Genomic DNA, 47,308 nt, shown 5'->3' with positions numbered 1-47,308 from the left:
CGCCCCCACCACGCCCACCCCTCGACCGCTTCTGCTTACCCTTTCACCACGATGTTGACCAGCTTGCCCGGCACCGGGACCACCTTCACGATCTGCTTCCCGGCCACCAGTGCCTGCACCTTCTCGGAGGCCAGGGCCACCCGCTCCATCTCGGCGGCGCTGATGCCGGCCGGCACCTCCATCCGGTCGCGCACCCGGCCGTTGATCTGCACCACGATCTCCACCGTCTCGGCCCTGGCGACCTCCTCGTTGTAGGTGGGCCAGGACTCCCGGTGGATGGAGCGGGTATGGCCCATCTGCGACCAGAGTTCCTCGGCCAGGTGCGGGCAGAACGGGGCGATGATCAGCACGGCCTTGTGAATGGCCTCTGCCAGCACCAGTGCGCTGGCGTCGCCCTCCTCCGCGTTCACCTTGTCCCGGTACGCATAGATGGCATTGGTCATCTCCATCAGGCCCGAGATGGCGGTGTTGAAGGCGAACCGCTCGTGCAGGTCGGCGGTGATGCGCTTCACCGTGGCGTGGATCACCCGCCGCAGCTCCCGGTCCTCCGCCGTCAGGCTCGGGGCCACCCGGGCCAGGCCGGCGGCGATTTCGGCCTCGGAGAGCGCACCGTCCGCCGAAGAGCCATCGGCCGCCACCAGGCTCCGGGCACGCCGATACGCGGGCAGCGCCGACATCACCATACGGTAGAAGCGGTTGACGAACCGGTAGGCCCCTTCAATGCCGGCGTCGGACCAGTCCAGGTCACGTTCGGGCGGCGCCGCGAACATGATGAACAGCCGGGAGGCGTCCGCGCCGTACCTGGCCATCATCTCCTCCGGGGAGACGATGTTGCCCTTGGACTTGGACATCTTGCTGCCATCCTTGAGCACCATCCCCTGGGTGAGCAGCCGGGCGAAGGGCTCGTCGACCTTCACCAGCCCCATGTCGCGCAGCACCTTCGTGAAGAAGCGGGAGTAGAGCAGGTGCAGCACGGCGTGCTCGATGCCGCCGACGTACTGGTCCACCGGCATCCAGTAGTCCACGTCCTCCGGGTTCCAGGGCTTCTCGGCGTTGTGGGCGTCGCAGTAGCGCAGGTAGTACCAGGAGGAGCAGACAAAGGTGTCCATCGTGTCGGTCTCCCGCCGGGCGGGGCCGCCGCACTGCGGGCAGGTGGTGTTGACGAAACCCTGGTGACGGGCCAGCGGCGAAGCGCCCTCGCCGGTGAAGTCCAGGTCATCCGGCAGCCGTACGGGCAGGTCCTTCTCCGGCACGGGGACCGTGCCGCACTTGTCGCAGTAGACGATGGGGATCGGCGCGCCCCAGGCCCGCTGGCGGCTAATCAGCCAGTCCCGCAGCCGGTAAGTGACCGTCTTCTGGCCGAAGCCCTTCTCCTCGGCGTAGGCGATCACCTTCGGAATGCCCTCGAGGTTGGGGGTACCGTCGAAGGGGCCGGAGTTGACCATGATGCCGGGATCCACGTAGGCCTCGGTCATCTCCTCGGCCTTCAGGCTGCGCTCGGGGTTCTGGATGACCACCTTGATGGGCAGCCCGTACTTCTGCGCGAACTCGAAGTCCCGCTGGTCGTGGGCCGGCACGCCCATCACGGCGCCGGTGCCGTAGTCCATCAGCACGTAGTTGGCGATCCAGAGCTGGGCCTTCTCACCGTTGAACGGGTTGATCACGTCCAGCCCGGTGTACAGGCCTTCCTTCTCCGCCTCCGTCGACGTGCGGGCGATCTCGCTCAGGGTCCTCATCCGCTCCTGGAAGGCCCGGATGGCGGCCACCCGCTCCTCCGGGACCAGGCCGGAGGTGCAGATCTTCTCCACGATCGGATGCTCCGGTGCGACCACCATGAAGGTAACGCCGTAGATCGTGTCCGGCCGGGTGGTGAAGATCGGGATCTTGTCGCCCGTGGCCACCAGCGTGAACTCGACCCTTGCGCCCTCGGAGCGGCCGATCCAGTTCTGCTGCATGATGCGCACCTGGTCCGGCCAGCCGCCCTCCAGCAGCTTCAGGTCTTCCAGCAGTTCGTCCGCGTACTGCGTGATGCGGAAGAACCACTGGGACAGGTCTTTCTTCGTGACCTCGGAGTCGCAGCGCCAGCACCGGCCGTCCTCCACCTGCTCGTTGGCCAGCACCGTCTGGCAGGAGGGGCACCAGTTCACCGGGGCGGTCTTCTTGTAGGCCAGGCCCTTCTTGTAGAACTGCAGGAAGAGCCACTGGGTCCACCGGTAGTAGTCCTCGCGGTAGGTGTAGACCGCCCGCGACCAGTCGTAGGAGAAGCCCAGCTGCTTCAGCTGCTCCGTCATCTCGGCGATGTTCTGCTTCGTCCACACGGCCGGGTTGGCGCCGTGCTGGATGGCGGCGTTCTCCGCCGGCATGCCGAAGGAGTCGAACCCGATGGGGTGCAGCACGTTGTACCCCCGCATGCGCCGGTAACGGGCGATCACGTCGACGATGGTGTAGTTGCGCACGTGGCCCATGTGCAGCTTGCCCGACGGATACGGGAACATGGCCAGCGCGTAATACTTGGGTTTCGACGGGTCGCGCTCGACCTTGTACAGGCCCTCTTCCTCCCACCGGCGCTGCCAGCGCGGCTCGGCTTCTCGGAAATCGAACCGGTCTTCTGCCATAGGTTGGTTGGACCTCCTCTGGATGAAAAGCTGCGAAAGATGACAAGGCTCTCGTCCCACGAAGGGACGAGAGCCGTTGCTCCCGCGGTACCACCCTGCTTGGCCTGACGGAGCAGGCCCTGCTCTCCCGGCTGTAACGGGCCGCTCCCGGCACGGGCTACGGGCCGGGTTCATGCCCGGGGTTCGCCCGTGCGGCTCCGGGGCGAGGTTCGCCGCCCACACGCTGCCGCCTCGCACCTGCCGGCGGCTCTCTGAAAGCGGTGGAGGGGCTACTGCTCCCCGTCATCGCCTTCCAGCAATCAGATTGCGAATTACACTTGATTATGGCGCGCATGCGCGCCAAAGTCAAGGGCGCACCGCAACTTGAAACACGTCGCCGGAACCCCAAGCGGGTTCCGGCGACATCCAGCCACTGCGGCTAGCCGTGCTGATGTTCCTTCTTCTTCTCGGCCCGCAACGCGGTGGTGATGAAGAAGGTGAGTCCGCCCCAGAGCAACGCGATGCCGAAGACGAGCATCACAAGCGAGCCCGGCAGAAGCCCCTGCTGCGGCATGGCTACCCAACCCCCTTCTGGCTCAGATCAAGCTGCTGCGAACGCATCTGCATGATCATGGAGAACCCGAACATGGCGATGGCCACGGTCCAGCCGAAGAGCACCAGGGCGCCGGTCGGGTAGCCGGCGTACGGCTCCCGGAACTCGTTGATGAAGTTGGAGATCACGTTGTAACCCAGCAGGACCGGGGTGACATACTTCACCAGCACGTCCCACCAGAGCCCAACGCGGATGTCGGAGGTAAGGTTCACGTGCTCCCGGATCTTGGCGGTGCCCATGAAGTAGCCGAGCACGATGGCCTCCACCAGGCCCAGCACCGCGATGGCGTAGCTGCCCACGAAGTGGTCCACGATGTCCAGGATGTGCACGCCGGCGCCGGTGGCGAACAGGGAGCTGAAAGCGAAGCCGATGAGGGAGAACCAGCCCAGCAGCTTCTTCCGGTCCACACCGAAGCGGTCGATCACCGCCGAGGCGAAGGACTCCATCTGGGAGATCGACGAGGAGATGCCGGCCAGCAGCAGGGCGGCGAAGAACAGGATGCCGAAGAGCGACTGGAGCCAGAACGGTCCGGGCAGCATCGAGACGGCCTTGGGGAAAGCGACAAACGCCACGCCGGCACCGGCCACCGCCATCTCCTCGAAGGGCACCCCGGCCTTGACGGCGGCGTAACCCAGGGTCGAGAAAACGGCCAGACCTGCCATGAAATCGAAGGACGAGTTCGCGAAGACGGTGATGAAGGCGTTGTTGGACAGGTCAGAGCCCTTGGGCAGGTAGCTGGCATAGGCGATCATCACGCCCACGGCCAGGGTGGTGGAGAAGAAGACCTGGCTGTACGCGGCGACCCACACGCCGGGATCGGCGATCTTGCTGAAGTCGGGGTTCAGGAAGTAGTTCAGGCCATAGCTGGCACCCGGCAGCGTGACACCGCGGATCACGAAGATGATCATCGCGACGACCAGGAAGGGCGTCATGAACTTGCATGCCTTCTCGATGCCGCCGGAGATGCCCTGGGACGAGATGTAGTAGTTGGCCAACCAGATCAGCGCGACAGCCGCGAGGATGGCCCAGCGGATGCCGCCGAACTCCAGCGGGCCCGAGGTCACCCCGAGGACGTCGACGTTGAAGAAGGTGCCGGGATCCTCCCCCCAGGCCTGGGTGAAGCTGAGGATCAGGTAGCGAAGAGCCCACGAGATGATCACGCTGTAGTAAGTCACGACCACGACGGGAACGGTGATCTGCCACCAGCCGACCCACTCGAAGCGCCGGTTCAGGTTCTTGAAGGCCGTGATGGTGGCTGTGCGCATCTTGTGCCCGAACCCGAATTCCAGGATCATGAGCGGTACGCCAGCCGTGAGCAGCGCCACGAAGTAGGGCAGCAGGAACGCACCGCCGCCGTTCTGGTACGCCATGAACGGGAAGCGCCAGAAGTTCCCGAGCCCCACGGCAGCGCCGATGGTGGCGAAGATGAAGCCGGACCTGGATTTCCACTGATCGCGCTGTTCTGCCATGCGTGCGGCCTCCTCTGATTCGTCGAGGTAGGAGAGACGGCCCCGACTCGTGGGGGTGCAGCCGGGGCCGTTTCAGCATCCGAACTACACCAGGTCGAAGTGGGCGGTGAAGTGGCGCAGCACCTTGGGCTCCTTGGTGAACTTGACGCCCCGGATCTGGTCGCGCTTCTGGAATGCGTTGATCACGGCCTCGGCCACGTCTTCCATGTGCTGGTTCGTGTAGACCCGCCGCGGAATCGCCAGCCGGGTGAACTCGAACGGGCTCCGCACGTTCTCGCCCGTCTCCGGGTCGCGGCCCATCATCAGCGAGCCGACCTCCACCGCACGCACGCCGCCTTCCAGATACAGCGCCACCGTCAGCGCATGCCCCGGGAACTGGTCCCACGGGATGTGCGGCAGGAACTTCGCCGCATCGACGAACACCGCATGGCCGCCCACCGGCCACTGGATCGGCACCCCGGCGTCCCGTAGCAGCTTGCCCAGGTACTCCACCTGGCCCACCCGGTACGCCAGGTACTCCGGGTCCAGCGCCTCCCGGAGGCCCACCGCCATGGCCTCCAGGTCGCGGCCCGCCAGGCCGCCGTAGGTGAGGAAGCCCTCGAAGGGCACCACCGCACCGCCGACCTTCGTGTACAGCTCCTCGTCCCGGAAGGCCAGCAGGCCGCCGATGTTCACCAGTGCGTCCTTCTTCGCACTCATCATCAGGCCGTCGCCATACGAGAACATCTCCCGGGCGATCTCGATGGGCAGCTTGTTCTGATAGCCTTCCTCCCGCATCCGGATGAAGTGGCAGTTCTCCGCGTACCGGGCCACGTCAAACAGCACCAGCAGGCCGTACTTCTTGGCGATCTGGTACGTCTCCCGGATGTTGGCCATCGAGACGGGCTGGCCGCCGGCCGAGTTGTTGGTCACAGTCATCACGATGCAGGCGATGTTCTCGGCGCCGTGCTCCGCGATGAACTGCTCCAGCTTCGCCGTGTCCATGTTGCCCTTGAACGGGTGGTACTCCTCGGTGGGATAATCCGTCAGCAGGTCCACCGGACGGCCGCCCGCCAGCTGCACGTGGCCGCGGGTGGTGTCGAAGAACATGTTGGAGAGCACGTACATGCCAGGACGGACGATCTGCGAGAAGACGCTCTTCTCGGCGCCGCGGCCCTGGTGGGTCGGGATGACGTACTCGTACCCGGTGATGTCGGTGACGGCTTCCTTCAGTTTGAAGTAGCTGCTGGCGCCGGCATACGCCTCGTCGCCCAGCATCATCGCCGACCACTGGAACTGGCTCATGGCGCCGGTGCCGGAGTCGGTGAGCAGGTCGATGTACACGTCGGCCGACCGCAGGAAGAACGGGTTATAGTGTGCCGCCTTGATCGCCTTCTCCCGCTCCTCCCGCGGGATCAGGCGGATCGGTTCCACCATCTTGATCTTGAAAGGCTCGCCCTTAGGCATGGCTGACTCCTCCTTCTATGGCAGGAAAAATGGTTTGAAGGAATACGCCTTAAGTAGGATGCAAGCACCATGCCAACGACGGAATCAGGGCCGGAGACTGCTCTCCGGCCCTGATGCGTTTCAAATTGATACACAAGGCGTCTCATCCTGTATCCAAACGAGACAGTTGCTAGTCCAGCCCATACCTGGCCAGCTTCCGGTACAGCGTCGCCCGGCCGATGCCCAGGTGGCGGGCGAGGGCCACCTTGGAGTCGAACGCCCTGAGTCCCGCCTCGAGGAGCCGTCGCTCCGCCTCCTCCAGGGTCGGCAGGTGTTCGGGCCGCACGCCCGCGGCGTCGGCCGAAGCCGGCGACCAGGTATCCCCGGCGTCCGCGCCCACCACCTCCGGCGGCAGGTCGGCCACGTCGATCAGATCGCCCTCCGCCATCACCACCGATTGCTCCACCACGTTCTCCAGTTCCCGGATGTTGCCGGGGAACGGGTAGGCCATCAGGGCCCGCACGGCAGCCGGCGTGAAGCTCATCTGGGGCCGACCCAGCCGCTCGCAGGTGCGCCGGAGCGCTTGTTCCAGGAAGAGCGGAATGTCCTCCCGGCGCTCCCGGAGGGGCGGCAGCACCAGGTGAATCACCCGCAGCCGGTAGTAGAGGTCCTCGCGGAACTGCTTGTCCCGCACCAGCCGGGCAAGATTGCGGTTGGTCGCCGAGATGATGCGCACGTTCACCCGGCGGACCTGAGAGCCCCCGACCCGGCGGATCTCGCCGCTCTGCAGGGCCCGGAGCAGCTTGGCCTGCAGCCCCAGCTCCAGGTCGCCGATCTCGTCCAGGAAGAGGGTACCCCCGTCGGCCAGTTCGAACAGCCCCGGGCGCCCCCCTTCCGGGAACCCGTGAAGGCGCCCTCCTCGTAGCCGAAGAGCTCGCTCTCCAGCAGCGAGGCGGGAATCGCCGCGCAGTTCACCGCGATCAGCGGCTGTTCCCGCCGGGCGCTGTGGTTGTGAATGAGGCGGGCGACGACCTCCTTGCCTGTGCCGCTCTCGCCCTCGATGAGCACCGGCGAGTCCACCGTGGCGGCCTTCCGGGCCGTCAGGTACGTCCGCTGCGCCACCGGGCTGTTGCCGATGATGACCCCATCCTCGGTGAGCGACGGGGCCGTGAGGTTGCTGCGGAGCAGGTCAATGGTGTTGCGCGCTTCGGCCAGCGCCCGGGACAGGGACAGGATTTCGGTGATGTCCCGGAACACGGAGACCACGCCCACCATCCGCCCCTGGTCGTAGACGGGCACGATGTTGGAGACCACCACGTGGTCGAAGACCCTGGTCTGCACCCCGATGAGCGGCCGGCCCGTCTCCAGCACGTCGAGGATGTGCGAACCGGGCACCACGTGGCGGACATGGCGGCCGATCACCTGCTCCCGGGTGAGCCCGGTGATGCGCGTGTTTGCCTGGTTGACGTAGACGACGATCCCGGCGTCATCCACCGCCACCACCCCGTCGTGGAGGCTGTCCAGCACCTGCGGGGCCAACTGGATGATGAAGTTCTCCACAGTCCCGCCCTCCCGCGTCGCCTTCTGGACGATCTGGTCGCCTGGTGGCGACTTCCCTGCGGAAGGGCGGAATTCCTTCACGTCACTGCACGCTGAGAACTGTGATTTTCGCCCGACCTTAGGGTCACCCGAGCCCTTCCTGCAAGGGCGCAAGCTCGTCCTGCTCCTGGGCCGGCCGGGGTACTTCGTCCTCCGCTTCCGGCGTCTGGGGCGCCTCCTCCTCTTCCGCAGGCTCCTCCGGCTCGGCCGGCTCCTCCGGCTCCTCCGGTTCCTCCTCTTCCGGGAGGTCCGGCTCGTCCGCCCCCGGCAGCCAGTCCCACGGCGAACCGGGCTGGCAGGCGGCGGTCGGCAACTGGTCGGCGATGTCGGCCGGCAGGTACCTCGGGTTCCACGGTTCGGTGGGGTGCCTCACCAGCGGTTCCGGACGGCGGATGAACACCCGCTCGACGGGCGTTCCGGCGCAGCCCGGCCGCCACAGTTGCCACTCCTTGTAAACAGGGCGGCCGTCCGGGCCCGGCACGGTCACCTGCACGGCCTTCGCCCGCACGAGCAGGTCGCCGGCGGACTTCGGCTCGCTCCCCTGCAGGAACAGGTCCCGCACCACCTGGTCTTGCGGGCAGTTGGCGTCAGGCAGCATCCCGGTCAGCCGGCAGACGGTCACCCACACCACCTCGGGCGGCTGGGGCCAGTCTTCCGGCGGCTCGGTCACCACCTGTGTCATGATGCGGTTCCAGATCTGCACCGGCACGTACGCGCCGGTCCAGGGCAAGTGGTTGTTGGGGTCATCGTAACCGTTCCAGACGGCGGTCACCAGGTCGGGCGTAAAGCCGATGAACCAGGCGTCGCGGTTCTCCTCCGTGGTTCCCGTCTTGCCCGCGGCCGGCCAGCCCCGGAAGCCGCCGGTGAAGGCGTAGGCAGTGCCGCGGCGGACCACGTCTTTCATCATGTCGATCATCAGATAGGCGGCACCCCGGCTGACCACCTGCTCCTGGCGGGGCCGGGCCTCGAACAGGACCTCGCCGGTGCGGTCGACCACCCGGGTGATCACCACCGGGTCGACCTTCACCCCCATGTTGGCCACGGCGCCGAACGCCGTGGTCATGTCCAGCAGCGTCACGCCCTTCGAGATGCCGCCGAGGGCCAGGGCCAGGTTCTCGTCCTCCTGCAGGATCGTCGTGAGCCCGAGCCGGCGGGCCAGGTCGGCCCCCACCCACGGGCCCCCGCCGTACTGCATGGCCCGCACGGCCATCGGGTTGAGCGACTGCTCCACGCCGTAGCGGGCGGGCTTCAGCCCGCGGTAGCGGTAGTCGTAGTTCTGCGGCCAGACCGTGGTGCCGTCGTTAGAGAGACGCACCGGCGCGTCGTCGAGGATGGTGGCGGGCGACATGCCCGCCTCCAGGGCCGGCAGGTAGGCGACGATGGGCTTGATGGCCGACCCGGGCTGTCGCAGGGCGTCTGTGGCCCGGTTGAACTCCAGCATGCCCTGCCGCTGGCGGCCGCCCACCATCGCCAGCACCTCACCGGTGCGGACGTTCATCACCACCACCGCGACCTCCGGGCGGGGCCCGTCGGCGGGGATGCCGTAGGCCACGTCGGCCGCGTCCATCTGCTCCGCCACCGCCTGCTCGGCGATCGCCTGGATGCGGGAGTCCAGGGTGGTGTAGACCTTCAGGCCGGCACGCGCCACCGACTCCGGATCCTTCAGCTTCAGCCCGTACCGCTCGGCCAGCCCCGGCTGGCTGGCGGTGAGGATGTTGATGACGTAGTCGATGAAGGCGTTCCCTTTCTGTTGCGGCTCGGCGCTGTGCACGGTCCGGCGCAAGGTGGGCCGGAAGGCGAGGGCCTCCTCGTACTGGGCCTGGTCGATCACGCCCTCCCGGAGCATGGCCGCCAGCACCACGTTCCGGCGGCGGAGGGAGGCCTCCATGTCGACATAGGGGTCATAGAGGGACGGCCCATTGACCATGCCGGCCAGCTGGGCCGCCTCGGCCAGGTTCAGTTCACCCACGTCCTTGCCGAAGAAGGTCTCGGCCGCCGCCTGGATGCCGTAGGCGCCCTGGCCGAAGTAGATCTGGTTCAGGTACATCTCCAGGATCTGGTCCTTGGAATAGCGCCGCTCCAGCTGAATCGCAATCCAGGCCTCCTGGATCTTGCGCGTGAGCGTGACCTCCTGGGTGAGCCAGCCGCTGCGGGCCAGCTGCTGCGTGATGGTGGAGCCGCCCTCCACGCGGCCCCCGGGCAGGCGCAGCAGGTGGAGCCCGGTGCGCCAGGCGGCCCGGGCGAGGCCCCGCAGGTCGATCCCGTGGTGCCGGCGGAACCGCGGATCCTCGACGGCGATGAAGGCGTCGCGGACGATGGGCGGAACCTGGCTGATCTTCACCGGCGTGCGGTTCTCGCCCGCGTGCAGTTCGTAGATCTCGTTGCCCTCCCGGTCGTAGATGACCGTGTTGGTCGCCCAGTTGATCTCGTCCAGCTTCGGGGCGCTGGCGACTGCCCGCGCGACGAAGGCGCCCAGACCTGCCCCGGCCCCCAGAAAGAGCAGCAGGACCGCAATCAGGAAGTACCGCCAGCCCCGACGCATCGCCCATCGCCCCCTCGCTGAGGTGTGGACTTAGTGTGTACGAAAAACGGGACGGCGTATCGCCGTCCCGTAACCTGACCAAACCCTATCCCGCAGCCGGCGTTCTGACTGCGACCTCCACCGCATCGCCCCAGAGCCGCTCCAGGTTGTAGAAGGCCCGCTCCTCATCCTGCATCACGTGGACGACCAGGTCGCCGAAGTCCAGCAGGACCCACCGGCCGGCCCGGTAGCCCTCCGCGTGATCGAGCGACAGCCCCTTCTCGGTGAGCTGCTTCTCCACGTGGTCTGCGATGGCCCGCACGTGTATACCGCTGTTGCCGGAGCAGATCACGAAGTAGTCGGCGACCGGGCTGATGCCGCGGATGTCGAGGATGCGGACGTCCCGGGCCTTCTTCTCGTCAGCAGCGAAAGCAGCCCACTGGGCCATCTCGGCGGAATCAGTCAATCCGGCATTCCCCTTTCGCAAAAATAATCTTATCGTTTGGTTCACCCTATTCGCCCTTACCCGTCTGGTTCCTCCTGAGCCGGCAGAATCACCTGCACCGGCCCGTCTCCCGCCGTTTCGCCGGTCACCATCTCCACCGGGTACCCCTGGGCGAGCAGCGATCGAGCGACCATCAGACTGCCGGCTTCGTCGCCGCCCGGTATGATGCGCACCACGGCCGGGCTGTCCGCGGGCGGACCGGTTCGCTCCACCCGAAAACCCTGCTCCGCCAGGCGGCTGGCGACGGCCTCCGCCCGGGCGTCGCCCGCTGCGGCGGCCACCGCCACCGCAACGGATGCGGCCCGCTCCGGGTCGATGCCGTTCACTATCCGGTCGACGAGCCGCCGGGTCGCTGCGGGGTCGTGAACGTAGTAACTTACGTACTGCCCGAGCTTTTCATCGTACAGGCTTGCGGTGGTGCCCGGGAGGGTGACCATCTCCACGCGTTCCGGGCTGAGGCCGGAGGCCAGGGTCACCAACTCGGGCAGGCGGGCGGGCTCGATGCTCGACTGCACGTAGCCGGCGAGCTGCGGCAGGAGCACGGGCAGCCGCACGAGGTTGCCCGGGCTGGTCATCTGGGCAACCACCGTGCGGATGAACGCCTGCTGAGCCCGGATGCGGCCCAGGTCCTCGTCGGGATACCCCGTACCATCATTGTTGTGCCGCCAGCGCACATAATCAAGCGCCCGACGCCCGTCAAGTATTTGCGGTCCAGGTTCAAAATGGATATGCAGATCCTGATCCGGGTCGTCATACTCCATTCTGAAAGGAATGTCGACCTCCACCCCGCCGATCGCGTCGATGGCCCGGATAAAGGCCTCCATGTCGACCACGACCGTGTGGTGGATGCGAACGCCCAGGAGCCCCTCGACCGTCTTCAGCGCGCGCAGCTCCGGCGGGAACGCGGGGTCCTGGTCGCGCACCCCGTAGGCATAGGCGTGGTTCACCTTCTCGATGGTGCCCTCGCCGGCCAGGAACGCCCGGGTGTCCCGGGGAATCTGCACCGCCCCGACCCGCTTCTCCTCCAGGTCCAGAGAGACGAGGATCAGCACGTCGGTGCGCACTGCCTCCCGGTCGAGGGCCATGACCAGCACGTTGATGCGCTCGCCGGCCTGCACGGGGGTCGCGCGCACCGCCGGGGGCACCTCGGCGGGAACGGGATTGTAGCTGCGCTGCACGGCCACGCCCAGGGAGGCGGCCACGTAAACCAGGCCGCCAACGAGCAGGAGCACCGCCGCCAGGGCCAGCCTCCTTCCCCACCGCACGCCCGCCTGTCCCCCTCTCTACACGCTACTGCCCGATCTGCTGCAGGAGCCAGTTGCGCGTCTCCACGGAGGCGGGGTGGATCAGCCACCCCCGCTCCACCAGGTAGACCAGCGAGTTGTCCAGGGCGTGAAGCAGCGCCCGGTCCAGGTCTCGCTCGGCCTCGGCGCGGATCGCCTCCACGCGCGGAAACTTCCGCCCCGGCTCCACATAGTCGGCCAGGAACACGATCTTCTCCAGCAGGCTCATGCCCGCCCGGCCGGTGGTGTGGCTGGCGATGGCCTGCAGGACCTCCGGGTCGGTGACCAGCCCCTGCTCCTGGAGCTGGCGGGCCGCCACCGGCCCGTGCAGGAGGTGCGGCGCGGCCCGCTCCACCGGGTCGGGATTCAGGCCCAGGCGGAACGCCTCGCGCAGCAACTCCGCCGGCGGCAGGGGCTTGGCGTAATCGTGAAGCAGGGCGGCCACTGCCACACGGGTCTCGTCCGCGCCGTGGATCCGGCCCAGGCGGCGGGCGGTCTCCAGCACCCGGTACGTGTGGGCCAGGCGCTCGCCCGTCACCCGGCTCTGCAGCGCCGCCTCGAGCACGTTCCACTCCGCCATGTCGCTTCCTCCCGGTCGGGCCGCCGCGTCAGGCAGGGTCCTTCCCGCGGTACAGCCCGTGCTCTTCGATGTAGGCCACCACCGCATCAGGAACCAGGTACCGGAGCGGGTACCCGGTCGCCGCCAGCTGCCGGAGCCGGGTGGAGGACACCGCCACCCCGGGGATCTCCAGCACCCGAATGCGGGCCGCGAGGCGCGGCCCCAGATCGGCCAGCATCTGCCGCCCGCGGTCCAGGTCGTACCCCGGGCGGGTGACCACCAACCAGTCCGTCATCTGCAACAGGGTCTGGTATTCCCGCCACGTGGTGATCTCCAGCAGGCTGTCCATCCCGATGATGAACGCGGCCTCCCAGTCCGGGTGCTGCGCCTGCAGCGCCCGGACCGTCTCCACGGTATACGAGGGACCCTCCCGACGGAGTTCCAGGTCCGAGAACTCGAAGGACGGGTTCCCCGCGATCGCCAGCCTGACCATCGCTGCGCGGTGAATGGCCGGCGTCACCGGCTGTCCTGCCTTATGGGGCGGCTCCCGGTTGGGCAGGAAGATCACCCGCTCGACGCCGGCCAGATGCACCACGCCCTGGGCCGCGGCCAGGTGGCCCAGGTGAATCGGATCGAAGGTGCCGCCGAGGATGGCGACGCGCGCCACCTCACCACCCCCTGTCAGTCGGGCAGCTCGATGCGAGGCTCCTCGGGGTTCCGCCGGAAGAGCAGGAAGTTCCGCCCCACCACCTGCACCAGAGCCGCCCCGGTGCGTTCGGCGACCTCGGCCGCCACCGCCTCGGGGTCGTCGGGGGCCGTCTTGAGGACGCGACCCTTGATCAGCTCCCGCGCCCGCAGCGCCCCGTCGGCCTGTGCGATCACGCCCTCGGTCACGCCCTCCTTGCCGACGATCAGGATCGGGTTCATCGTCACGCCCATCGCCCGCAGGAAGCGCTTCTGCTTGCCGGTGAGCTCCACGCTGCCATTCATCCTCTCCGCCGCGGGCGGCCCCGCAGGGTCACTCGGGGTCGTCCGTCAGCACGAATTCGATGTCGCAGATCCGCACGGTGTCGCCGTCCTGGGCGCCGGCGTCGCGCAGGGCCTGCTCGACGCCCTTCGCCTTCAGGATGCGCATGAATCGCTGCACGGCCTCGTCGTTCTCCCACATGGTCATGGCGACGAGCCGCTCGATGTCGCGCCCCGCCACGTGCCAGATGCCGCCATAGCGGTAGACCCGCCACTCGTCCTCCTTCGGCCGGTAGACCTTCTCCGCCTCGGGCGCCGCGGGCTCCGGCGGCACCCACTGCCGGATCAGGTCGTACGCCGCCTCCAGGAGCGGGCGGAAGCCCTCCCGGGTGGCGCCGGAGATCGGGAAGACGCGATAGCCCCGGGCCTCAAGGGCGGCGCGGACCCGCGGCAGGTTCTCCCGGGCGTCCGGCAGGTCCATCTTGTTGAACGCCACCAGGGTCGGCCGCTCGGCCAGTTCCGGGTTGTAGGCGCGCAGCTCCTGCTGGATGACGTCGAAGTCACTCAGCGGGTCGCGCCCCTCAGTGCCGGCGCCGTCCAGCACGTGGATCAGCACCTTGGTGCGCTCGACGTGGCGCAGGAACTCGTGCCCGAGGCCCACGCCCTGGTGCGCCCCCTCGATGAGGCCGGGGATGTCGGCGATGACGAACGAGCGCCCCTCGCCAAGGTCGACAACGCCGAGGACGGGGCTCAGGGTGGTGAAGGGATAGTTGGCGATCTTGGGCCGGGCGGCGCTCACGGCGGAGAGGAAGGTGGACTTGCCGGCGTTGGGGAAGCCGACCAGGCCCGCGTCGGCCACCACCTTCAGTTCCAGCAGCAGCCAGCGCTCCTCTCCCGGCTCGCCCTTCTCGTAGAAGGTGGGGCACTTGTTGGTAGGCGTGGCGAAGCGCATGTTGCCGCGACCCCCGCGGCCCCCCCGGGCCACGACTGCGCGCTGGCCGGGCTCCACCAGGTCGAAGAGGATTTCGCCGGTGTCGTCGTCCTTCACGACGGTGCCCGGGGGCACCTTCACCACCAGGTCCTCGCCCTTCCGGCCGTGCATCCTCTTCGGGCCGCCGTGCTCGCCCCGTTCGGCCTTGAAGTGCTTCTGGTACTTGAAATCGACGAGGGTGTTCAGCCCGGGGTCCACCACGAAGACGACGTCGCCGCCCCGGCCGCCGTCTCCGCCCCACGGTCCGCCCATGGGGATGAACTTCTCCCTCCGGACCGCGTTGGAGCCCCGCCCCCCGTCGCCGCCCTTCACGTAGATGCGGGCGACATCCACAAACATGGCATCACGCCCCAGACCTCGTTCTCATGGCTAGCCTTCGCCCGCCCGGTGCGCCGTATGTGGCCAGGCGCCGCCGTGGAAGAGGCCCCAGCACCGCCAGGGTGCTGGGGCCTCGGGTCTCCGTCTTACGCCTCGACGGCCACCTCGATGGGCAGAACCGAAACCTGCTTCCGGTCGGCGCCCTTGCGGCTGAACTTCACGATGCCGTCAACCAGCGCGAACAGGGTGTCGTCCTTGCCGCGGCCCACGTTCGCACCGGGGTGGATCTTGGTGCCCCGCTGGCGGACGATGATCTCGCCCACCGTCACAACCTGGCCGTCGCTGCGCTTCACGCCCAGGTACTTAGGATTCGAGTCACGACCGTTCTTGGTCGAACCAACGCCTTTCTTACTCGCGAAAAGCTGCAGGAACATGGGGTCAGCCTCCCTCCGTCACGCGGACATAATCCTTATAATCCTTCTCAATATCCTTCAGGCCGAGAACCGTGGTCTCCAGAATCGCCTGGGCCTTGAGCAGGGATTCCGGCGTACCGCCGGGCAGCAGCCTGCACCAGGCCTTGCCCGACCCGGCCCGGCCCTCGTGGGGATGGGCAGCCACCCGCTTCAGCCCGATGAGCGCTGTCACCACCAGTGCGGTCACCGCGGCGCAGACGATGTCCTCACCCGGGTCTGCGAAGCCGGCGTGCCCCTCGGTGTGGAGCGAGATGACCGAGCCGTCCTCCGCCCGGCCCACCCGCACCGTAATCACCGCGCTACCCCTCGATGGACTCGATGGTCACCGCCGTGAACGGCTGCCGGTGGCCGGACTTCCGGCGGTAGTTGGACTTGGCCTTGTACTTGAAGACGATGATCTTCCGAGCCTTGCCATGGGAGGCGACCTTGGCCGTCACCTTCGCCCCCTCGACGTAGGGCGAACCCACAGTGATCTGGCCGTCCTTGCTGATCGCCAGGACCTTGTCGAAGACGACGCTGTCGCCCTCGGCAGCCGCCAGCTTCTCCACCCGCACGGTGTCGCCCACCTGGACCCGGTACTGCTTGCCGCCCGTCTCCACGATCGCGTACGTCAAAACGGAACACCTCCGAATGATGTAGACTCGCCGGAGCCAGGTACGCCTTGCGGCGGTTTGCGGGACCCGCCCCGTGCGGTTGCCACCACAGGCCCGTCTCGCGGGCGCGCGGAGGCGACATGTAATGTTAGCATGGGATGGCCGTGCATGTCAATGCAGGGGAATTCCTCGGCGCGCTTCGCCGGCCGATTCGCGGGTTTTCACTACCGGGTAAAAAACCGTTATTGTATTGCCATTTGCCCGAATATAACGTCTACTTTGCCCACAATTTGCGCATCACCTGTTTCCCAGGCGATCCGTCCCGGTCCGTGCAGTTCCACTGGCACGGCGTCAGGCACGAGGAGGAATCCTGCGCATGATCGTGGAGATTCTGGTAATCTTTGCGCTCATCGCCCTCGGCGGCCTCATCGAGCTGGCCGTAATCTACCGTCTCGGTCGCTGGCTGGCGAGAAGATTGGGAGACCGGATGGGCTACTACACGGGCAACGTCCTCATCTTTCTCGGCTTCATGCCGTTCTTCGTCAAGTACTTTCAGGTTCTCCGTTCCTGGGGAACCAACGCCATCGGCGTGCCTCCCTGGGGCTACGCGCTCGGCGTGGTCCTGGTCGTTTCGGGCCTGCTGATCACCTGGATCGGCGTCCACACGCTGTCGTCCGACCGCTGGTGGTCCAAGCCGAAGTTCCAGAAAGAGCGGCGCGAGCAGCTGGTCGATACGGGCATTTACAGCATTCTGCGCCACCCCACCTATCTGGGGCAAATCCTGATGCTCTACGGCCTCGCACTGCTGGTCGACCTGCAGATCGCGCTGGTTTCGGCGGCTTGCCTGCACATCTACCTTGCCTTTATCCACGCACGCATTGAAGAGCAGCGCTGTATCGAGATCTTCGGGGATCAGTATCGGGAGTACGTGAATCGCACGGACGCGATCATTCCGTGGCGGGCGCTGGTGCGGATCAGCCTGCGGACGCACGGGTCATGAGGCTGCGGATCTTCTCCGTGCCCGAACGCACCGCAACCTGGCGTGTGCTGGCCGCCCTGCTCCTCGTCTTTCTGCCCTTCTCCCTCTTTGCCAGCGGCCTGCTGGTTCTGACGGTCTGGCTCGTCAATCCCCATCGCGCCTCCGTCGCCGACTTCCTGCACGCCCTCGGCGGATTGCTCACGGCAGGGTTCCTCCACGAAGTCGGACACTGGGTCGCCGCAGGCCCGGGCGTGCGCATCGCGGCCATCACGACAACGGCGGGCATGACCGCCGTGCGGATCCGGCTCGCGCCCGCGCTGAAGGTGGGGTCCGGGCAGTGGGTGACCATGATGCTGGGCGGAGCGGCGGCCAACCTCCTGGTCGCAGGCAGCTTGATCGCCCTGCGCCCGGAGTTGGGCACGTGGGCTTTCCCTTACATCATTCTGCACCTGCTCACCGCAGGTCTGAATCTCGTTCCTTTCCGTACGGCCGTGACGGGGCCCAGTGATGGCTGGCTTCTCTGGCACGGCCTGCGACACAGACTGGCTTTCGGAAACGGGGGGCTCTCGCCCTCATGCTCCCCCTCGACATCCTTCCCGGCGCCCTCCAGCAGGTGTTGCCCTGGATGCCCATCTTGAACGCCCGTTTCCTGCTCGGCGCAATCCACACGCCCGCGTTCACGGCAGGTCCGGACCACTGGCTGCCCATCGGCGTCAATCTGGCCGTCGGCCTCGCACTGCTTTACGCCGCCATTCACTGGTTCAAGGCCAAGTTTCTCCACTGAGGATGAGGATCTGGAGGGAGAAGTTCACTCGTGTGGCCACGCATTCTCAGGTGGTTACATCACGATCGACTGGCGGTCCGAGTCGCCTCGGCCCTGGTCATCGGCCACCTGCTGATCTTTGCGGGGTGAATCGCGGGCTACTATCTGCTCCCCGAACGAGCCTTGCACGGATGGCTTAGTAGCGGCGCGCCCATCGAACCGACCAGCCTCGTGCCCCTGGCCGCGCAGCTGTTCGCCTATAACGTCTGTCTGCCGGGCCTGGCCACCGTGTGGCTGAGTCGCGTGCAGGCAGGCGGCTATTCCCTCGGGTACAACGTCCCGTTCCTGAACTCGGTGCTGTACGGCCTCTGGCTGGGCACCAATTCCTTCGCGGTCCCCCTCCCTCAGCGCCTGGCGCCCACCCTGGCGGTATACTACACCCGCAGCGGCCCCTACGAGATGACTGCCCTCCTCCTTGTGGCGGCGGCCCTGGCCCGAAGCGCTTCGATCGTTCAGGAGACGTTCTGGGGAGGCCGCACCGTCTACATTCCGGCAGCAGAGCGGCGCCTTCATCTGCGCGAGTATCTGGTGATCGCGTTCGCCGTCCTGCTCCTGGCCGTAGCGAACACGGTGGAAGCGTGGATGTGGCTGGAAGCCATCCGAACTTGACGGGTAACGAAACAATCGCTTGCAGTAAGCTTGCCAGATCCAGTGATGACGCAAAGGAGAGCCATGGGCAACCGGGAAGAACCGTCCTGGTGGCGTCTTCCCGGTCTGCTGGTGGTCTCTCCTTTTAAGCTGAGCCACGGCAGCCCCAATACCGGAACAACTTGAACTCGGTCACGCTTGCCCTGATTTTCTCTATCAGATTATAACTATTCCTCTGTGCTTTCTGCCAACTATGTGGTAGGATTAGCTCTGTCCACCAGCAAATGCGGGCAGGAGATGATGGCGTGAGGCTCAGCAGTTACATCATCTTCGTCCCTCTGGAAGACCGCGATGAGACCATCCTGGTCCACGGCATCTCGGGCGCCGTCGACCGGGTAAGCAACGAGTGGGCCCGCAACCTGCGCATGACGAGGTGGGACCGGTTTTCGGAGCAGGACCTGGAAGACATGCTGCGCCGCGGCTACATCACCCGCAAGACGGTTGAGGAAGAGCGCGAGTTGGCCATCCGCATCGGCCGCGCGCTCCGCGCGAAAGCCGTGCGCAGCTCCAGCTTCATCTTCATGCCCACCCTCAAATGCAACCTCGGGTGCGACTACTGCTTCCAGAACTTCCTCCGCACCGAGGCAAACGCGGCGCCATCGGTGGACACCCGCATGGTGGACGCCGCACTCCGCGCGATGGCTGCACTTCAGGAGCTCCGGGGGGGCAGAGTCAACCGTATTCTGCTCTTCGGTGGTGAGCCGCTGCTTGCGGCGAATCGGCCGGTGCTCGCGCACCTTTTCGGGAAAGGGACGGACCTCGGCTACCGGTTTGACGCGGTGACCAACGGCACGGAACTGCACCATTACCGGGACTACCTGGGGCCCGGCATTCTGGAATCGGTGCAGATCACGCTGGATGGCCCGCAGGAGGTCCACGACCGGCAGCGCTGGGCGCGCGACGGCCAGGGCACGTACTGGCAGATCAAGCAGAACATCGACATGGCGCTGGCACTGGGGGTACATATCTCGCTGCGCATGAACGTGGGCTGGGAAACCCGCGACGCCATCCGGGAGCTGGTGGCGGAATTTGATCGCTACGGCTGGCTGGGGCACCGGGGGTTTTCGGCCTACTGCGCCCCCATTCGGGGAAAAGGCGGGCAGGCCGAGTCCACGCGGCTGCAGCGGGCCGTGATCCAACTGGTCAACGAGATCAACGCCGCGTACCGCCCTCGCTACGGGCGCGCGGTGGTGGCCATGGCAGGCGGCACCCTGCGCATGAAAATCGCCAGCCTGCTCAGGGAAAACCTCCTCTCGGCGCTGACGCCCGCGTATTGCGGCGCCCACCTGAACATGTTCGTCTTCGCCGCCGACGGCGCCATATACACTTGCTGGGAAGGCGTCGGTATTCCTTCCGCCAGGGTGGGACGGTTCTGGCCCGACCTGGAACTGGATGAGGAAAGCCTCAACCGCTGGTTCGAACGCCACAGCCTCAATATTCCCGCCTGCCAAAGGTGCCGCTACATGTTCTTCTGCAGCGGGGGCTGCGGGATCCATGCCCTGGAGCACAACGAGGATTTCTACAGCCCGTACTGCGACGGTTTCGCCGAACTCTTTCGCCACCATGTACAGCAGGCGATCGCTCAGCTGACCGACCTGGACGACACACCCATCCACCACGAACTCGGCTACGTCACCGAGTGAACCCCGGCCGGTCTGCCTCTTGCGACAAGTCTTGTGACGGGCCATGCAAATGGTCCGCCACAAGTTACGCTCAACGCGCCGCCGCAAGGAGATGACAACATGGAAGAGTGGGTTCGCACGGTCGGCAAGGAGCCGGTGAACGACCTCAGTCTCGAGACCCTGGAACACCTGCTGACCGAGGAGCTGGAGGCCCAGGACCTTTTCAACTGTGGGTTCAACTGGCTCTGCGATCAGAACAACAGCAAGTAGGTTCAGGTGCAATGCACTGGCTGGAGGCAAGGTTGCCAGGAAAGGTGAGGAATGAGCACATGAGCGTTACCGACAAGAATGCCGCAACCACGCGGACAGCCCCGGCTAAAACGCAGCCCCTGAACCACGTCGCCCTGGACAGGCTCGAGACCTTGCTGGCGGAAGAAATGGAGCAACAAACACTCTTCGACTGCACCATTAACTGGTACTGCAACATCAACACATGAGGAGGGTGTGAGATGAACAAGCCGGAGAAGGAGCCCATGAATAGGATCACCCTGGAGAAACTGGAAGCCATGCTGGCCGAAGACATGGAAGAGATGTCGCTCTACGGCTGCTTCTGGAACTTCGCCTGCAAGACCAACAACGGCTAACCAACTCCAGACCCACCGGCCTGCGACGGACCTGCGCGTCCTGCATACGGTGCAGGTCCGTCGCACCCACCTGAGGGGGAGGTTCATGGAACGCCCGGCCCTGGCAAAGGGCGTCACCCTGCACCAACTCGACCACCATGGGTCGCCCACCTTTCGGCTGGTCGGTCCGGCCGGCCAGCAGTGGCAGGTGCGGCCTCTTCTGTACCACGTGGCCGTCCATGCCGACGGCACCCGCACCGTGGCTGACCTCGCACGGCTCGCCACCGAGTCGATGGGCTCCCCGGTCAGGACGGAAGACGCAGCGTTGGTCGTCCGGTGGCTGGCCGACCGAGGGCTGATTGAAGGGATCGCGGCCGCCGGGAAGCCTGAACCCGCGCCCGGCCACCCATTCGGTCAAGTGCGTCGCCGGTTGTTCAGCGGCCCCGCGCTCACGGCAGCCGCGACGGGGATGGCTTTCCTTTTTCGGCCGCGATGGGTGGTCCTGCTTCTGCTTCTCTCGCTGGCAGTGCGGCTGCCCCCCTACGCCACCATCCATGGCCTGGGGATCCTCCAACTGATCACCACCAACCCATGGTCGGCGACCACTCCCACCCACGTGGCCGTGCTGGGGTCCATCATGCTCGCCGTCGCACTGCTGCACGAACTGGGTCACGCGGCAGCAGCAAGGGCGGTGCGCATGAATGTGCGCGAGATTGGTATCGGCCTCAACGTGATCTACCCCATCTGCTACACGCGGATCGATGACATCTGGGCTGGCACCAGGCAGCAGCGCTTCGCTGTCTCTGCGGGCGGAATCTACTTCCAGTTCCTGGCCGGCAGCCTCATGTGGAGTTACTACCTGATCAGGCCCGACATTCCGTGGGCCTTGCTGGCGCTGGTCAACGACCTCACGATCCTCTCCAACTTCCAGCCCTTTCTGCGCTTTGACGCTTACTGGATGCTTTCCCACCTTTTCGGCATCGTAAACCTGGCCCGGCGCGGCTGGGGGCAGGTGCTCGAGTGGATCACGCTCGGACGGGTGCGCGACGACTTCCTGCGCACATACGGCCCCGTGCAACGCCTGGTCGTCGCTGTTTACGGGGTGGCCAACGCGGCGTTTGTGGCGGCCTTCTCCTGGGGCCTCATCCGCTGGTCGGGCCTCCTCCTGCGCATGCTCCCCGGCGAGCTGTTGCGCACGCTGACCGAAGGGCCTACCGCTGAACGTGCCTGGATCCTGGCCCAGGGCGTGATCTGGTCCGTTCTGGTGCTGAACGTGGGGCGCCGGCTCTACGGGTGGTTGGCGCCACTTCTGCGACGGCAGGTGGCCCGCCATGTGGCGTGAATGGTTGCGACGTGCGGGGCTCGCCCACGAGCCCGAAATTGTGGAACGCCGGTACCGGGAAGAGGTACTCGGCGAGCTACTGGCGTTGGGCGTGGAACCCGAGGTGATACCTAACGCCGGCGCCACAAGCAACGGGTACATGATCTACCCCTATTTGTTTCACGGTTGCTTTCCCGAGATCCCCCTGGCGATCTACCGCGAACTGGCCGTAATCTCCCGAATCTACCTTTCGCAAGTCGTTCTCCTGGATCAACTGTTCGATGGCGACCTGGCGACGCGCCGCCAACCCTGGCTCGCCGCCCAGTGGCTGCTGCAGGAGGCCACCCGCCGGTTCCAGCGCCTCCTCCCGCCCGAGTCGCCGTTCTGGTCGGATCATGCGGCCATCTGGCGCAGCTACCACGCGGCGATGGCACTGGAATACCGACATACCGGCCGCCTGATCCCTTATCCGCGGGAGGAGTTCCTCCAAACCACTGCCGGCATTTTCTCGCCGGCCAAACTGATCACCTCCGCGCTGTCAACCCTGGCTGACCGGCGCGAACTCCTGCCCGTCCTCCATGAGGCGCAGGACCTGGCCGCCGCAGTCGACCAGATTGTCGATGACCTCGACGACTGGCGTGCCGACCTGCGCAATCGGCGCTACAGCTTCTTTCTGACCGGAGCGTTGGAGCGGTTGGCCATGCCGAACCCGGAGGAGGTCACGGAGGAGGACCTGGCAGAGGTGATCTATCTACAGGGATATTACGAAGAGTTCGCAGAGTACGGCATACAACTGGTCGAGGCGCTGGCCGACCGCGCTGCTCGCCTGAACTCATCGGGGTGGGTCTGGGCGGTCTCAGCGCTGCGTGACAAACTGACCGGCCGCCTCCGGGCCATGCGCAGGGTGCGTCAGCGGCTGGGGGATCCGGGTACCCTCAGGGGGGCGCTGATTAACCAGTAGGGGAGGGTTTCTCATGCAGATCGCCGACGCGCCCGTCCGCTGGCAGAACCGGGTGTACACCCACAACACCCTGGAGTGCATTGCGGCGATTACGACAGCCCTCAAGGTCAGGCGGGTGCCGGATGCCCCGGTCAGCCCGCACCTCAGACCAGTGCTTGGGCGGCTCCTGTCTCACAAGGACCACCCGGCGATGACGCTCTCTCTCGCACTCCTGGCCCTGGGCTTCCCCGAGAAAGAACTGGCCCGTTTCGCCTGCCTCCACGGCCCGCTGCCTGCGATGGAGCGGCTCGGGGATTACCCGGCAGACATGCTTCGGAGGGTGCCGGTTCGGCGCCTGAGGGAGATCTTCCGCTGTGAGGACACGCCAGAGGCCGTCCTCGACCTGTACGCTGACGCCCTTCGGTCGTTCTGGGCTGCCTCCAGGCTTGCGGACGCCCTGCATGAGCTGCAGGGCGTGGTGCGACAGGCGGTTCAGGAAGTGCAAGCTCTGACTGACGGGGCGGACTACGCCCGGCAGGTCGCCGAGTTGCTTGGACTCGCTGAGGACATCGAGCTGCATTTCATTCCCGTGGTCTTCTTCGCCCGGAAGATGGAGCGGTGCGGATTCGACCTCCCTCTGCCAGGGCGAAGGGCCATCGTTCTCTGTTTCGGTTACGAGGGCTTTCCCGACGCCGCCGTGGACGGGTTGAACCGGCAGTGGCTGCGCCTCGGCTCGTACTACCACGTCGCCCAGGCGCTGTTGCAGCCGTTTTTCCCTGCTCTGCGCGAGGAGGTCCAAAGAAGCGCAGCACTTGTCGAACCGCTGCGAGGGCTTCCCTCCTTCGCTCAGTACAAGGATTGGCAGACCACTTTCTACAAGCACGTGGTGACTGCGGTCTGCTCGATCCTCGAGCGGCGCCACATCGGAGAGTACGCCTACCGCTATTTGGCACGCTATCACGCCGGATCAGGCATGCTGTACACCGGGTTCTTCGCGGACGAGTTCGAGCGGCTCATAGGGATGGGAACACCCCTGGCCACGGCACTCCGGGAGTTGGCCCGGCGAGTCTGCGCTGCGCAGAAGGTACTGCTGGCCAAGGCCGCCAGCCTGGAGTTTCAGGGCTCGCTCAAGGAGTGCCTCACGCCCTACTGGGCAGCCAGGGGCCCCGCACGCCTTTACGTGGGCAGTGTCGACGCCGCAGAACGGGAGCGGCTGATCTCGCTGGTGCAGAGGGCCTGGGGTGCGGTGGACACGGGGCAGGTGACCAGCCCACCGGAGTTCACCGGCCGCCCTGTGATCTGCTGCGGGCCCGCGACGGACCCTGTCATCCGCCGGCTCCTGTCGCAAGTCGACATCACCATCGCTCCCACCTTCATCCGCGTGAGGCAGAGCACCTACCACGGTGAGCACCTGCACCTCCTGGCCGTCGGTCGTCAGCCCGACTCACCCTCGGCCTGGTGGGCGCTCCATGCCACCTGGGAGTCCCGCGACGTTCAGGATTCGCCCCCGCTGTCCCACCTGGCGTCTGATTATGTCATCATGCGCGGAGGCCAGGTGGTGGGCGAGGGGAACTACGTACTGGAGCTCGTCCCGGCTGGCGCGTGAGACGGGTGCCGTGGTGGGGATCAAGATGGTTGGACCCTACATGGAACGTTACCGGAGCGAGATCATGCCCGTGGCGGAGGAGTATCAGCGGCTGATCGTCGCACACTGCACACGGCTGCAGGTGGATCCGGTCGATATCCCGCACCAGGAGACGGACCTGAACAACCTCTTTCACACGTTCGCCTGGCTTTTCCGCCCGACCTTTGCGGACGTTCCCGTGGAGACCTTCCAGAGAATTGCCCTGGTGGGACGCTACTACCTTACCGAGGCCCTCATGATGGACCGCCTCTGCGACGGGCAGTGCCACTGGCCCACCGCCTATTGCCTGTTTCCCTCCATCATCCAGGAGTGCACCCATACCATACTGGCACAACTCTTTCCGCCCGATTCTCCCTTCTGGACCTTGTTCAGCGAGCAGCAGTGGAACTACCGCCGCTGCATCGTCTTGGAGAAGCAACACCACGGCCGGCTCGTGCCCTACAGTCAGGACGAGTTCGAAGCCATCGCCACAGGCGTGATGGCAAAGGCCAAACTGGTCACCGGAGCGCTGGCCTACCTCTCAGGACAGGTCGACCTCCTCGGGCCTGCTTTCCGCAGCCAGGACCAGTTCGCCCTGGCCGACCGAATTCTCGATGACATCGCCGACTGGCGCGAAGACCTCCGCGCCGGCAATTTCACCAGCCTGCTAACCGACGCCGCCTTGGGCCTGGGGGTAACCGACCCAGAGGAACTGGACGAGGAAAGGGTTGGCCTGGCCCTCTATCTGGACGGCCATGTGGAGCGATATCTGCAGATGGCCCTGGCCGCGACGGAGTCCGCACTGGACGACGCCATCCTCCTGCGCAGCAAGGCATGGTGCGAGGTCCTCCTGGCCGTACGGGAACAGGCCCGGTCGCAGTTGGCCAGCCTGCGGCGGGTCCTCCGGAAGCTCGGCGTCGAGCAGGTGCGTCACCGTGGGTAAGGTCACATCGCACTGGCGCCGGACCGCCTCCGACCTCCAGACGGCTGTTGTGCGCCGTCGACTGGCCGGTTGACCGCCGGAAGCTGCCCGGATTCTGGACCCACGGGTCGACGCTCCACTCACCCGGCCCAGCTGCAGTTCCGCATGCGGGGCTGGTTCATCTCGCAGCCGTCGCGTACCGGCGCCGCCCTGATGGCGCTCGGCACAGACGCTCCCGACGCCGTGGCGGAGCGGGCGGTGGCGGACCACCTAGCCGTCGCCGCACGGCAGCCACCCCGGGCCGGATGGTCGCAGCGACCCCGCGGAGGAGGCATCTAATTCTCGGAAAGCACCGTAGTGGCCCCTTGGGAAGGAGGAGAACAGATTGTGGCTCCGGCCTGTTACGCGAAAGCATTTGCCGGTGAGTGAAGAATGGAACGCAGACCTTCTGGCCGAGGAACTCGAAACCCAGGTCTTTTACGACTGTACGGTCAACTTCTGCTGTAGCATCAACGAAAACGACCTTTCGATCCCGTGCGACGAACGGGCACTGGCCGTCCAACTGGCCGGCCTGGCCGCGCTCGGCGGTGCGATCTTCTACTTCCACCGCAAGCGCACGCCCAAGCAATAGGAGGAGTACAACCGTGCCGCGGCCTTTCTCCCCATTTCGCTACTTTCTCCGCCACAAGCGGAAGAGTGTCGCGCTGATTGCGGGGTTGATGCTTTCCATGCTGGTCATCGCTTTCGTGGGTGGCATGATCAGCAGCGTCGAAACCAACATCCGGCTCGCCCAGTCCTTCAGCGCTCACTTCTCCGTCGTCCAGGCCCTCACGCCGGAAGGGATCCCGGAAGAGACGCTGGCCGCCATACGATCCCACCCTGGCGTCGCCGCCGTCTACCCCGTGAGCCAGCTGCAAACCCAGGCACCGCTCCTGGCCGGAACCACCACCGTTCCGATCTTTGCCATGGACGCGGGCGACCTGGCCCTGTTCGCCCGGGACTTGAACATCACCGTGCTGGAGGGCCGGTTGCCCGCCGCTCCGGGCGAGATCGCTCTCTCCAGCCAGATGGCCACCGCCAAGGAGTGGCGCGTCGGCGACGTAGTGGGCAGTGAGGTAAGGGAGGGCGAGGCCCTCCGGGGACGCTTCACGGTCGTGGGACTGCTGGGGGACCAGCCGTACACGGCTCTGGCGGCGACCGACCGAACCGCCGCCGGCGTCCCTGGTTATGTTGTGCTCGCCAGGCCGGACCAGCGAGCAGAGACCGATACCTGGCTCGCGACCGAGGTCGCGGTGGAAAACGAGATTCGCGTGATCACGAAGCAGTCGGTGGAAGAGTCGCTGGAGGGCGAGATCGGCACGTTCAGCCTCATCCTTGCGCTGTTGACCGCCATCGTGACGGTTACCAATACGGTAGTGACCACGCTGCTGGCCTACATCTTCGTTGCCGAACGCAGGCCGGAGTTCGCCCTCTACCTGGCGCTGGGGCAGCCGCCAGGCCGGGTGATCCTGCGAGCCCTGACGGAGATGTCCGCCGTGCTCTTCGTGGGCTGGGCCCTCGGCATGGCCGTCACCACCGGTCTCTTCTGGTGGGTAAAGGCATCGTTCTTCGCGCCTCGGGGGCTGGCGTTCACCGTGTGGAACCCAACGATCCTCCTCCACACCCTCCCCAGCCCCGTCCTGATCACCGTCGTGCTGGCGGTGGTGCTGACGCTCATGCTGTCGCGCCTGGACTACATCTCTGTGATTGAGGGGCGAAACTAACGTGCTCGAAGCGAGGAACCTGGTTTGCGAGTACAAGGACGGCTCGCGCCGGCTGCGGGTACTTGACGGGGTTTCGCTCAGCCTGCAGCCCGGGAAAAGCTTGTGCATTGTCGGTCCGTCAGGGTCGGGCAAGTCAACCCTCCTGTATGTGCTTGCCGGGCTGCGGGTGCCGACCAGCGGGAGTGTCAGCTATCGCGGCCGCCCCCTGGAGACGATGAGCAACGCGGAACGGGTGCGCCTGCGCGCCCGGGACTTCGGCTTTGTCTTCCAGCAGCATTTTCTGGTGAAGCACCTGACCGTCATGGAGAACATCTTCGTCTCCGCCCGCAGCCGGAGCCGCGAGACGCTGGCATACGCCCGATACTTGGTGGAGCGGCTGGGACTGAAGGGGCTGGAACATCGCTTCCCCGCCAGCCTCTCGGGTGGGCAGCGCCAGCGGGTGGCCCTGGCCAGGGCGCTGATCAACCGCCCGGCCATCCTCTTTGCTGATGAACCCACGGCCTCCCTGGACTCAGATTCCAGTGCCAGTCTGATGCAATTGCTGGCGGAACTGCGGGGAGAGACCGCTCTGATCATGGTCACCCACGACACCCGTCTCCTGGACCAGTTCGACCGCACGATGGAGCTGGTGGAGGGCAAGTTGCGGCAGGTTTCCAGGCGAGTCAGCTAACTATTGACCATCAAGCAGGCAAAGGGTACAATTAAGTTACGTAAGTTGCATAGTCCGATGGTGGAGTTGAAGGAGAGCCATCGGCAGTTTCGGAGGAACCGCCCGCGCGGAACCTCCGGTCTGCCTCTGGCTCTCCTTTTTCCGTCAGCGAGAGGAGGTCTGGTCGTGAACCGAACGGACATGATCCGGAGCCTGGCTTCAGAACCCTTCGATCTCCTCGTGGTAGGCGGCGGCATCACCGGTGCCGGCGTCGCCCGGGAGGCCGCCCTGCGGGGGCTGAAGGTGGCCCTCGTCGACGCAGGCGACTTCGCCAGCGCCACCAGCAGCCGGTCGACCAAGCTGATCCACGGTGGCCTCCGGTACCTGAAGAACTTCGAGTTCCGCCTCGTGCGCGAGTCGGTGGTGGAGCGACAGCACCTGCTCTTCATGGCGCCCCACCTGGTCAAGGCCACGTCCTTCCTGTTCCCCGTCTACGCGGGCGACCCCGACCCGCTCTGGATGCTGCGCATCGGCCTCACGTTCTACGACTGGTTCGCCGGCAGGACCAACCCGATCCCGCACCGGATGCTGGGGCCGGCCACGCTGCGGGAGCGGGAGCCCCTGCTCCGGCCCGACGGGCTGAAAGGCGGCGCCTTGTACGCCGACTGCCGCACCGACGACGGCCGCCTCACGCTGGAGGTCATCCAGTCGGCCGCCACCCACGGTGCCGCGGTGGCCAACTACGCCCGCCTGACCGCCTTCCTGAAGGACGGCCGCGGCCAGATCGTCGGGGCTACCGTCGCGGACCAGCTCACCGGCGACACTTTCACCGTGCGGGCGGCCCGTGTGGTGGCCGCGGCGGGCCCCTGGGCCGATGCCGTGCGCCGCCTGGACGATCCCGGCGCCCAGCCAATCCTCCGCCTCACCAAGGGCGTCCACCTGGTGGTGCCGCACAGCCGGCTGCCCATCCAGCACGCGGTGGTGATGCGGGGCCGCGACGGCCGCATGATGTTCGCCGTCCCGTCGGGCCCGTGCACCTACATCGGCACCACCGACACCGACCACCGCGGCGACCCGGCAGCCTACTCGATCACCCGGGCCGACGTCGACTACGTGGTGGATGCCGCCCGCCGCCTCTTCCCCGAGGCGGGGCTGAGCGAGGCAGACATCATCGCCGGCTGGGCGGGTTTCCGGCCGCTCCTGAAGCCGCAGAACGAGGTGAACCCGTCGGCCACCTCCCGCGACTACAAGCTCTTCCACAGCCCGTCGGGGCTGGTGACGGTGGGCGGCGGGAAGCTCACCGCCTTCCGGGCCATGGCCAGCCGAATCGTCGACGACGTCTTTCCCGCCACCCGGAATCCCGCCCACCTCGCGGCCAGCACGGCCCCCCTGCCCGGTGCCGCAAGCAGGCTCCCCGACGAGGCGCTGCGGCGCCGCCTGGCTGCAGAGACCGGCGCCCCCCAGGATCTGGTGGACCGGCTGGCCGACCGGTACGGTGCTGCGCTGACGCAGGTAGCCGCCGAGGCCCGGGCCGTCGCGGCGGAAGACCCGGAGCTGCGCTGGCGGCTCGCCCAGGCCCGCCACGCAGTGAAGGCCGAGATGGCCGTGCACCTGGTGGACGTCGTGCGCCGCCGCACCGACCTGCTGCTCTTCACGCCCCACAACGGGCGCCCCTACCTGAACGCTTTGGCCGACGAGATGGGCGCCCTGCTGGGTTGGAGCGAGGCGCAGAAGCAGGCGGAGATCGCGGCCACCCTGCGAGAGATCGACGCCATGTTCGCCTGGAAGCGGGAGGGCGGCGCCTAGCGGGCGCCGGTTCCTGCTTCGCATCGGCTCGTGAGCGCGACCGGGGACGCCCCGCGCAACCGGGAAGGGCACCGCAGGCGGCCAGGGCGGGCGCTCGTCTGCAGCGCGAAGGGACCCGGATCTGGCGTGGCCAGGTCCGGGTCTTGCGCACGTACCCCTCGACGCTTGTCGCCGTACAGGATGCACCGCTGCTGGGCGTTTCGCCCGGCGCTTGTCGTCGCCCGGCGCGCACTGCCATCCGGAACAGCGGCTCAGCCCTCGATCAGCCGCGCCCTGGCATACGTGCGGAAGGCCTTCACGATCTCCGCCCGCACGACCTTGCCCACCAGCCGGCCAGCGTCGGCCACGTCGATCACGTAGCCGTCCACCCGGGCGATGCCGTCGGCCGGATTGGCGGCGTGGGTCTCGTCGATGCGCAGGTCGAGCACCTGGCCCGCCGTCACCGGCAGCGCCCGCGCCTCCACCTCCTCCCGGGTGCCCATGGCCTTCAGGCTCCACGACTCCGGGTGGATCTCGCTGTTGCCGCGGATGTAGATCGTCCGGGCGAGCTCCTCCTCCAGCGCCCGCAGGTTGGCACCGCCGGGGCCGATGAGAAGGGCGGCCACGGAGGGGTGGACCTCGATCAGCAGCGCCTCGCTGGACGACTGCTTCATGATGCGCCGGATCTCGGCCCGCACCCGGTGTGCGGTGGTCTCCTCGTTGAAGATGCGCCCCCGGCCGTCGCAGTACTGGCAGGGCCTGGTCAGAGCCTCGCTCAGGTTCTGGCGCGACTTCTTGCGGGTCATCTCCAGCAGCCCGAGCTGGGTAAGGCCCAGGATGTTGGCCCGCGTGCGGTCCCGCTTCAGGGCCTCTTCCAGCGTCTGAATCACCTGCTGCCGGTGGTCCTGCCGATCCATGTCGATGAAGTCGATGATGATGATCCCGCCGATGTCCCGCAGGCGCAGCTGCCGGGCGATCTCTCTGGCGGCCTCCAGGTTGGTCTTGAACACGGTGTCGGCCAGGTTGGTGGAGCCGACGAACTTGCCGGTGTTCACGTCGATGGCGGTGAGCGCCTCGGTCTGGTCGATGACGATGTAGCCGCCGCTCTTCAGCCAGACGCGCTTGCGCATGGCCTTCTCAATTTCCGCCTCGACGCCGTAGTAGTCGAACAGCGTCTGGTCGGTGCGGGTGTACAGCTTCACGCGGTCCCTGAGGTGCGGGGCGTGCAGTTCCACCATCGCCAACGCCGTTTCGTAGGCGTCCTGCCGGTCCACCAGGAAGAGCGCGACCGAGTCGTCCAGCCCGTCGCGGACCAGCCGGTGGATCAGGCCGAGATCGTGGTAGATCAGCGCCGGAGCCCTGGCCCCGGCGGCTTCCGCGGCGATCTGCCGCCACTGCCGTTCCAAGAAGGCGGCGTCGTGAGCGAGTTCCTCCTCTCCCGCCCCCTCGGCCACGGTGCGCACGATCAGCCCCATGCCTTCCGGTTTCACGGCCTGGGCGATCTGCCGGAGCCGCTCCCGCTCGCGTTCGTCGGTGATGCGCCGGCTGACGCCGATGTAATCCGACTGCGGCATCAGCACCAGGAAGCGGCCGGGCAGGGTAAGGTTGCGCGTCACCCGGGCCCCCTTGGTGCCGATGGGCTCCTTGACCACCTGCACGAGGACCTCCTGGCCGCTGCGCAAGAGGTCCTTGATGGTCTGGCGCTGACCGCTCGGGGCGGAAACCGCCTCGCCGTCCACCTGGGCCCGGCCCAGCTGAGCATCGTCCACATAGAGGAAAGAGTTGCGTTCCAGGCCGATGTCGACGAAGGCCGCCTGCATGCCCGGCAGCACGTTTTCGACCCGGCCCTTGTAGATGTTGCCCACGATGCGCTGGTGAACCGGGCGCTCGATGTAGATTTCAACCACCTCGCCGTCTTCGAGCACGGCGGCGCGGGTCTCGTCGATGTCGACGGTGACGAGAATCTCCTTGCGCATCAAAAAAAGCCCCCATCTCTATTGGGGTTGGTCGTACCCGGGAATAGTATCCCAAGTATGTTGGACTTCTTCTCCCAGCAGGCAGACTCCTGCACGCCCCGGTCCCCTGAGGGGCGCGGCCAACCCCGGAAGGACCGGCGGGCCCACGGGCCCCGGCGCGGCGCACGGCCCCCCGGACCTCCGGAGAGCCGTGCACACCGCAGCCACTCAGTACCGCCGCTCCACCACGACGGTGTAGTCCATCGCCAGCGCCACCACCGTGCCCAGCGCCGTCAGCACCGGCAGGATCAGGGTGAAGACCACCGCGCCCGTGAGGGGCAGGTTGAGGATCTCGACGCCCTTCGGATCCCGCACGATGATGCGGTTGACGTTGCCCTCGTGCAGGATGCGCTTCAGGGTCTCCACCAGATCCTTGCCGCTGACCTTCAGCTCCTCGGTGAAGCCGCCCGGCTCCGCCTGCACCTCCTCCTGCTCCCGCTCCAGCTGAATCGCCGCCAGCACGGTGTCCCAGTCGTTGGCCTCGAGCACCTCCCGGGCCCGGGCGTACGAGATGTTGAACCGGCTGCGCAGGAGGTCCATCTTCACCAGTTTCTCCCGATCCTCCATTGCACGATCCCCCTTTACCCCGCAAGTTCATGCGGCCGATCCTATTGGGAAAGACGCCCGCCGCCCGCTCACCCCTTCAGCATGGCCATCGAATGTGAGCGGCAGACGGAGGGCCTCCCCGAGGGCGCCGGATCGGGCGCTCCCTCTACCGTACGGGAGCCCCGCCGGATGCCCGGAGGTTCGCCACCCACGGCCCACAGAACCCTGGTGAAAACGCCCGCCTCCCCGGGGGAGACGGGCGTCTGTTTCATCAGAGCCGCCACGGTTCCGCGCAGGCCCCGGTCCCGGGGTCGCGCCGGTAGAGCATCAGCCGGTGAACCTGGGTCAGCTCCGCCCCGGAAAGGTCCGGCGACAGGGCGACCAGGCCGGCCCACACCTCCTCGGGCTTCAGGTTGCCCTCGGAGCCGGTCTGCACCAGCGCCCGCAGCTCGCCGGGGCCGGTGACCGTCAGCTCGTAGACCTGCGGCCGGATGTTCACCGCCTTGGGGCCGCTGCGCCCCTCCCGGGTGACCACCACCTCGCCGGCCGCCAGGAAAGCGGCCGCGGCCGACCGCAGAGCGGCCTCTTCGGCCCCCGTCACCGTGAGGCGGTACGCGGCGGCGTTGATGCTCGCCATGAGCGAGTCGCCCGCCTCGGGGGCCGGGCGGGCCTCCAGGACCCGCACGCCCTCCGGCAGGTGCGCGTTGGCCCGGGAGACGAAGTCGCCCGGGTCCACCGGCTCCGTCAGGTCCACGTCCAGGAACTCGCCCTCGCTGCTCGTCCCCGTGGCCAGTGCGGAGGCGTAGCTGATGCGGGGGTGGGGGTTGAACCCCTGGGTGAAGGCCAGGGGAAGACCGGCGCGCCGCAGGCCCCGCTCCACGGTGCGCTGCAGATCCAAATGCGACAGGAAACGGGCCAGGCCCACCTTAGCCAGGCGAATCCGCAACCGCAATGTCATTCTCTCCCACAAAGCCCGCGGGCTTCAGTGTCGGCAGCACGTTGTACTTCATGCACACGCCGCAAGTCTCGCAGTTCTCCCACCGGCAGTCCTCCACCTCCTGCTCGGCCATCGCCCGGCGGTGGTCGTCGATGAGCCAGTCCCGGTCGATGCCCGGGGAGAGGTGGTCCCAGGCGAACCGCTCGCCGTAGCCCTTCTTGCGGTAGGTGTAGAACGCGATGTCGACCCCGGCCTCCTCGCACGCCCTGAGCCACAGCTTGTAATCGAAGTGCTCGTTCCAGCCGTCGAACCGGGCGCCCATCTGCCAGGCCCGCAGGATCGCCGGAGCCACGCGCCGGTCGCCCAGCGAGAGCAGCGCCTCGATGTGGCTCACGTCGGCCTCGTGGTACTTGTACTCGATGCGCCGGTCTTTCAGGAAGCGCTTGATGTACTGCTGCCGCCGCCGCGCCTCCGCCAGCGTCACCTGCGGCTCGAACTGGAACGGGGTGTGGGGCTTCGGCACGAAGACGGAGACCGAGATGGTCACCCGCACCTTCCGGGCCTCCTGACGGCCCAGCTCCTCCTCGGCGATCTCCAGGGCCCAGTGGCCCTTCTCGGCGATGGCCTCCAGGTCCGCGTCGGTCTCGGTGGGCAGGCCGAGGATGAAGTAGAGCTTCACCGCCCGGTAGCCGCTCCGGAAGGCGGCGCGCATGGCCTCGCGGATGTCCCGGTCGGAGACGGTCTTGTTGATCACCCGGCGGATGCGGGCGGAGCCGCCCTCCGGCGCCAGCGTGATGGAGCCCTTCCGCACCTTGCTCACCGCGTCGGCCAGGGCCACCGAGAAGGCGTCCACGCGGGTGGAGGGCAGGGTGACGTTCACGCCCTGGCACTGCAGCTCGTCGGACAGCCGGCTCACCGTCTGCCGCACGTCGGTGTAGTCTGCCGTGGAGAGCGAAACCAGGGACAGCTCGCTGTAGCCGGTGTTCTGCACGATCTCCCGCGCCAGCCGCTGCACGATCTCCGGGGAGCGCTCCCGCACCGGCCGGGTGATGTAGCCGGCGTGGCAGAAGCGGCAGCCGCGGGTGCAGCCCCGGAAGACCTCCACCTGCGCCCGGTCGAAGACGATCTGCGTGTTGGGCACCACGGGCCGGGTGGGGAAGTCGACGGCGTCCAGGTCCTTCACCGTCGCCCGATCGACCACCGCGGGCACCCCGGGCTCGGTGGGGCGGTACTCCCGAATCGTGCCGTCGGGGTTGTACGACACCTCGTAGAAGGCCGGCACGTAGCAGCCGGTGATCCGGGCCATCCTGAGGAGCAGGTCCTTGCGGTCCTTCCGGCCCTCGTTCTTCCAGGCCTTGTAGGTGTCGAGGATCTCGTGGATGACCTCCTCGCCGTCGCCCAGCACCGCCACGTCCAGGAACGGAGCCAGGGGCTCGCAGTTGAAGGCGCAGGGCCCACCGGCGATCACCAGCGGATGATCGGCGGTGCGGTCGGCCGCGAGCAGGGGCACCCCGGCCAGGTCGAGGCAGGTGAGGAGGTTGGTGTAGGTCAGTTCGTAAAGCAGCGGGAAGGCGATGATGTCAAACTCGCCCACGGGCGTCCAGCTCTCCAGGGTGAAGAGCGGGATCCCCTCCGCCCGCATGGCCGCCTCCATATCTGTCCACGGCGCGTACGCCCGCTCGCAGCAGGCATCGTCCCGCCGGTTGATCTGGTGGTACATGATGAGCGACCCCAGGTGGGACATGCCCACCTCGTACGCGTCGGGGAAGGTCCAGGCGACCTTCAGCTCCACCTTGCTGTGGTCCTTCACCACGGCGTTCCACTCGCCGCCGGTGTAGCGGGCGGGCTTGGAGACCCGGGGCAAGAGCCGCTCGATGCGCTCGCGCAGGGTCTCGGCCATGCCGTCACTCCTTTGCTCGGTCGGTGATTGCGATCACCTACGATGTTACGCCAAACCGACGACTAAGTAAACGGAGATTTAACATAATCGGGCCCCGCCGCTGCGGGCGGGGCCGTATGCGCCATCCGGCGCTACCGATCCAGGACCTCCTCCACTGTCGCCCGGGGGCCCAGTTCCTGGAACGCGTCCAGAATCTCCGCTTCGTGCAGCGTGCCCACCGGCAACAGCGCCCGATCCACCACCAGCACCAGGTGGTACCGCCGGGCCGAGAGGTGTTCCAGCACCTCGCCGATGCGGGTGCCCTCCACGACGACCAGGGTTCCCCCGGGGATGAGCCGCTGCCGGGCCATCCGCTGCCGCTTGTGCAGGAAATGCCGGTACGAGCGGAACACCGCCTCCTCCCCCTCCGCCACCGCACCCAGCGCCAGGAAGAGCCCGCCGACCAGAGGGGTGAGGAACAGCTGCCCGGTGCGGGCCAGAATGGCCAGCGCGGCCGTGAACATGGCGACCCCGGAGAGCACGCCGATCCGGGCGCTCCACACCGTGGTGAGGCGATAACCCCAGCGCTGCGCCAGCAGACCCCGGAGGGCGCGCCCGCCGTCCAGGGGCAGGGCGGGAATCAGGTTGAAGAAGGCCAGGTTGGCGTTCACGTGAAAAAAGAAGCGCAGCAGCGACGGGTCGAAGAGCGCGTCGCCCATCAGGAAACTGGCCAGCCCCGCCAACAGGAAAGACTGTACCGGACCCGCCAGGGCCACGGACACCTCCGACTGGGGGTCCAGCTCCAATGCCGCCTCCAGCCGCGCCACCCCGCCGAAGGGCGTGAGCAGCAGCGAGTCCACGTCGACGCCCAGCAGCCACGCCACGATCAGGTGGGCCAGTTCATGCGCGGCCAGGGAGCCGACCAGGATCAACGCCTCCAGGTAGTAGCCGCTGGCTGCAGCCGCCAGGAGGGCCAGCAGGAAGAGCCAGTGCACCTCCACCCGCACGCCGGCGATGCGACCCAGCCTCAGGGCCACGGCCACCCCTCCCACCGGAGTCTATGGACGGGCCCACGGCTTCATGCCGGGCGGCGGCATAACAAAAACGAGGCCTCCTTCCGGAAAGCCTCGTGATAAAGCTGCTTAGGAACCGCTACGCTAGTTGGCGGCTGCGAGCTGGAGCTGCTTGAGGTCCTCGATGGCTCCGCTACCACGGCGGAGGGCTCGATACCCCACTACCCGACCTCCCAGCGTCGCCTTGATGTAATCGCAGGCGACCTCCGGATCGACGGTATAGCCGCAGGTGTAGCAGTCGATCGCAGCAAAGCCCTCTTCGGGATACGTGTGGATCGAGAGGTGCGACTCAGAGAGCACTAGCACGCCGGTCACGCCCTGAGGGCTGAACTGGATGAAGCTCTCACCTACTACCGTGGCTCCGCAACGGGCTGCGGCCTCATACAACACGTTCCTCAGGAAAGCGACGTCGTTCAACTTCTCGAACGCAACCTCGCGCAGATCCATGGTAATGTGGCGGCCATAGGTCGAGTAGGCCATGGTAGAAACTCCCCCTTTGGCAGATCATTTCTAGCCCTCTCAAGCTAGACGGGACCATCGTCACGCCCACGGGGGATAAAGTCGGGCACAGCCCCAACCCTTTAAGGCGTGCTAGGTTCCTATTCGGATCCGAAACCGTGTGTTGAGACAATCCCAACCCCCAGATCAACGCGGCTTGCTCCGGATGGAGCACTCATGCCGTACAATAACACGGATTGTACCGGAGACCCCGTTGAAAGTCAATATCCGTGATTGCACGTGCAGCCCGTTGCTTGGTGTGGATTGTCACCCCTGTAGCAAGGGGTGGCAACCTACCACAATATATCGCGTTCTGCCCTCCGCTGCAAGTGCCTTGTTGACAAATTGGCAGTGATGGTCTTCGGCCCCCCTGCGCGTGCATGTATGCGCGGGCCCATTCGGGCCGAGACTAAACGGGGAGGTGAATGCGATGGCCAGCCAGCAGGTTCGCTGCACCGTCAGCAGCTGCTACTACTATGCCCCTGGCAACAACTGTGCCGCCGAGACGATCATGGTGCGGGCCAACCCCGCCACGATGGGCCACACCGACTTCGAGACCGGTGAAATGGGCGGCCAGGCACGGCAGTCGAACCAGACGCTTTGCGAGACGTTCATCCCCCAGGAGAAGGGACCGAAGCCGGGGATCAACCGCATCAAGGACTGACCTCATCCGGCGCGGGAGGAGGATTGCCATGGCCCGCAGACGATCGCTGCTCTCAGAGGAAACGAAGCTGCATCTGGCGCGCATGCAGGGAGCCGGCGACCGGGTTCAGCCAGGCGATTACGGCCAGCTGACCTCCCGGGAGGCCGGCAACATGGTGAAGTACGCGATCCAGATCGCAGAGCAGGCCCTGGCCGGACAGTCGCAGCAACGCCAGTAGCCAGAGTCAGGGGGGGCTTCCGCCCCCCCTGACGCCTTGCCCCGCCACCGCTCAGTGCAGGGCCCGCTCCTTGACCTGCCGGATGACCTCGTCGACGGTCATGCCCGTCGCGTCGATCACCGGGAACGGGTTGCCGTTGGTGTCGTGGATACCCATGAAGTTGTTGGACAGACCGGTGACCACGGCCGCACTCACGCCCTCCATCCGCCCGGGCGAGAGCTTGGTCACCACGTACCCCTCGGCCTGCAGGGCCTCCCGGATGTGGCTAAGCCCGTCTTCCACCGCGATCCGCATCGACACCACCTCCGCACAGGGCTTGTCGAACGGGACGGGGACCAGGCTTAGTCTGCGCGGGGACGCGCTTTCGATTCACGCGCCTGGTTGCGGCTCCGCTGCTCCTGGGGCGCCCCGATCTGCGGGTCGTCGGGGCTGTCCTGGGCCACCAGCGATGCTGCGCCGTGCTCGAGGCCCGGAGGCTGCTCCTCGGCCGGGCGCCTCTTCTCGCTCATCCTGCGATTCCTCCTTTCGCGGGCTCGGCTCCCACAGCCCTAGTCTGCCCGCTCTCAGGAGAAATCTCCGCCTGCGCTAGCGGTTGTCCGGCCGGGCGCCCAGGGTGGCCTGCACAGTCACCTCCTGGCCGTCGCGGATAATCGTGAGCTCGATCGTGTCGCCGACCTTGTACCCACCGATCCGGCTGGCCAGTTCGTTGCTGTTGGCCACCTTCTTGCCGTCCACCGCCACGATCACGTCAGCGCTCACCAGCACGGCGAACCGGCCGTAGGTCTCCACCACCGGCTCCCGCAGGCCGGCCTTCTCGGCCGCCGATCCGGGCTCCACGTCGGTGACCAGGGCCCCCTCGGTACTCTGCAACCCGAGAGCCTTGCGGTACGCCTCGGTAACATCGGTCAGGTAGACGCCCAGGTAGGGGCGCTGCACGTTCTGCCCCGACATCAGGGTGGGCAGAATCTCCTTGGCGGTGTTGATGGGCACCGCAAACCCGAGGCCGACGTTGCCGGAGAGGTAGGACGGCGCCTCGATGGCGGTGTTCACGCCGATGACCTCGCCGCGGCCGTTCAGCAGCGGGCCGCCGGAGTTGCCGGGGTTGATCGCGGCGTCGGTCTGGATGGCGCCGGGAATCGTCGTCGTCTCCTCGGTGATCTCGCGGTTCAGGGCCGACACGATGCCCGCCGTCACGGTGAACTCGTGGCCGTACGGATTGCCGATGGCGATGGCCAGTTCGCCCACCCGCACTTCATCCGAGTCGCCCAGGGGTGCGGCGATCAGCTGCTTGTCGCCGGGATCCACCTTCAGCACGGCCAGGTCGCTGGTGCGGTCGGTGCCCACCACCTGGGCGTCGAGGACGGTGTCGTCGATGAACTTCACCCTGATTGCCTCAGCACCCTCGACGACGTGGTAGTTGGTGAGGATATAGCCCGCCGGGTCAACCACGAACCCCGAACCGGTACCCTTCGTGCGGTACCAGCCCTGCTGGACGGTGACCTCGACCGAGACCACCGAAGGCGATACCCGCTCGTAGATGCTCGGGATCACGCTGGCTCCCGCCTCGGCCACCGTCTGGGCCACGGGCTGCAGGGGGCTGCCACTGGACTGCACGCTCGGGATGTAGCCCGACGGACTCGCCGCCGCCTGGTTCCGCATCAGGAAGTAGGTGGAGCCGCTGCCCACGGCCGCCGAGAGCACCACCAGGGCGACCGCGGCGGCGACGAGCCGCCAGCTCGAGCCGCGCCGCCGCTCGTCCCGCTTCGCCGCAGGCGGCTCCTGCGGCGGCAGGGCAGGCAGCGCGGGCGGCGCCGCCGGAATCTCGGGCAGCTCCATCTCCGGACGCTCCTCCGACGACTGCGCCGCGTTCAACACCTGGGGCTCGTCCGTTGCGGCCGGCTCGCTGGCTCGGCGCTCGGTCTCTTCGTTCACCGGTCCTTCTTCCGGACTCGGCCTGTTCCCGAAGTTATCGTCATACATGGACTAAGTCCCCCTTATTGCACCGGCGTTCTCCTTGGAGCGTCTTCATCATAGAACCCGCGACTGAAAGAGATCTTAAGCCTCTCTAAGAGGAAGCTAAGAATTGGGGCGCTGCTCGCCCGGCCGGTACACGGGCAGCCAGAGGCTGAAGGTGGAGCCCTCGCGCAGCTTGCTCTCTGCCGTCAGCCGCCCACCGTGCATCCCGGCCACCCAGGAGGCGATGGCCAGGCCGAGGCCGGTGCCCCCGCGCGACCGCGCCCGGTCGGCGCGGTAGAACCGGTCGAAAATGCGGGGCAGGTCCTCGGGGGCGATGCCCTGGCCGGTGTCGATGACCTGCAGGACGACTCCGTCGCCCTGGCGCCCCGCCCGCACAGTGACAGATCCGCTGGACGTGTACTTGAAGGCGTTGTCCAGCAGGATCAGGAGCGCCCGGCGGAGCCACTCCGCATGGCCCAGCACCATCACCCGGTCGAGGGCCTCGGGCAGTTCGAGACGGAACTCCACCTGGTGCGGCAGGGCCTGCGCCTTGTTGCAGACGTCCCGCACCAGCAGCCCCAGCGCCAGCGGCTCCAGCTCCGGCTTCTGTCCGGCGTCTGCCCGAGCCATAGCCAGCAGCTCCTCCAGGAGCTGCGACATCCGGGCCGCCTCGGACTTCATGTCGGCCAGCGCCTCGGGGTCCAGGGTCCCGGCGCGCTCCAGGTAGTCGATGTTGCCGCGGATGATCGTGAGCGGCGTGCGGAGCTCGTGGGAGGCGTCGGCCACAAACCGCTTCTGGGCATCCACCGCCGCTCCCAGGCGGCCGTAAAGGTCCTGCAGCTGGTCCAGCATGCCATTGAAGGTGTGGACCAGCCTGCCCACCTCGTCCTGCGGCCCTTTGTAGGGTACCCGCAGCCCCAGGTCAGCTGACTCCCCGATCGCCTCGGCAGCCTCCGCCACCCGCTGGATCGGTCGCATGGCCCGGCCGGCCAGGAGCCAGGAGACAGCACCCGTGATCAGTGCAAACGCCACTGCGGCCGCGGTGAGCAGCGGCCGGAGACGCCGGAGCACCTGCTCTAAGAGCTGCAGGGGCTGCGCCACCTGTATCCAGTACGTCGGCGTATCGCCCACGTAGACCGGCAGGCTGTAGAGCCGGTACGGCTCCCCGTAGGCGTCGCGCTCGAAGGTGAGGGTCGCCTTGCCCGCCCGCGCCTCCGCCGGAAGCGGGAAGGTGCCGAAGTCACTGGACTGCGTGACGACGCCTTGTGTGCTGCGCACCAGGATGAAGGTCGACCGGCCCGCCAGGCTCCGCAGCGTGGGCAGATTCCAGGTCAGCGGTGCGCCCTTGGCCACGTCCCAGGCGACCGACCTCAGGTTCGCGTCCACCTGGTTCACGTAGCTCCAGCGGAACACCCAGTAGAGCAGGAAGCTGAATATCACGAGGGCGGCCGTCAGCTGGGCCGTGTACAGCAAGGCGAGCCGCAGCCGAAGCGACATCGTTGGCTCACTCCTTCAACACATACCCGACGCCGCGCACCGTCTGGATGAGCCGCGGCTCGCCCCCAGCCTCCAGCTTCGACCGCAGGTAGCCCACGTAAACCTCCAGCACGTTGGACTCGCCGGAGTAGTCGTACCCCCACACCTTCTCCATCAGGGTGTCCCGGGTGAGGACCTGTCGCGGGTGGCTGAGGAACACGTGCAGCAACTCGTACTCCTTGGCGGTGAGCGTGATGCGCCGCTGGCCGCGGAAGGCTTCCCGGGTGGCCGTGTCCAGCTTGAGGTCGGCGTACTGCAGCACCGGCAGGCTCTCGCCGCCTTCGCCGGGGCTGGCCGCGCCCCGGCGCCTGAGCGCGCGCAGCCGCGCCAGCAGCTCCTCCAGGGCGAACGGCTTCACCAGGTAGTCGTCGGCCCCCTGATCCAGCCCTTTTACCCGGTCGGTCACCGCATCGCGCGCGGTGAGCATCAGGATCGGAAACTTCTCGCCCGCTGCCCGGACGCGGCGGCAGACCTCAAGGCCATCCACGTCGGGCATCATCACGTCCAGCACCATCAGATCGGGCGGGTCTGCGGCGATGCTGCGCAGCGCCTCCGTCCCGCTGTTGGCCACCACGACATCGTACCCTTCCAGCGTCAGGCTGCGGCGCAGAAATGCGGTGATCTTGGGGTCGTCATCCACAACGAGAACACGGGGCGGCATGGTGGCACCTCCCTGAAGTGCAGGAACGGGATTCTTGCACCCTTAGTATAGAAGACGAACAAAAGGGCCGGAAGACTTTGGTCTTCCGGCCGCCAAGATGTGCGCTTACCTCTGCCCTGCCTTCTCGATGCCGTGCACCCACGAAAGGGCGGCCTCGAGGATGCCCTCCGAAAGCGTGGGGTGGTAGTGCGGCGTGAGTGCCACGTCCTCCACCAGGGCCCCCATCTCCAGGGCCAGGGCCACCTCGCCGATCAGTTCCGAGACCTCAGGGCCGATCATCTGCGCCCCGAGCAGGAGACCGCTCTTCCGGTCGCCCACCAGCTTCACGAAGCCGTCGGACTCGCCCATGGTGAGGGCCCGGCCGACCGCGGCGAAGTTGTAGCGGGTGACCACGGGGTCGTAGCCCTTCTCGCGGGCCTGCGCCTCGGTGAGGCCCACGTAGGCAATCTCCGGGTCGGTGAAGATCACCGCCGGCACCGTCAGCCAGTCGGCCGCGGAGGGACGTCCGGCGATGGCCTCGGCGGCCACCCGCCCCTGGGCGCTCGCCTTGTGGGCGAGCATCACCGGCGAGCAGACGTCGCCGATGGCGTAGATGTGGCGGACGTTGGTGCGCATCTGGTCGTTCACCGGGATGAACCCCTTCTCGTCCACCTGCACCCCGGCTTTCTCCAGCTGCAGCCCCTCGTGGTACGGCCGCCGGCCCACCGAGACCAGCACCTTGTCCGCCGGGATCTCGTGGACCTTCCCCTCGCCGTCCTCCACCTTCACCTTACCGTTCTGCAGGCCGCCCGACGCCTTCGCGTTCAGCATCACGGTGACGCCCAGCCGGCGCAGGCGACGCATCAGCACGTTGATCAACTCCGGGTCAGTGCCGGGAAGCAGTTGCCCGGTCGCCTCGACGATGGTCACCTGCGAGCCGAGCTTGGCGTAGGCGATGCCCAGCTCCACGCCGATGTAGCCGCCGCCGACCACCAGGAAGCGCTCCGGCACCGACGGGAACGCCAGCGCCCCGCGCGCGTCCACCACGTTCTCCCCGTCCAGCGGGAAGAACGGCGGGTTGATCGCCTGGGAGCCGGTGGCGATGATCGCGTACTTGAAGCTGTACGCGGCCGTGCCGCCGTCGTTCAGCTCCACCTCCAGGGAGTGGGGATCGGTGAACCGGGCCTTGCCCTTCACCACCTCGACTTGGGCCGCCTTCATCAGCGAGGCCACGCCGGTGGTCAGCCGCTTGATCACCTTGTTCTGCTTCCACTCCTGGGTTTTGGCGAAGTCCACCTCCACGCTGCCCTTGACCACCACGCCCCGCTCCGCGGCGTTGTTCACCTTGTGCACCAGGTCGCCTACGGAGATGAGCGCCTTGGACGGGATGCAGCCGTGGTTGAGGCACGTGCCGCCCAACTCCTCCTGCTCGATCAGGGTGACGTCGAGGCCCAGTTGGGCCGCACGCTGGGCGGCCACATATCCGCCGGGACCCGCGCCGATGACCACCACGTCGGTCCCGGTCTTGATGGAACCCATGACCACGTCTACATCGCCTCCATCATCAGCAGGGTCGGATTGCTCAGCAGCTCCACCAGCCGGTTGACGAACCGGGTGGCCATGCCGCCGTCGATGAGCCGGTGGTCGAAGGAGAGCGCCAGATAGGCCATCTTGCGGACAACGATCTCGCCATCCCGCACCACGGGCCGGTCCATGGTCTTGCCGACGCCCAGGATCGCGACCTCAGGATGGTTGATCACCGGGGTAAAGAAGAGTCCGCCGATGGAGCCCTGGTTGGAAATGGTGAACGTGGAGCCGCGCATCTCGTCCGGCTGGAGCTTGCCCTGTCGCCCCCGCTCGATGAGGTCGTTCATCTCGGCGGCGATGGCGAACACCGACTTCCGGTCCGCGTCCTTGATCACCGGCACCAGGAGGCCGGCCTCGGTGTCCAGGGCGAAGCCGATGTGGTACGACTTGCGCAGCACGATCTCCTGGGCCTCGTCGTCGATCATCGCGTTCAGGTAGGGGAACTCCTTCAGGGCCACGACGACCGCCTTGATGATGAAGGGCATGAAGGAGAGCTTGATCCCCTTCTGGGCCGCCAGTTCCTTCGCCTGGGCGCGGAAGGCCAGGAGGTCGGTCATGTCCACCTCGTCAACCACAGTAACGTGCGGAGCTGTATATTTCGACTTCACCATCCGGTCGGCGATCACCTTCCGGATGCCCCGGAGCGGAATCCGCTCGTCCGCCGGGCCTGCGGCGACGGCAGCGGCGGGCTGGGCGGACGGCGCCTCGGCCGGCCGGGCAGGGATGGCGGCCTGGGCTTCGGCCGGGGCGGCCCCGCGCGCGGCGAAGGCACGCACGTCGTCGCTGGTCACGCGTCCGCCGGGGCCGGTGCCGGGCACCTGGTTGATGTCTACCCCCAGTTCCCGGGCCAGCTTCCGGGTGGCCGGGGTGGCCAGGGCGCGCCGCGGCTCGGCCGCACCGTCAGGGGCCGTGGCTGCGGCCGGAGCAGCGGCAGCGGCGGCCGCCGGGGCCACCGCCTCGGCCTGCGCCTGGGGCTGCTGCCCGCCGGGTGCGGCCGCGGCCACGCCGGCGGCCACCTGGTCTGCGGTGGGCAGGGCGCCGCCCTTCCCATCATCAAAGATGACCACGACGCTGTGAACCTTGAGGATGTCTCCCGGCTGGCCCAGCAGCTTCACCACCTTGCCGCTCACCGGCGAGGTGATCTCCACGGCAGCCTTGTCGGTTTGCACCTCCATGATGGGCTGGTCCTCGGTGACAGTGTCACCCTCCTTCACCAGCCACCGGATGAGCTCTGCCTCGTGCAGGCCCTCGCCTACGTCAGGCAGCCTGAATTCGAATGCCATGGTTCCGCGCTCCTCTCGTGCTAGTAGGTCTGAACTGCGCTGACAGCCTCCAGGACGCGCCCGGCATCCGGGATGTACAGGTCCTCAGACATCAGGTAGGGCATGGGCACGTCGAAGCCGGTCACGCGGGCCACCGGCGCCTCCAGGTAGTCCAGGGCGTGGTCGTTGATCAGGGCGATCAGTTCGCTGTGGAAGCCGCCCGTACGCGGCGCCTCGGTCACGACCACGACGCGGCCGGTCTTCTTCACGGAGGCCAGGATGGTGTCGAGGTCGATGGGGTTGAGCGAGCGCAGGTCGATCACTTCGGCCTGCCACCCGTGCTCGGCCGCTGCCTTCTCGGCGGCCTCCAGGGCGGTATGGACGTGCACGCCGTAGCTCAGGATGGTCACGTCCTTGCCCTCGCGCACAACGGTCGCCTTCCCGATAGGAACCGTGTAGTACCCCTCGGGAACCTCGGCCCGGAAGGCCCGGTAGAGCCGCTTCGGCTCCATGAAGAGCACCGGGTCCGGATCGGCGATGGCCGCCAGCAGCAGGCCCTTCGCGTCATAGGGGTTGGAGGGAACTACGATCTTCAGCCCGGGGTTGTTGACGTACCAGGCTTCAATGGACTCGGAGTGGTGCTCCAGAGCCTTGATGCCGCCCCACGAGGGAACGCGCAGCACCAGCGGGCACGAGAACCGCCCGCGGCTGCGGTGGCGCACCCGGGCCACGTGGTTGACCAGCTGCTCGTGGGCAGGAGCCAGGAAGCCGTCGAACTGCACCTCCACCACGGGCTTCAGGCCGTTCACGGCCATGCCCACGGCCGCGCCCAGGAAGCCCGACTCCGCGAGCGGGCAGTCGATCACCCGGTCCTCACCGAACTCCTTGATAAGCCCATCGGTGGCGCGGAAGACGCCGCCGTTGACGCCAATGTCCTCGCCCAACAGGACCACCGTCGGGTCCTGCCGCATGGCGACACGGAGCCCGTCGTTGATCGCCTGAATCAAGGTCAGCTTAGCCACGCGCCATCCCTTCCTTCCTGGACAGATAGCTCTTCAGGTACTCCTTCTGCCGCACCAGGCTCGGGGTGGGCTGGGCGTACACATAGTCGAACAGCTCGTCCACCGACGGACGCGGCAGCGACTCCGCCTCGGCGACCGCCGCGGCCACCTGCTCCCGGGCCTGGTTCCACAGCGCCTCGTCGTCGCTGTCGGACCAGTCGCCCTGGGCGGTCAGGTACCGGCGCAGCCGCTCGATGGGGTCCTTGGCCTGCCACTCCTCCAGTTCTTCCTGCGTGCGGTAGCGCTTGGGATCATCCGACGTGGTGTGCGGGCCGTAGCGGAAGGTGAGCGCCTCCACCAGGGTGGGACCGCCGCCGCTCCTGGCCCGCTCGATGGCCTCGTGCATCACCGCGAGCACGGCCAGCACGTCCTGCCCGTCTACCCGCACGCCCGGAATGTCGTAGGCCAGGGCACGCTGGGCGATCGTCGGGGCCTTGAACTGCCGGCGGTTGGGCGTGGAAATCGCGTACTTGTTGTTCTGAATGAAGATAATCGCACCCACGTTGAAGACCGAGGCGAAGTTCAGGGCCTCGTGGAAGTCGCCGGGCGAGGTACCGCCGTCACCGGCGTAGCCCACCGCCACGGTGTCCTCCCCCTTCAGCTTGCCGGCCCACGCCGCGCCCACCGCGTGCAACAGTTGGGTCGCAATCGGGATGGAGATGGGGAAGGCGTTGACGCCCTCCGGCGCCCGGCTGCCCATCTCGTCACCCATGAAGTAGCGCAGGATGTTGACGAAGGGCACACCCATCACGTGCATGGCGCCGTGATCACGGTAGGTGGGGAAAATCCAGTCCTTGTCGGGCCGGAGTAGGTAAGCCGAGCCGACCTGGCAGGCCTCCTGCCCGCTGAAGGGGGCGAAGGTTCCCATGCGGCCCTGGCGCTGCAGGTTCAGGCAACGCTGGTCGAAAACCCGCAGGTAGACCATCTTGCGGTAAACGTCCTTGATCTGCTGCGGGGTCAGCAAAGCGGGCAGAGGCTCCTGGAGCGTCCCGTCGGCGTTCAGGATCCGGCGCACGGGAAACAGCTGCTCGACCTCAAGCGCCGCAGTGCGCAGTTCCATGTGGTTCCCTCCTCGTTGCTTCACCGGCCGGTCCGGGCGGGCGCGTCGCCGCGCTTCCCGGGCCAGACCCACCATATCTTGCCGCTGAATTGGTGCTCGATACGGGCGGATTCGTGCAGTTCGCCGAAATTCGGTTGACGCGGGCACCTTCCGCCAGCTATACTTTTTGACTTCGAATGTTACATATCGGATATGGCCCTGGCGAAAAGTGCTTCGTCATCCTTCGAGGCTTATTGACAAATGGTTCAATCTTCGCGATGATAATTGCAACGGGTGATAAATTTCTATTTAAGGGGTTAGTTGCCTGGGAGGTGTGACGTGATGGAACAGGACCGGCGCATTTACGAAATGCAGGCACGCCTGTGCCAGGTACTGGCCAGTCCGAAGCGGCTGGAGATCCTCTACACCCTCAAAGACCGGGAGATGACGGCCGGCGAACTCGCCAAAGCGGTCGATGTTACCATGCCCAACCTGTCGCAACATCTTTCCCTGATGAAGCAACACGGCCTGGTGGAGTCCCGCAAGGAAGGGCTCAACATGTATTACCGGGTCGCCTCTGACCAGATTCTGGAAACGCTGGCTTCGGTACGGAAGGTGCTCGTGGAGCAGCTGGCGCGCCAGTCGAAGCTCCTCGAGCAGGTGAAGTAGCGCGCCCCCCTGGAGGCGCGGAGCGGGACGGGCCCGCTCCGCTTAGTGGCGCGTGACGAGGCGGTGAGCGCGGAAGAGGGGGGGGGCGGGGGGGTGCGGGGGTGACACGGCCCCCCAACCC

The 47,308-nt window shown here is 66.8% G+C and carries 50 protein-coding genes and 1 other annotated feature; of the genes, 19 read left to right on the top strand and 31 right to left on the bottom strand.

Annotated elements, in window-relative coordinates; genetic code table 11:
* Positions 1-35: 35 nt before the first annotated feature.
* The 16 genes from leuS to rplU all read right to left on the bottom strand — a co-directional run bounded on the left by leuS (position 36) and on the right by rplU (position 15,930).
* Entirely contained in the window at positions 36-2,615 is a 2,580-nt protein-coding gene (leuS, locus tag AB2385_RS11145) for a leucine--tRNA ligase (RefSeq protein WP_367655074.1), read from the bottom strand.
* 59 nt (positions 2,616-2,674) lie between these two features.
* Positions 2,675-2,910 (bottom strand) — a binding site (T-box leader).
* 123 nt (positions 2,911-3,033) lie between these two features.
* Positions 3,034-3,168, bottom strand: a complete 135-nt coding sequence (locus tag AB2385_RS11140) for a MetS family NSS transporter small subunit (protein WP_367655073.1) — start codon at positions 3,166-3,168, stop codon at positions 3,034-3,036.
* Positions 3,169-3,170: 2 nt separating this feature from the next.
* Positions 3,171-4,676 carry a sodium-dependent transporter gene (locus AB2385_RS11135; RefSeq protein ID WP_367655072.1) on the bottom strand — a complete coding sequence of 502 codons (1,506 nt, stop codon included), beginning with the start codon at positions 4,674-4,676 and terminating at the stop codon, positions 3,171-3,173.
* Positions 4,677-4,760: 84 nt separating this feature from the next.
* Complete coding sequence (locus AB2385_RS11130; RefSeq protein WP_367655071.1) at positions 4,761-6,122, bottom strand: tryptophanase; 1,362 nt, start codon at positions 6,120-6,122, stop codon at positions 4,761-4,763.
* A gap of 169 nt (positions 6,123-6,291) precedes the next feature.
* Positions 6,292-6,927 carry a sigma 54-interacting transcriptional regulator gene (locus AB2385_RS11125; protein WP_367655077.1) on the bottom strand — a complete coding sequence of 212 codons (636 nt, stop codon included), beginning with the start codon at positions 6,925-6,927 and terminating at the stop codon, positions 6,292-6,294.
* Entirely contained in the window at positions 6,840-7,661 is an 822-nt protein-coding gene (locus tag AB2385_RS11120; protein WP_367655070.1) for a sigma 54-interacting transcriptional regulator, read from the bottom strand. The genes AB2385_RS11125 and AB2385_RS11120 overlap by 88 nt, the downstream gene beginning before the upstream one ends.
* A 124-nt stretch (positions 7,662-7,785) precedes the next feature.
* Positions 7,786-10,242: a transglycosylase domain-containing protein gene (locus AB2385_RS11115; RefSeq protein WP_367655069.1), complete on the bottom strand. Its 2,457-nt coding sequence runs from the start codon at positions 10,240-10,242 to the stop codon at positions 7,786-7,788.
* Positions 10,243-10,327: 85 nt separating this feature from the next.
* Positions 10,328-10,669: a ribosome silencing factor gene (gene rsfS, locus AB2385_RS11110; protein WP_367655076.1), complete on the bottom strand. Its 342-nt coding sequence runs from the start codon at positions 10,667-10,669 to the stop codon at positions 10,328-10,330.
* A 74-nt stretch (positions 10,670-10,743) separates the two neighbouring features.
* Positions 10,744-11,991 carry an LCP family protein gene (locus tag AB2385_RS11105; protein ID WP_367655067.1) on the bottom strand — a complete coding sequence of 416 codons (1,248 nt, stop codon included), beginning with the start codon at positions 11,989-11,991 and terminating at the stop codon, positions 10,744-10,746.
* 25 nt (positions 11,992-12,016) lie between these two features.
* Positions 12,017-12,589, bottom strand: a complete 573-nt coding sequence (yqeK, locus tag AB2385_RS11100) for a bis(5'-nucleosyl)-tetraphosphatase (symmetrical) YqeK (protein WP_367655066.1) — start codon at positions 12,587-12,589, stop codon at positions 12,017-12,019.
* A gap of 28 nt (positions 12,590-12,617) precedes the next feature.
* The gene (gene nadD, locus AB2385_RS11095) at positions 12,618-13,235 is read right to left on the bottom strand and encodes a nicotinate-nucleotide adenylyltransferase (RefSeq protein ID WP_367655064.1); all 618 of its coding nucleotides are present in this window, start codon (positions 13,233-13,235) and stop codon (positions 12,618-12,620) included.
* Positions 13,236-13,249: 14 nt separating this feature from the next.
* Positions 13,250-13,558, bottom strand: coding sequence for a ribosome assembly RNA-binding protein YhbY (gene yhbY / locus AB2385_RS11090; protein WP_367655063.1), 309 nt, complete (start codon positions 13,556-13,558; stop codon positions 13,250-13,252).
* 28 nt (positions 13,559-13,586) lie between these two features.
* Positions 13,587-14,864, bottom strand: a complete 1,278-nt coding sequence (gene obgE / locus AB2385_RS11085; RefSeq protein ID WP_367655062.1) for a GTPase ObgE — start codon at positions 14,862-14,864, stop codon at positions 13,587-13,589.
* Between the two features lie 125 nt (positions 14,865-14,989).
* On the bottom strand, positions 14,990-15,277 hold the full coding sequence (gene rpmA, locus AB2385_RS11080) for a 50S ribosomal protein L27 (protein ID WP_367655060.1): 288 nt from the start codon (positions 15,275-15,277) through the stop codon (positions 14,990-14,992).
* A gap of 4 nt (positions 15,278-15,281) precedes the next feature.
* Complete coding sequence (locus AB2385_RS11075; protein ID WP_367655059.1) at positions 15,282-15,611, bottom strand: ribosomal-processing cysteine protease Prp; 330 nt, start codon at positions 15,609-15,611, stop codon at positions 15,282-15,284.
* 4 nt (positions 15,612-15,615) lie between these two features.
* Complete coding sequence (gene rplU / locus AB2385_RS11070) at positions 15,616-15,930, bottom strand: 50S ribosomal protein L21 (protein ID WP_367655057.1); 315 nt, start codon at positions 15,928-15,930, stop codon at positions 15,616-15,618.
* Positions 15,931-16,285: 355 nt separating this feature from the next.
* Between rplU and AB2385_RS11065 the strand changes: the two genes are divergently transcribed.
* From AB2385_RS11065 to AB2385_RS10990, 16 genes are all read left to right on the top strand, one after another.
* On the top strand, positions 16,286-16,909 hold the full coding sequence (locus AB2385_RS11065) for an isoprenylcysteine carboxylmethyltransferase family protein (protein ID WP_367655056.1): 624 nt from the start codon (positions 16,286-16,288) through the stop codon (positions 16,907-16,909).
* Positions 16,906-17,526 (top strand): hypothetical protein, encoded by a 621-nt coding sequence (locus AB2385_RS11060; RefSeq protein WP_367655055.1) that lies wholly within the window; start codon positions 16,906-16,908, stop codon positions 17,524-17,526. Before AB2385_RS11065 ends, AB2385_RS11060 begins: the two co-directional genes overlap by 4 nt.
* Positions 17,514-17,672: a hypothetical protein gene (locus AB2385_RS11055; RefSeq protein ID WP_367655054.1), complete on the top strand. Its 159-nt coding sequence runs from the start codon at positions 17,514-17,516 to the stop codon at positions 17,670-17,672. The genes AB2385_RS11060 and AB2385_RS11055 overlap by 13 nt, the downstream gene beginning before the upstream one ends.
* A 162-nt stretch (positions 17,673-17,834) precedes the next feature.
* Positions 17,835-18,320, top strand: a complete 486-nt coding sequence (locus tag AB2385_RS11050) for a hypothetical protein (protein ID WP_367655052.1) — start codon at positions 17,835-17,837, stop codon at positions 18,318-18,320.
* 284 nt (positions 18,321-18,604) lie between these two features.
* Positions 18,605-20,002, top strand: coding sequence for a radical SAM protein (locus AB2385_RS11045; RefSeq protein ID WP_367655051.1), 1,398 nt, complete (start codon positions 18,605-18,607; stop codon positions 20,000-20,002).
* A 99-nt stretch (positions 20,003-20,101) separates the two neighbouring features.
* Positions 20,102-20,251 carry a hypothetical protein gene (locus AB2385_RS11040; protein ID WP_367655049.1) on the top strand — a complete coding sequence of 50 codons (150 nt, stop codon included), beginning with the start codon at positions 20,102-20,104 and terminating at the stop codon, positions 20,249-20,251.
* A 59-nt stretch (positions 20,252-20,310) separates the two neighbouring features.
* Entirely contained in the window at positions 20,311-20,478 is a 168-nt protein-coding gene (locus tag AB2385_RS11035) for a hypothetical protein (RefSeq protein ID WP_367655048.1), read from the top strand.
* 12 nt (positions 20,479-20,490) lie between these two features.
* On the top strand, positions 20,491-20,625 hold the full coding sequence (locus tag AB2385_RS11030) for a hypothetical protein (RefSeq protein ID WP_367655047.1): 135 nt from the start codon (positions 20,491-20,493) through the stop codon (positions 20,623-20,625).
* 85 nt (positions 20,626-20,710) lie between these two features.
* A complete protein-coding gene (locus AB2385_RS11025; protein ID WP_367655046.1) occupies positions 20,711-21,946 on the top strand; it encodes a hypothetical protein in 1,236 nt (411 codons plus the stop codon).
* A complete protein-coding gene (locus tag AB2385_RS11020) occupies positions 21,936-22,886 on the top strand; it encodes a hypothetical protein (RefSeq protein WP_367655045.1) in 951 nt (316 codons plus the stop codon). Before AB2385_RS11025 ends, AB2385_RS11020 begins: the two co-directional genes overlap by 11 nt.
* A 13-nt stretch (positions 22,887-22,899) precedes the next feature.
* Positions 22,900-24,471, top strand: coding sequence for a hypothetical protein (locus tag AB2385_RS11015; protein ID WP_367655044.1), 1,572 nt, complete (start codon positions 22,900-22,902; stop codon positions 24,469-24,471).
* A 25-nt stretch (positions 24,472-24,496) separates the two neighbouring features.
* Positions 24,497-25,432 carry a hypothetical protein gene (locus AB2385_RS11010; protein ID WP_367655043.1) on the top strand — a complete coding sequence of 312 codons (936 nt, stop codon included), beginning with the start codon at positions 24,497-24,499 and terminating at the stop codon, positions 25,430-25,432.
* A gap of 400 nt (positions 25,433-25,832) precedes the next feature.
* On the top strand, positions 25,833-26,042 hold the full coding sequence (locus AB2385_RS11005) for a hypothetical protein (RefSeq protein WP_367655042.1): 210 nt from the start codon (positions 25,833-25,835) through the stop codon (positions 26,040-26,042).
* Positions 26,043-26,055: 13 nt separating this feature from the next.
* Positions 26,056-27,174, top strand: a complete 1,119-nt coding sequence (locus AB2385_RS11000; RefSeq protein ID WP_367655041.1) for an ABC transporter permease — start codon at positions 26,056-26,058, stop codon at positions 27,172-27,174.
* Position 27,175: 1 nt separating this feature from the next.
* The gene (locus tag AB2385_RS10995; protein WP_367655040.1) at positions 27,176-27,844 is read left to right on the top strand and encodes an ABC transporter ATP-binding protein; all 669 of its coding nucleotides are present in this window, start codon (positions 27,176-27,178) and stop codon (positions 27,842-27,844) included.
* A 165-nt stretch (positions 27,845-28,009) separates the two neighbouring features.
* Positions 28,010-29,629: an FAD-dependent oxidoreductase gene (locus tag AB2385_RS10990; protein ID WP_367655039.1), complete on the top strand. Its 1,620-nt coding sequence runs from the start codon at positions 28,010-28,012 to the stop codon at positions 29,627-29,629.
* A 251-nt stretch (positions 29,630-29,880) separates the two neighbouring features.
* Here AB2385_RS10990 and AB2385_RS10985 read toward each other — a convergent pair whose 3' ends face one another.
* The 6 genes from AB2385_RS10985 to speD form a co-directional block, all read right to left on the bottom strand.
* The gene (locus tag AB2385_RS10985) at positions 29,881-31,584 is read right to left on the bottom strand and encodes an Rne/Rng family ribonuclease (RefSeq protein WP_367655037.1); all 1,704 of its coding nucleotides are present in this window, start codon (positions 31,582-31,584) and stop codon (positions 29,881-29,883) included.
* Positions 31,585-31,791: 207 nt separating this feature from the next.
* Positions 31,792-32,190, bottom strand: coding sequence for a DUF4342 domain-containing protein (locus AB2385_RS10980; RefSeq protein WP_367655036.1), 399 nt, complete (start codon positions 32,188-32,190; stop codon positions 31,792-31,794).
* 250 nt (positions 32,191-32,440) lie between these two features.
* Entirely contained in the window at positions 32,441-33,121 is a 681-nt protein-coding gene (locus AB2385_RS10975) for a TIGR03936 family radical SAM-associated protein (protein ID WP_367655035.1), read from the bottom strand.
* On the bottom strand, positions 33,096-35,006 hold the full coding sequence (locus AB2385_RS10970; protein ID WP_367655034.1) for a TIGR03960 family B12-binding radical SAM protein: 1,911 nt from the start codon (positions 35,004-35,006) through the stop codon (positions 33,096-33,098). Before AB2385_RS10970 ends, AB2385_RS10975 begins: the two co-directional genes overlap by 26 nt.
* A 131-nt stretch (positions 35,007-35,137) precedes the next feature.
* A complete protein-coding gene (locus tag AB2385_RS10965) occupies positions 35,138-36,022 on the bottom strand; it encodes a M50 family metallopeptidase (protein WP_367655033.1) in 885 nt (294 codons plus the stop codon).
* A 120-nt stretch (positions 36,023-36,142) separates the two neighbouring features.
* Positions 36,143-36,538: an adenosylmethionine decarboxylase gene (speD, locus tag AB2385_RS10960; protein ID WP_367655032.1), complete on the bottom strand. Its 396-nt coding sequence runs from the start codon at positions 36,536-36,538 to the stop codon at positions 36,143-36,145.
* A 448-nt stretch (positions 36,539-36,986) separates the two neighbouring features.
* On the opposite strand from speD, the gene AB2385_RS10955 reads away from it, so the two are divergent.
* Together AB2385_RS10955 and AB2385_RS10950 are read left to right on the top strand one after the other, a co-directional pair.
* On the top strand, positions 36,987-37,220 hold the full coding sequence (locus AB2385_RS10955) for a DUF1540 domain-containing protein (RefSeq protein ID WP_367655031.1): 234 nt from the start codon (positions 36,987-36,989) through the stop codon (positions 37,218-37,220).
* Positions 37,221-37,248: 28 nt separating this feature from the next.
* Entirely contained in the window at positions 37,249-37,437 is a 189-nt protein-coding gene (locus AB2385_RS10950) for a small, acid-soluble spore protein, alpha/beta type (protein ID WP_367655030.1), read from the top strand.
* A 51-nt stretch (positions 37,438-37,488) separates the two neighbouring features.
* On the opposite strand, the gene AB2385_RS10945 is transcribed toward AB2385_RS10950, so the two are convergent.
* The 9 genes from AB2385_RS10945 to pdhA all read right to left on the bottom strand — a co-directional run bounded on the left by AB2385_RS10945 (position 37,489) and on the right by pdhA (position 46,539).
* A complete protein-coding gene (locus tag AB2385_RS10945; protein WP_367655029.1) occupies positions 37,489-37,731 on the bottom strand; it encodes a YkuS family protein in 243 nt (80 codons plus the stop codon).
* Between the two features lie 47 nt (positions 37,732-37,778).
* The gene (locus tag AB2385_RS10940) at positions 37,779-37,946 is read right to left on the bottom strand and encodes a hypothetical protein (protein WP_367655028.1); all 168 of its coding nucleotides are present in this window, start codon (positions 37,944-37,946) and stop codon (positions 37,779-37,781) included.
* Positions 37,947-38,022: 76 nt separating this feature from the next.
* Positions 38,023-39,369, bottom strand: coding sequence for a S1C family serine protease (locus AB2385_RS10935; protein ID WP_367655027.1), 1,347 nt, complete (start codon positions 39,367-39,369; stop codon positions 38,023-38,025).
* A gap of 144 nt (positions 39,370-39,513) precedes the next feature.
* Positions 39,514-40,890, bottom strand: coding sequence for a sensor histidine kinase (locus tag AB2385_RS10930; RefSeq protein WP_367655026.1), 1,377 nt, complete (start codon positions 40,888-40,890; stop codon positions 39,514-39,516).
* A 7-nt stretch (positions 40,891-40,897) separates the two neighbouring features.
* A complete protein-coding gene (locus AB2385_RS10925; protein WP_367655025.1) occupies positions 40,898-41,590 on the bottom strand; it encodes a response regulator transcription factor in 693 nt (230 codons plus the stop codon).
* A 105-nt stretch (positions 41,591-41,695) separates the two neighbouring features.
* Positions 41,696-43,108, bottom strand: a complete 1,413-nt coding sequence (gene lpdA / locus AB2385_RS10920; protein ID WP_367655075.1) for a dihydrolipoyl dehydrogenase — start codon at positions 43,106-43,108, stop codon at positions 41,696-41,698.
* A gap of 8 nt (positions 43,109-43,116) precedes the next feature.
* On the bottom strand, positions 43,117-44,439 hold the full coding sequence (locus AB2385_RS10915; protein WP_367655024.1) for a dihydrolipoamide acetyltransferase family protein: 1,323 nt from the start codon (positions 44,437-44,439) through the stop codon (positions 43,117-43,119).
* 20 nt (positions 44,440-44,459) lie between these two features.
* Positions 44,460-45,440 carry an alpha-ketoacid dehydrogenase subunit beta gene (locus AB2385_RS10910; protein ID WP_367655023.1) on the bottom strand — a complete coding sequence of 327 codons (981 nt, stop codon included), beginning with the start codon at positions 45,438-45,440 and terminating at the stop codon, positions 44,460-44,462.
* On the bottom strand, positions 45,433-46,539 hold the full coding sequence (gene pdhA, locus AB2385_RS10905; RefSeq protein ID WP_367655022.1) for a pyruvate dehydrogenase (acetyl-transferring) E1 component subunit alpha: 1,107 nt from the start codon (positions 46,537-46,539) through the stop codon (positions 45,433-45,435). The genes AB2385_RS10910 and pdhA overlap by 8 nt, the downstream gene beginning before the upstream one ends.
* A 321-nt stretch (positions 46,540-46,860) precedes the next feature.
* Between pdhA and AB2385_RS10900 the strand changes: the two genes are divergently transcribed.
* On the top strand, positions 46,861-47,187 hold the full coding sequence (locus AB2385_RS10900) for an ArsR/SmtB family transcription factor (protein ID WP_367655021.1): 327 nt from the start codon (positions 46,861-46,863) through the stop codon (positions 47,185-47,187).
* Positions 47,188-47,308: the final 121 nt, after the last annotated feature.

The sequence above is a fragment of the Symbiobacterium sp. genome, from assembly GCF_040797425.1.
Taxonomy (GTDB): domain Bacteria; phylum Bacillota; class Sulfobacillia; order Symbiobacteriales; family Symbiobacteriaceae; genus Symbiobacterium.
This window is presented reverse-complemented; position numbering and strand designations above follow the sequence as displayed.

Excerpts from the sequence above, each read along its gene's own strand:
- AB2385_RS11030 (WP_367655047.1), top strand. The coding sequence starts at position 20,491 with ATGAACAAGCCGGAGAAGGAGCCCATGAATAGGATCACCCTGGAGAAA.
- AB2385_RS10940 (WP_367655028.1), bottom strand. The coding sequence starts at position 37,946 with ATGAGCGAGAAGAGGCGCCCGGCCGAGGAGCAGCCTCCGGGCCTCGAG.
- AB2385_RS11130 (WP_367655071.1), bottom strand. The coding sequence starts at position 6,122 with ATGCCTAAGGGCGAGCCTTTCAAGATCAAGATGGTGGAACCGATCCGC.
- leuS (WP_367655074.1), bottom strand. The coding sequence starts at position 2,615 with ATGGCAGAAGACCGGTTCGATTTCCGAGAAGCCGAGCCGCGCTGGCAG.
- AB2385_RS10985 (WP_367655037.1), bottom strand. The coding sequence starts at position 31,584 with ATGCGCAAGGAGATTCTCGTCACCGTCGACATCGACGAGACCCGCGCC.
- AB2385_RS10900 (WP_367655021.1), top strand. The coding sequence starts at position 46,861 with ATGGAACAGGACCGGCGCATTTACGAAATGCAGGCACGCCTGTGCCAG.
- AB2385_RS10930 (WP_367655026.1), bottom strand. The coding sequence starts at position 40,890 with ATGTCGCTTCGGCTGCGGCTCGCCTTGCTGTACACGGCCCAGCTGACG.
- lpdA (WP_367655075.1), bottom strand. The coding sequence starts at position 43,108 with ATGGGTTCCATCAAGACCGGGACCGACGTGGTGGTCATCGGCGCGGGT.
- AB2385_RS10950 (WP_367655030.1), top strand. The coding sequence starts at position 37,249 with ATGGCCCGCAGACGATCGCTGCTCTCAGAGGAAACGAAGCTGCATCTG.
- AB2385_RS11060 (WP_367655055.1), top strand. The coding sequence starts at position 16,906 with ATGAGGCTGCGGATCTTCTCCGTGCCCGAACGCACCGCAACCTGGCGT.
- AB2385_RS11055 (WP_367655054.1), top strand. The coding sequence starts at position 17,514 with ATGCCCATCTTGAACGCCCGTTTCCTGCTCGGCGCAATCCACACGCCC.
- AB2385_RS10955 (WP_367655031.1), top strand. The coding sequence starts at position 36,987 with ATGGCCAGCCAGCAGGTTCGCTGCACCGTCAGCAGCTGCTACTACTAT.
- AB2385_RS11115 (WP_367655069.1), bottom strand. The coding sequence starts at position 10,242 with ATGCGTCGGGGCTGGCGGTACTTCCTGATTGCGGTCCTGCTGCTCTTT.
- AB2385_RS11065 (WP_367655056.1), top strand. The coding sequence starts at position 16,286 with ATGATCGTGGAGATTCTGGTAATCTTTGCGCTCATCGCCCTCGGCGGC.
- AB2385_RS10970 (WP_367655034.1), bottom strand. The coding sequence starts at position 35,006 with ATGGCCGAGACCCTGCGCGAGCGCATCGAGCGGCTCTTGCCCCGGGTC.
- AB2385_RS11140 (WP_367655073.1), bottom strand. The coding sequence starts at position 3,168 with ATGCCGCAGCAGGGGCTTCTGCCGGGCTCGCTTGTGATGCTCGTCTTC.
- AB2385_RS11015 (WP_367655044.1), top strand. The coding sequence starts at position 22,900 with ATGCAGATCGCCGACGCGCCCGTCCGCTGGCAGAACCGGGTGTACACC.
- AB2385_RS10980 (WP_367655036.1), bottom strand. The coding sequence starts at position 32,190 with ATGGAGGATCGGGAGAAACTGGTGAAGATGGACCTCCTGCGCAGCCGG.
- rsfS (WP_367655076.1), bottom strand. The coding sequence starts at position 10,669 with ATGGCCCAGTGGGCTGCTTTCGCTGCTGACGAGAAGAAGGCCCGGGAC.
- AB2385_RS11040 (WP_367655049.1), top strand. The coding sequence starts at position 20,102 with ATGGAAGAGTGGGTTCGCACGGTCGGCAAGGAGCCGGTGAACGACCTC.
- AB2385_RS11025 (WP_367655046.1), top strand. The coding sequence starts at position 20,711 with ATGGAACGCCCGGCCCTGGCAAAGGGCGTCACCCTGCACCAACTCGAC.
- yhbY (WP_367655063.1), bottom strand. The coding sequence starts at position 13,558 with ATGAATGGCAGCGTGGAGCTCACCGGCAAGCAGAAGCGCTTCCTGCGG.
- yqeK (WP_367655066.1), bottom strand. The coding sequence starts at position 12,589 with ATGGCGGAGTGGAACGTGCTCGAGGCGGCGCTGCAGAGCCGGGTGACG.
- speD (WP_367655032.1), bottom strand. The coding sequence starts at position 36,538 with ATGGCCTACTCGACCTATGGCCGCCACATTACCATGGATCTGCGCGAG.
- AB2385_RS11020 (WP_367655045.1), top strand. The coding sequence starts at position 21,936 with ATGTGGCGTGAATGGTTGCGACGTGCGGGGCTCGCCCACGAGCCCGAA.
- obgE (WP_367655062.1), bottom strand. The coding sequence starts at position 14,864 with ATGTTTGTGGATGTCGCCCGCATCTACGTGAAGGGCGGCGACGGGGGG.
- AB2385_RS10915 (WP_367655024.1), bottom strand. The coding sequence starts at position 44,439 with ATGGCATTCGAATTCAGGCTGCCTGACGTAGGCGAGGGCCTGCACGAG.
- AB2385_RS10925 (WP_367655025.1), bottom strand. The coding sequence starts at position 41,590 with ATGCCGCCCCGTGTTCTCGTTGTGGATGACGACCCCAAGATCACCGCA.
- rpmA (WP_367655060.1), bottom strand. The coding sequence starts at position 15,277 with ATGTTCCTGCAGCTTTTCGCGAGTAAGAAAGGCGTTGGTTCGACCAAG.
- AB2385_RS11035 (WP_367655048.1), top strand. The coding sequence starts at position 20,311 with ATGAGCGTTACCGACAAGAATGCCGCAACCACGCGGACAGCCCCGGCT.
- pdhA (WP_367655022.1), bottom strand. The coding sequence starts at position 46,539 with ATGGAACTGCGCACTGCGGCGCTTGAGGTCGAGCAGCTGTTTCCCGTG.
- AB2385_RS11010 (WP_367655043.1), top strand. The coding sequence starts at position 24,497 with ATGGTTGGACCCTACATGGAACGTTACCGGAGCGAGATCATGCCCGTG.
- AB2385_RS11135 (WP_367655072.1), bottom strand. The coding sequence starts at position 4,676 with ATGGCAGAACAGCGCGATCAGTGGAAATCCAGGTCCGGCTTCATCTTC.
- AB2385_RS10945 (WP_367655029.1), bottom strand. The coding sequence starts at position 37,731 with ATGCGGATCGCGGTGGAAGACGGGCTTAGCCACATCCGGGAGGCCCTG.